We start from the raw sequence: 53,471 nt of genomic DNA on the forward strand, positions 1-53,471 counted from the left end.
GGCACCTGCCAACAAACGTGGAGCTGTTATGGGCATGCTCGGCATTCCTATGCTGCTCGCTCCTGCGATTGGCCCGATTTTGTCCGGCTGGCTGATCGGCTTTGCCTCATGGCACTGGATTTTTCTAATCAACCTGCCAATCGGTATTGCCGCATTATTCGTCGGTATGAAATATTTGCCGAAGCTTGAACGTCAAAAAACGCCTGCTCTCGATATTATCGGGATGATCTTGGCCCCTATCGCCTTTTCTATGCTGGCATTCGGCGTTAGCGAAGGTGGTACCGACTGGAGCTCGGCCAGAACGTTGACCGGACTCATCGTAGGCGGATCGGCACTTATTCTATTTATTATCGTTGAGCTGCTTCAGAAGCAGCCTCTGCTGGAGCTGCGTGTTTTCCGCTCGTCCGATTTTACTCGCAGTATTATTTTATCATGGATTTCACAAATTGCCTTGTTCGGTTCGATTCTGATGATTCCGCTGTATTTGCAAACCGTGAGGGATTTCACTCCGCTTGAGAGTGGTCTAACGACGCTGCCGATGGCGATCTGCTCGATGATTTTCATGCCAATCAGCGGACGGCTGTTCGATAAATGGGGAGCTCGCCCGTTAGCTATGGCCGGTTTGTCGGTGATTACGATTGCACTGTTCTTGTTGTCCCGGATTCATGTGGATACAGCCATTGTTATGGTAATGATTCCACTTGGCATGATGGGTATGGGCATGGGCTTGTCGATGATGCCGCTTAACACCCATGTGCTGAATTCTGCGCCGCGCAGACTCGTCAGCCGCGTAACGCCTCTGACTTCAGCTAGCCAGCAGGTCGTTACTTCCTTTGCAATAGCTGGACTGACCGGCTATTTCTCCTCTCAAGCGACTGCGCATATTACGGAAGCGGGAGCAGGCGGCAACATGCTGGAAAGCACCTCTCTGGCATTTGGCGATACTTTCTTACTCGCAGCAGGCATCGCGATAGCAGGTGTATTATTGAGCACGATTCTGCGCAAGCCGAAGCTCAAGGATGATCATGAGCAAGAGGAAGATGCACCAGACCCTGCGATGATGATGGGCCATTAATTTTAAGAGACATTGTTGTTTAGTAAATGAATAAACAAATGAAGGCTGATTCCTGCACGCTGCAGGAGTCAGCCTTCATTTATTTACATGCAAAATGCAAAAAGGCACCTGCGATCTGAGCGTTCAAATCGCAGATGCCTTTGCTGATGATGCTACTTATAATACCGCTTATTTCATACTCTCTTCTTCGTTAAGAAACCGCCGAATTCTCGAACAGCGAAACATGCAGCTTCACGACCGCCTTGCGTATCGTCATTTCCGCTTCAACGCTGCAGCATGGACGGTGGATATCATGCGGGAAAAAGACGGCAAACATGCCGGGCGTAAGCACGATGTCCGATTCATCGCTTACTTCCTTATACGACAATCGGTCGCGGCTGTCCAGCTCGTCTGCTGTAACGACTGCTTCCCCATTATCGCGGGCGACGCGAATGAGCTCCCGACCTTTCAGCAGCAGCTGAATGTCGATATATTGTTTGTGAGACTCCGCCAGCTGCTCTTCCGCCGGACGGGTCTCCACATGCTGGACGAGCACAAATAAGCGCTCGCCATCGATTTCATATTTTCCAGCCGGTGTATCCTCCGTCACTTCCTGCTCCAGCCAAGCCAGTGCCTGCCGAAATGGCGGCAGCCAGCCCGGCTCCTGCTCCCAGCTGCGCAAATCGCTAATGATCATCGTAGTCCGCTCCTTTATAAATGAATTCATCCCATGTTACGGTCTGAGTATTGTGCCGCCAATATAGCGAACGCCGCCTCTTTGCTGAATCGTATCCTTCGCATCATTGAAATAATAAGTCGCCAATATTTCTCCGGCGGTCGTCTCGACAGCACGCGGATAGCCAAGATCATTGCTGCCGCCATCGTCACGTAAAATCAGCTCCGGGCCCCAGCTTAGCCCATTATCCTCGCTTACCCTTGCCCGAATGCCAAATGGCGGCCTTCTGAAGCCATAGACGGCAAACAGCCTGCCATCCTCCATCAGCGTCAAATGCACCGTATCGCCATGGTCGTTGATGCGCGAGACGAAGCGCCACGTCAGCCCGCCATCGTCCGAGGCGTAAAGCTCGCACCATGCCGCCACCATCGCCGGCTTGCATCTGACTGCAACCATAATGACGCCATCCTTCATTAGAACGGGGGAAGGACAAATCATCCGATACTCCTCGCTATGCGGCATTAACGACACAAGCGACCAATTGCAGCCATCATCGAACGAAGCGAAGACGACGGGGCGATCATGCGGATTATTTCGCGGCCTTGCCGTCAGAAAGAGCAGCACAACACCATCTGGCCTCACAATATACGATGGCCTGCCTTGATAGCGGGGAATGCCACAATCCGGTAGCATCACTGGCTCGCTCCAGGTCGCGCCTGCGTCACGCGACATTTTCACCCAAGCCTGGGCGTGATCAACCGCAGAGTTCGGCGTACACCAGCATTCGAGCAGCGTATTGGGGTCGGAGAAGTCGAAGCCCTCCTCGAACGTATACGGCTTGCCATACGGGAGCTGATCCAGCAGCTTGTAATTGTCGGCGATTTGCGCGGCCTCCTGCCAGCTGCGGCCGCCATCAAGCGTACGGACAGCAGCGATGCGCCCGAAGGTTTCTACTCGGTCATGATTCAGGTTTCCAGGAATCTGATAGTCACAGTCAATGTTCATAAACGCGAGCAAAATATTTCCTTCACTTATTTTCCACAAACCACCATTAAAAGGCCAAGAGCAAAACTCATTGTCTTTGCGATAAATTTCAATATGCTGCAGCTGCTGTGGTTTCACTGGCTTCATGTATCGACTCATCTCGTCATCCCCCTTGGGCTGGCGTAAACGCGCTATTTGCGGTGAAGCGAAGGCAAAGGCCCGTTTCGCGGTAAGCATAAGTAAAGCGGCCTTCAAGCGTGCAACCGAGCAACCGAGCAACCGAACAAGGCTTATTTTTTCATAAAAGTCCCTGCTGCCGGTACTTCTCAACCATTTGCTTCAAATCGCCATACGCTGCCGGTGTCAGCGGCGCTACCGGACGTCGCGATGGACCGGCGGGCACGCCGATCTCATTCAGCACCGCCTTCAGCACAGAAGGTAGCGTGCCCAAAGAAAAGGCACTCCGCAAATCCCGCAGCACCCGCTGCGCCTCCTCTGCCTCCCTATAGCGCTCTGCCTGAAAATGCTCATAGATTGCCGCCACCTGCGCCGGGAACACATTAGCCGTTGCCGCAATCGCACCGCTTCCGCCCGCCATAAGTGTCGGCAAGATAAGCGAGTCCGTTCCCGCCATCACCGAGAAGGAATCAGGTGTCTGGTCGATATATTGCAAAATCGTATCAAAGCTGCCGCTGCTGTCCTTAATGCCGACAATATTCGGGATTTGCGCAAGCTCGGCTACCGTTTTGGGCTGCAGCGCATTCCCTGTGCGGGCGGGGATGTTGTACAGCACGACGGGAATCGCAACCGCTGCCGCTACCTGTTCAAAATGATAGATCAGTTCCTGCTGTGTAAACGCAAGGAAATAAGGAGTAATGACCGAGAGCGCATCGACGCCTGCTTCCTGCAGCCGCTTAGCAAGCCGAACCGTTTCCAGTGTGCTCGCACAGCCTGCTCCGGCATAAACCGGCACGCGGCCCTTCGCTTCCCGCACAATGATTTCCGCTATTCGCACCTTCTCCTCGAAAGAAAGCGAGAAAAACTCGCCATTCGTGCCCAGACAAAACAATCCATGGACGCCAGCAGAGATGAACCGCTCCACCATTAGACAAAGCGCCTGCTCGTTCAGCTCCTCCTGCTCATCGAACGGTGTTACCATTGCCGGAATTATACCTTTCGCCAATTCCATCGCTAGTCCTCCTTTTTAAGGTAAGCCCTTACATTTTATTTCGCGCCATATGCCGCCTGCTCGCCTGCACTACGATGCCAAACTGGACACCCCCTCAAATATAATGTATATAAGATTTAAGAAGAAACTGTTGAAAGCGTGGTGCTCCAAAATGGATTTGCCGAAAATTGATAATTCTAACCTGTGGGACAAAACCTACACTCTATTAAAGGAAAAAATCATCCGCCGTGAATTTCTCGGCAATCAGAAGCTGCTCATTCCTGAGCTGGCTGCCCAGCTTGGCGTTAGCCGAACGCCGATTCGCGACGCCTTGAACCGTCTGGAAATGGACGGCCTTGTGAAGACGGTATCCAAGGTCGGCACCTTCGTCAATGCCATTGAAATACAAGACGTAATGAATGCTACCGATACGCGGATGATGCTGGAATTTTGGGTGGTGGACAAGCTAAGCTCCTGCACAAAGCAACAGCTTCATGAAGAAATTAGCAGGCTGGAACACATTGTCGAGCTGTCACTAAGCGAGCTAGAAGCACTTCCGCTCGATCAGTATTTACAGAAAGACTATAATCTGCTGTTCCATTTGGAATTCATGCAGCTTGGCGGGAACAGCCATAATGCAGCCATCTATAAAAGCCTGATGAACTATCGTTTCATCGCTGCAAGCAGCTCGCTCATCAGCAAAGAAATGGTAGCTGCCGCCATTAAGCAGCATCAAAACATCATTGCCGTCCTAAAGCTTGGCGATGCTGAACAAATGCGCGCGGTCATTCGTGAGCATCTGGAGGACTCTAAAAATCGCCTTATCGCTAAAATCACTGCAAATGGCGGCTCCATTTAGCACGAATTTGCATTCGGTCATTCTTTTTTCTTTTTTCTGATTATTGGTTTTGCCGTTTAGCGCTTGATAACCTTTATAACCTTTAATGATAAATGTTGTATACATCATTTAATGCTTATAATATAGCTTAACCCCTCAGCCTCGTCAATCCTTCTCTTTGCGCCTTGCCAATTAAATGGCAAGATGACTTTTTGCTCGGAGAAGGGTACAATAAAGGGAAGTAAGCTAATATCTATTATTGATTAACAGACAAAAGGAGTGTTACAAATGACACAATATCGTGAAATAGATTCAACTGAGCAATGGGATGCCGCTTTGGAAGGCTCGAAAGACCGTGCCCTTGTTGTTTTCAAGCATAGTACGACTTGCCCGGTGAGTGCGAACGCGCACAGCGAGTTCACAGCCTACCTGGACGCTAACCCGCGTCAGGATACGGATTATGTCCTTGTTAAGGTTATCGAATCCCGTCCGGTTTCGAACAAAATCGCTGAAGATACGTCGGTTAAGCACGAGTCGCCGCAAATTATTTTTATCCAAAATCAAGAGAAGGTTTGGAGCGCTACGCACTGGGCGATCACGTCCGAGCATATTACAGCGGTTCTTGACTAATCGAATGGTAGCTGCAAAATAGCTTTCTTTTGTAAAAGCTTAAAGACCGGGCCGCTTGTTTTCGCAAGCGGCTCGGTCTTTTTGGTATGTGCGAAGGGTCAGGCTTCCTTCTATGCCTGTCGGCAGTAAATGCCTTTCTAAGTGCCTTTCTAAGTGCCTTTCTAACCGCTTCCCGCTGAATAGGGTTCATTTGCAATAAAGCTGTCCCTTTTTTAAAGGCCGGCTTGTCCTTGGGAGGGAAAAAGAGTGTTCGAACGGATTTCTTTTGCGTTCGGATGCAAAAAGACGGTGTTCCAGTCGCTATCGACTTGGAACACCGTCTTCATTTTTGCTGCCTTGCAGGCATTGATGTTATTCGTATAATACTGAAAGCACTTTAGCAATAACGACTGCGGATTGAGCCCGAGTTGCCGTTGCTTGCGGCGCGAAAGCGCCATTGCCCATGCCGGAAATCAGCCCCAGCTGCTTAATGGCAGCTACTGCTTCCTGCGCATAATCCGAGATTTGCTCAGCATCCGTGAAGGAGGCTGCTGCGCCCGTAGGTTGCGCCGCCCCTGCATCTGCTGCGAATCCGCTTTGCTTCGCAGCGCGGTACAGCATAACCGCCATCTCTTCTCTTGTAATGGAAGCGTTGATGCCGAAGGAGCCGTCCGCTCTGCCTTTAATAATGCCATTCTGCTCTGCGGCAAGGACAGACTGTTCATACCAGCTTCCAGCCTTGATGTCGCTCAGCTTCGTTGAAGCGCCGTCTTTGCTCGCAAGACCGAACGCCTGAACGAGCATATGCACAAACTGTGCACGGGTAACGCTGCCCGCTGGCTGGAATTTGCCTGCTGCCGTGCCTTGAACGATGCCTTTGGCAGCAAGGCCTTCAATTGCGATCTTTGCCCATGGATACTGTGCGATATCATCGAACGAAACGTCTGCGTAAGCCGCTGCATAACGGCTGAAATGCGCCGCCTGGAATACGATTACTTGATCCTTTTCGCGATAAACACTGCTATGGACAGCTTCCAAACCGCCATTGCTATTCAAATAATAAACGATTGCCTGATGCGGCTGCTCGCCTGCTTTCAGCGTGTACGGCAAGGCAACTTCCACTTGCCCTTCGTTCCACGTTAATTGCTTGCCATCATGGACGAGCAACAAATCGTAAACTTGATGCGCGCCAACCTTCGCGCGTTCCTCCGCTGTAAGGGCAGCCGAGTCTACTTTCTCGGCTGTGAAGGCCAGCATTGCGGCGGGGTTTTGCGCCGCTGCGCTGGCAAGGGCTTCGACGGCGACGCTAATTCGTACGCCGTCCAGCCATACATGCAGCACCGGAACGTTGTGATCGGTGAGCTCTTTAATAGCAGCCGCGGGCAGCTGTACGACTGCCTGCTGCGGTGCAGCTGCTGGAACGACGCGAATCGTGACGTCGTTCCCGTTCGCCTGCGTCGCCGCCTTGCTCAGCTCGCTGGCGGCGACTGTCGCGACCAGCTTGCCGGATGCATCCGGCACGCCGTTCGCGATTGTAATTACAGCAGCAGCCGATGGCGCTGCTGTTGGCTGCGGGCTCGCCGTCGGAGTAGCCGGCGATGACGTGCCCGGCGCTGGCGTCACCGGAGATGCCGTTGGCGCCGGCGTCGCTGGTGATGGCGTCACCGGAGATACTGTCGGTGTCGGTACCTCTGGCGTTGGTGTTACCGGAGGTACTGTTGGTGTCGGCTCCTCTGGTGTTGGTGTTGGCGTTGGCGTCGGCCCCTCAGTCGCCACCTCCAGCCCTGCAAGCGCAGCTGTCACTGCTGCTGCTCTCGCAGCTACCAGCGCCTGATCAGCTTCCTGATCAGCGCTTGCCCGCTGCGCTGCAGCCAGCGCTTCGGCAAGCACGGACCAGCTTGCTGCCGTGTACTGGCTTTGCGTCAAGCCAGCTGCTTCAGCAATTGCGGCATTCAGCTCGGCCTTATCAGCCAGAGCCAGCCCGAATGCCTTGAAGTCCATCATGCCGACCCAGCCTTGGCCTTCGGTAATCGTCACCTTGAGATAACGGCCCGTATTATTGTCCGTCAGCTTATGGCTGTCCGAAGGCATGGCCAGCGTTTGCGTATCCGCTGCTGTACGGAACGTTACGCCATCATCGGAAATTTCCACCTTGTAATGGACGACTCCCGCCCATTTGTTGAGCACCACTTTTTTCACTAGCGAAGCTTGGCCCAGATCGACCATCCACCAGCTGCCAGCCCCTTTATCTGTTCCCCACGAAGTGCCTTCATTTTGATCGACTGCCCCTTCTGGAGCGTTGGTCTTGCCGCCGCCGCTGCCGGCGTTGCTGGAAGAAGTTGCTGCTTTAAACGCTGCAATATCCTGCAAAGGCTTAAGCGCTTGAATCGCGGAGGCAAGTGCTTCCGTCGCAGCCACAACCGCCGTTTGAACAGCCTGGCCATCATTGTTGACCGTCTTCGCATTCGCTAATGCAGCTTGCAGTACAGCCCATCCGGCCGCATAATATTCCGCACCGTCGAGCTGCTCTGCTGATACGATAGTGGTCACAAGCATGCCTTTGTCCACGTTCGACAAACCATTCAGCGCTGCCTGCAATTCGGCAACTGCATGATTGACGACCGTTTGCGTAGCTCTTGCATCACCAGAAGCCGTCCGTGCAACAGCAAGCGCACTTTGCAGCGCCTGCCAGCTTTTCGCCGACCAGTCCGCCTCTTGCTTTGCTTCTGCATCGGCAATGAGCCCCGTCAGCGCCGCCTTGTCCGCAGGCACCACTTCAAGCCCAGCGACAACGGAAGCCAGCTGCGCCTGTGCCGCATCCACTTCAGCTTGCGTTACCCCTTGAGGCGTATACGCCTGATCGTGAACGAGCTGCGCTTGAGCGATAGCAGGTGCAAGCTGCGGCCAGCTCTGCGGCGTAAAATCTGCCCGGGCGAGCGACTTCGCTTCAGCAATTGCGGCCGCCAAATGCTGGCGATCTGCCGGAACTGCCGTCAAGCCATGCTTATACACGTTCAAGGAATCCAGCGCATAGCCTTTATAGGCGTATCCGCCGTTTGCTGGATATTCATCATAATCAAACATCGCATGATTTTCCCATGCGTCGCCCTCAGACGCAATCCAGCCTACATTCGATGGAATCCATGCCGGCTCCCAATAGAAAAATCCGGCTCCCTTGTTATTTTCCACATTGGAGATCAAATCCATAATCGTTTGAATCGCGTCATATTGGCCTTGAACGGTCGCGTCCCATTTCGCTCCGCCCGTTTTCAGCTTTTGGTCGGAGTTAATAATATTTTCATGGGCATCGCCATTTTTATACGAAAAAGGATACGACGTCTCAGCAATGACCACTTCCTTGCCGTAACGCAGCGCCATATCATCCATATTGATTTTCACCGCTTCCAGCGTACCGTGCCAGAACGGATAATAGGATAAGCCGATAATGTCGTAATCGACTCTGCCATTGATGCCGTCGAAGAAATAACGGAAGGTCGCATTTTTGCCGCCTTCAGCAAGATGAATCATAATTTGAACATCATCGCCGCCAGGCAGGGCGCGAACAGCCGACGAACCGCTGTTCAGCAGCAGCGCTTGATCGTCAAAATTAACCGAGCCGCCTTTGCCCGTGAGCACGCCGCTGTTGATTTCATTGCCGATTTGCACCATGTCAGGCATTGCATTTACTGCCTGCAATTCTGAAATAACCTCGTACGTGTAATCGTATACCGCTTGGCCCAGCTCAGGCATCGTCAGGTTTTTCCACGCCGCAGGTCGAACCTGCTGGCCCGGATGCGCCCAGTCATCCGAATAGTGGAAATCGACGAGCAGCTTAAGCCCCTTCGCCTTCACTCGCTTAGCGAGTCTAAGCACATCTTCCTTATCATTGTAGCCGCCCGAGTTTTGCGGATCATTCCACACCCGCAGCCGGACGTAGTTTACGCCCCGGTCCTTCAAAATGTCCAGCAAATCGCGTTCCACGCCATTGCTGTCGTAATATTTTCCGCCGTTGTCCTCAATTGCGGTCAGCGTCGAAATATCCACCCCGCGAATAAAATCGTCACGATAGCCCAGCACCGTGACCGACGCTTTCGGCTGCACGCTCGCTCCCGTTACCGTTCCTGCTACTTCAAAGCTGCCCCCACCTGTATATTTCTGCGGGTCAACAGCGTCCCATGCGACATTGACAAGCCCAAAGCTGCCGTCCGCATATGCGGCATTCACCTGTGCCGGAAGGCTCGGAGCCGTACCGCTGTAGGTTTCGATATTTACCGCGTCATAGCCGGTAATGTCCGCTGGACTTTTCACCATTTCCTTCTCTGCTACCTTTAATTCTTTAATGCCCGGCCACCAGCCGCTTCCCGCATAAAAAGAAATCGTGACACGCACATAACGCATGCTGTCCGCCTCGAATGCAAGGCTTGCCGTCTGCTGCTTTGCCGCATTAGCCGATTTATCGGCAGCGACCGTCCAGTTCACATCGTCCGGCGATACCTCTACGATATACTTGACGATTTCATCTTCCTTCCAGGTGATTTCCACACCAGAAAGATCATATTCGCTGCCCAAATCCACTTTAAGCCAGTGTGTCGGACTTACAGCGCTTGCTGCGCTCCATGCCGTATCCGGATTGCCATCGACCGCGTATTCCTTCGGCTGGCCCCACTGCGGATCTATATATTCTTGGCTTGCTGTAACGATTTTGCCAAGCGCCAAATTTGCTGCAGCTGCCTTTACCGCCGCTTGCGGCCAGGCCATCTGTGTCATAAATAGCGCTACGACCAGCACGAGGCTGATGTACCCTTTCCCCTTTTTCATGTAAACCTCTCCCTTGATTATATTGTTTCTCCATGCTTCATCTAATTGTAAGCGATTTTATGAAAAGCGATATACATACCAAAAGCAACATTCTAGCATTTTATGCAACCTGTTTGACGCCGCACATTCCGAATTTTGGTAGCGCTATCATTCATAGGGTTTTCATAAGCGAAACCTGCGCAAACAGACACTTCAAATACTATCGATTAGAAAAATCCTGAATTAACGCGCTTAAGCCCCAGCCCGGGGATTAACGAAAATTTCGGCTAATCACTTGTTATACTCAAGCCGATGTTTTATATTGACATAACAGTAGGTCAAAAATTAAAGAGGTGAACGGACGAGATGACTCCACGCACGAAGGAACAAAACGATGAGATCCGGCTGCGGCGTCTGGCGCAAATCCGGAAAGCCGCTGCCGATGTGTTTTTGAATAAAGGGCCTTTACTGGAAATCCGCGATGTGGCCGCGCAAGCGGGACTCGGTTATGGCACGGTATACCATTATTACAGCAATAAGGGCGATTTGCTTCAAGATTTGCTATGGGATGCGTTCGAGCGGGCCGGCGATTGGCTGGTAGCCCCGCTAGAGGCAACGCTAGAGGCTCCGCTGGAGGTCTCCCGCGCTTCGGCCTCGGGGAAGGCACCGACGGGCAGGCATTTCAGCTTGGCTGCTGAGGCGGACACCGGGAACTCGGCTACCGCGGATTCCCGAAGCGGAAGCAGCGAAACGGCCGCTGCCGCAGAGCTTGGCCCCGTCGCCGCCGCAGGCTTCCGGCTGCTGCAGCTATGGGCGGAGGACCGCGCCCTTTACCTATTGTTTAAGATGGCCGGAGAGGACTTTGCCTCGCTGCCAGAAGCGCGCTCGGCCACGCTTTCGGCCGCCTTTCGTCGTGAGGTGCTGGCGCCGCTTGCCGCGCTGCTGGAAACCGGGCGTGAGCCGGACGGGGCTGCCGCTTCCGGCGAAAACGCGGCGGAGCCGCCGTATCAGCTGCAGCGCGCGGAAATGCTGCTGGCCGCCTTGGTCGGCTGCGCCTCAATTTCGCTTCGCCGCGGAAAACTGCAAGAGGAGGCCGGCGATATCGCCCGTTTTTTAAAATTATAGAATGGATAAGGAGCGAATAATGACAGATGATCATACTAAAATCACCTAGGGAAATCGAAGAGATGAAACCAGCGAGCCAAATCGTTGTGGACTGCTATCGCGAGGTGTCCAAACTGATCGAGCCTGGGATCACCACCCAGGAAATCAATGACTTTGTTGCCAGACACATCACCAAGCTGGGCGGCAAGCAGTTTACGAAAGGGTACAACGGTTACCCCGCCGAAACCTGCATTTCGGTCAACGATGTGGTGGCCCACGGCATTCCTTCGAATCAGGTGATTATGGACGGCGACTTGCTGAAGCTCGACATCGTTGTGGAATACGGCGGATGGTTCGGCGATTCGTGCTGGTGCTATGCGGTGGGCAATATCCGGCCGGAGGCGCAAAAATTAATGAAGGTGGCAAAGGAATGCTTGGATCTGGGGATCGCCAGGGCAATCCCTGGGGGCCGGCTTGGCGACATCACGTCGGCGATTCAAGAGCATGCGGAAGCGAATGGATTTTCGGTCGTACGCGATCTGCTGGCGCACGGGATCGGGCGGAGCCTGCACGAGGAGCCAAGCTACGAGCATATCGGCGTAGCTGGCAAAGGCATTCGGTTAAAGGAAGGCATGGTGTTTACGATTGAACCGATGATCAACGAAGGTACGTTCCGTATCAAGATCGACGACGATCGGTGGACGGCGAGAACAGCCGACGGCAAGCTGTCGGCGCAATATGAGCATACGATTGCAGTCACGTCCGACGGACCGCTGATTTTAACGGCCCATTAAAAATAGAGGCAAACGGACGGGAATGCGTCATTAAAGGAACTAAGTCGCTAACCCAGCCTGCTTGCCCTGACGAAAGTTCGTAATCCAAAACGACGAATAACCGCGCTGCCGCAAAAACAAGGCTGCTCTCCGTTTCCGGAAAACAGCCTCCTGTACATCCTCTAAAACCCACACGATTACCTTTGTCACACTATTCTTTAACCGAGCCTACGACGAGGCCTTTAACGAAAAACTTTTGCAGAAACGGATAAATTATGAGGACAGGAAGAGCGCCGATAAAAATTTGCGCTGCACTAACCGTCTTCTGCGAGATCAAGGCAAGCGATACGGGATCAAGGCTCATGGAGCTCATGTCGCGTGAAATAATGACCGTTTGCAGAAAGGTTGCCAGCGGATATTGGTGAACGCCTTCTGTGTACAGCAGGCCGTCAAACCACGAATTCCAATGGAACACGATGCTGAACAGGCTGAGCGTTGCAATGGCTGGCTTGGATACCGGCAGAAAGATCGTGAACAGCACCCGGAAGTGGCCTGCTCCATCAATCATAGCTGCTTCCTCCAGCTCCTTCGGAATGCCCCGGAAGAAGTTCATCATCAGAATCGTTAAATAAATATTAACCGCTCCGGGAAGCACCAGTGCCCAGAAGGAGCCCATCAGGTTCAAATTCTGGATCATCATATAGAAGGGAACAAGCCCGCCGTTAAAGACCATCGCGAAAACGAAAATCCAGGAGTAGTAAGAACGTGCCTTGAAGCTCGTGCTTTCTCTGGAAAGCGGGTAGGCTGCCATAAACGCCAGCAGCAGCGTAAGGGCCGTGCCAATGGACGTCCGCATGATAGATATCCAGATCGAGTTTAGAAAGATCGGGTTGTCGATCGTTTTGCGATAAGCCTCCAAAGTGAAATCTACCGGCCACAAATTAACGATATTGGCATCGGCCGCCGACTTCGCGCTGAATGAAATGGCCAATACATGAACAAGCGGGATAATGCACAGGAGCGAGATAAACAGCAGCCCTGTATTATTGAGTATAGAAAATATGCGGTATGACAGTGTTTTGTGGTACATTCTAGGCTCGCTCCATTCTTAGAAAATTCGATAGTTTGCCCATTTATAGGCCATGCGGTATGAGACGAAAATCAAGATCATGCTGATAATGGATTTGAATAATCCGACCGCTGTTCCAAAGCCCATTTCCCCGCTTATAATCGCTGTGCGATAAACGAACGTATCAATAATGTCGCCTTTATCGTAGACTAGCGGGTTATACAGGTTGAAAATTTGGTCAAAGCCCGCGTTCAAAATGTTGCCGAGTGCCAGCGTACCTACGACAATCGCCATCGGCACCATCGAAGGCATCGTAATGTGAAGCGTCTGCTTCCAGCGGCTTGCGCCGTCCACTTCGGCCGCCTCGTACAGCGAGGGGTTGATGTTCGAGAGAGCTGCCAGAAAGACAATCGTTCCGTAACCGAACTCCTTCCACACCTCGGAAATAATAACCGTAAAGCGGAACCAATTGCCTTCTCCAAGGAAGAAGATCGGTCCGATCCCGACCATGCCCAGAATCCGGTTTACAAAACCGCCATCGCTAGACAATATGTCGATCAAAATACCGCCCAAAATGACCCATGACAGGAAGTGGGGCAGATAGACCATCGTTTGCACATAACGCTTGAAAAGCTCTTTGCGCACCTCATTTAAGAAAAGAGCAAAGATGAATGGAGCTGCGAGGTTAAAAATAATTTTCAAAACCGCAATGACCAGCGTGTTCCAAATAACCTCCAGACTGTCCTCCCGCTCAAACATGTAGCGAAAATTATCGAGACCGATCCATTCCGAGCCTGTAATGCCCAGCCGGGGCTTAAAGTCTTGGAAGGCCATAACAATGCCCGCCATTGGCAAATAGCTGAACAAAATCAGAAAAACAAGGGATGGCAAAATCATGAGATGGAACGGCCAGTGGCGCTTTAGCTGCCTCATATTGTAGTATCCTCCTGAACGCATTTGTATGAATTACCTCAATTATAGCAACGCCCCAAACCGCCTGAACACATGACGGAACCAACATTGATGGCACTATTGCAACTACTTTTCACAGGAAACTCTCATAAAAAACAAAAGCAGCCTGCCGAGGGCAGACTGCTTTGCTGACTTGCACTATTTTACAGATGCATACCATTCATTTACTTCCTTCGTAATTTGCTCGCCGCCGGATTTATTCCAGCTGGCAACGAATGTATCGAAGGCATCAATCGGCTTTGTGCCGTAAATAATTTCGTTAAACGTTTGAAGCTCGATTTTTTTCAAGTAATCCATTTTCGACTTCATCGTCGGCGTTGTAGGACCCGTAAACATGTTCATAAGCGCAACATCCTTCTGGGACATGAGCACCTTCGCCGCTTCTGGCGTTTGCTTGCCAAAGCTGTTGGCAATGTCTTTCTCCAGCTTCGTCTCCGGCTCCTTGCCATCTGCAAGCGCCAGCAGAGCTGTCATTTGCGCGTCTGGAATACGTGCGCCATCACGAACGAGGAAATAACGAACAATGTTAATATAGCCTCCAGGGATATCATCTTGATAAAGCGTGTTGCCATTGGCATCAACATCATAGTCATAACCTTTGAACATGCCAACCTCAAGCGGGCTGCCCTTCGCAGGGTTTGCGAAGTTGTCAAACATCCAGTTCTCATAAGTGAACAAAGCCTCAGGATGCTTAATATCTTTGTTGATCAAAATAACAGCGCTGGAAAATGGCGTGCCATGGCTTGTCGCTTTGCCGTCAGGACCTTTTGGCAGTGCGATCGGCGTCCATTTTGCGGTTGGCACGTTTTTCGCTGTATCGACAAGCGGCCAGCCGCTCATCCAGTACGGTCCAGGAATAATGCCCGCTGTTCCTGCAACAGCTGGCTCAGCCGTTTTGTTCTCATCCCATAGAGCTGCTTCCTTAGGAATAAAGCCTTTTTTGCTCCATTCCGAAAGCTTCAAGAGGCCCTGCTTCATGCCTGTGTTAATGGAACCATATTCCAGATTTCCGTCAGTTCCAACATTCCATTGCTCTGGCATCGCGCCATAAGCGCCAAAAATCCATGATGGGTCGCCCATCCAGCTGCTCAGCTTCGTTTTGAAGCCAATGCTAAGCGGCGTTACTTTATCAGGAGCCAATCCGTCCGGATTGTTGTTTTTGAAAGCTTCCATCACAGTTTCCAGCTCGGCAATCGTTGTCGGAGCCTTCATATTCAGCTTGTCCAGCCAATCCTGGCGGATCCACAGCAAGTAGTCGTTGTTATAAGCATAATCCAGTACGGGAATACCCATTTTTTTGCCGTCGCGAATATATGGATTCCATACGTTAGGATCAAGCTCCATCGCTTTTTTCCAAGTATCATTTGCGTATTGGTCAAACAGGTCGCCAGCTTCGCGGAAATAGCCGGAATCGACCAGATCAGCTACCAGCTGCGGATCATTATTGCCCACTACCAGCACGTCAGGCATATCCTGTCCCGAGGACATGGCCAGGCGTAACTTTGTAGCTAAAGCATTGTTCGTATCCGTTACAGACCACAGCGATTTGATCTCGATGCCGAGCTGCTCCTTGGCCCATTTTGTCGCTACGTTGTTCTCAATCGTTTCACCATTTTTATATTTCACCTCAGGAGCTACACCCCATACGGTCGTCAATGTAACAGGCGGATCATATTTCTCTTTATATTCATTTCCTGTTGAAGCTCCTGTGTTCGTGCTCTCGCCCGTTCCTTTGTTGTCCTTGCCGCATGCTGCGAGCAGGCCGACAACGAGAATGAGGCTTAGTACGAGCAGCAGCTGCTTTTTGTAAGCGCTAATCATTTTTGTTTTTCCCCCTCCAACTGTGTGTTGCAATTGTTTATGACTTTATTATAGGAGCATTGCTGGGGAAGTCATATGACAATAACCGAACATTTCTGCACCTTTGGCAACCTGTTCGCTTTTTGCTATTGGTCGCGGAACTCCTGCGGCGTCATGCCATAATGCTTGCGGAAGATTTTGCTGAAATATTGCGGATTCTGATAGCCCAGCTCCGAAGTAATTTCATAAATTTTCTTATTAGTCTGCTTCAGCAAATAATGCGCCCGCTCCATTCGCATCCGGGTAATATAGTCACTGATGCTCTCGCCGGTCTGGGCTTTATAAATTTTGGACAAATAGACGGGATGCAAAAACACCTTGTCCGCAATCGTCTTCACCGATGTATCATGGCCAAGGCTTGCAGACACAAGCTCCTGCACCTGCTTGACCAGACTGCTCTTGGCGTATTCCTCCGTGCTCGACAGCTCTGTGCGCAAGCGCTCCAGCATATCTGTCGACCAATTCCGCAGCTTGTCCAGCGAATGAATAACGGTGTGGTCGAGCAGCATGTCGAAGCCCGCATGATCAATTTCATAAATAAATTGTCCCTGTTTATGGGCCGTATACATAAAGGCATTCGTAATCGAGAGAAACACTTCATACAGATGCTCCCGCGAAAACTTCACCTGCTCCAAATTGCCGAACACCTCATCGATTTTGAGCAGCGCTGTGTCCCACTGCTTGGACTCCAGCAAATGAATAAGCGTAGGCGGCTTATACAAGGCCTCCATCAGATTCACTCGCGTCTCCGGCTCCGCCTGGTGACTTTCCAAATAGACGGCAATGCCCGATTCATGAATCGCGCTCGATAAATAGACGCTCATCCCCGTCCGGTACGCATTCGCCATGCCGCTCGGGAAGGAGAACCAGTCGGAAATAATGAGCGACACCTCCGAACGGAGAAAATGGGAGATTTGCCGTCTAAAGACGTTCACCGCCTGCTCCAGCATCACCCGCCGCTGTCCTTTGTAATCCGGCGAAAAATCCAGCAGCCGCTGCTGCTCCTCATTTGGCTGCGCGACGAATATGAGGCAATTATGCGGCGCTTTGCCATACCATACGTTCATATGCTCGGCGAACACTTCCTCGCCAATATTGCCGACCGCATATTCCATCAGCTCCATGCTGCTGCGGTTGCTTTCATCATAAGGATTGCTGTATTGAATCAGCAAAATGACAGAAGGAGCATCAAGCCGCAGCGGGATTTCATATTGCGCCAGCTTGGCGTCAATCGTCGTGTCCGACAGCTGGCGGCCGAGCAGCAGATCATGCAGCAGATTGCGCCGCAGCAGCCCGTATTCCGACTTCATATTGTAAACGAGCTGATGGTATTGCTCCGCCTGCTCCCACTCCACCTTCAGCTCCTCGATCGTATTCATCAGGCTGCGCACAAATTCCTTATCGTCCACCGGCTTCAAAATATAATCGGACGCCTGCAATTGCAGCGCTTTTTTCGCATATTGGAAATCGGAGTAGCCAGTCATTAAAATGCAGCGCAAATCCGGCCAGAGCTTCTTCGCCTGTTCGATCAGCTGCAAGCCGTCCATCCCCGGCATCCGAATATCCGTGACCAAAATATCAATGTCACCCGCCTCCATAATAGCAAGCGCCTCGGCAGCAGACTCGGCCCGGTATATTTTGCTGACGCCAAGCTCTTCCCATGGAATGGTCTTCTCTAAGCTCAGCGTCACATAGGCCTCATCATCTACAAGCAGCAGTTCAATCATTATGATGCCCCTCCCTAAGTCAATGTCTGTTCAGTTTGTTTCTCGCGGGTCACATTCCAGCGAATTTGCACCTTTAAGCCGCCTAGCGGCGAAGGCGACAGCACAATGCCTGAGCTTGCCCCGAAACGCAAATGCAAGCGCTGATGGACGTTCCAAAGACCGCAGCCCATCTCCTGCTCCATAGGACGCGTCAATTGGTATTGCAAGGAAAAAAGCCGCTCTGGATCGAGCCCAACGCCATCATCCTCCACCGTAATCGCTGCAAACTCGCCGTCAAATTCACCCGATATGCGAATGCGTCCTGCATCTGGTGATTGCTCAATACCATGGATGACCGCATTTTCCACCAACGGCTGAATGACGAGCGGCGGAATTTGAAAACGCAGCAGATGCTCCGGGATGTCCAGCTCATAAGACAGCCGATTCATCCGCATTTGCTGAATATCCAAGTAGTTGCGGACAAAATCAATTTCCTCCCGCGCATCGACCAAATCCCGCTCCTGCCGTGTCGTATAGCGGTAGTAGTTTGACAGGTTCTGGCTCATCGCAATGACTGACTGATAGTTTTCCAGCTTCGCCATGCTCGATATAAAGGAAAAACAATTATAGAAAAAATGCGGGTTGATTTGCGATTGCAGCTGCTTGAGCTTCGCTTCTCGCACATGGATTTTTTCCAAATAAACATTTTCAAACAGCTCTTGAATTTGCTGAACCATCCGGTTGAAACGGATAAATACGAACTTAAATTCATTGTTGCCGCGCCCTTTCGGTGTAAGCCGGACGCCGTAATCGCCGTTTTTCAGCTTCTGAAAGCTGACTACAAGCTGCTTAATGGGAACCTGCACCTGCGCATAAAGCATATAGGCGATTAAACAGCTCATCAATAGCAGCAAACCAACCGAATAATAAAATAAACGGTTCGTTTGGTTGATGGGCTGGAGCACATCCGATAACGGGATATAATCAATCAAATCCCAGCCTATCGTTTCTGAACGGACAATATTGACCAAATAACGCTCCCCGTTCACTTGGACGGTATGGCTGCCGCTGGCCAGCAAGCCGCTCTCGTCCAATTGGGCAATGAGCCGATTTCCCAGCTGCTGGTCGGCGGTACGATTGTATATCGTGCCCCATTCCTCGTTGTAGTAGAAGGGGTCGCGCCGTCCATCTCGCTTGAACTGATCGAGCATGCCCTGAATATTCGAGCTGTCAAAGCTAACCTCAATGAGCAGTCCCGTATCCGTAGCCTGGGACAAATTATTGTAAGGCAGCGCCGTCATCAGCGAGAAACGGAAGCCATCACCGCCGAGCGGCTTCACCTGCCAGCCGCGTTTCAGACGGGCGGCCAGCGTCTCTTTATTATAGGGAACAGCATCGTTCACCGTGATGACGCGGGCCAGCGTAGGCGAATAAATCGCCAAATTGCTTTTCCAATTGGAGGAGCTTTCCTGAATGCTCAGCTTGGTCTGAATGCGCTTGACCATCGTAATCGCGGGTAGATCAAGATTGTCAAGGTCGACGTAATAATCGCGCAAATTCGCAATGTCCGGATCTTGAATGAGCAAATTTGGCCATAACCCCAGCAGATTAATCGAGGAATTGACCTGATTTTGAAAAAAAACGAGCTGATTCGTATTCGAGCGGTTGAGCTCGGAATCTAGAACTTCTGTACTAATATGATTGGAATAGGAGTACAGTCCTATGATCGGCAGCAGCATAATAATGAGCAACCCTACGATTTTGGAAAACAAATTTACTTTAGGCATCCGTACACCTGGCTTTCTTCTAATCAAAATGCTGCATTCAGTATAATGTCCCTCTCGAATTGGAGCAATGCCTGACCGGGCTGAAGCAAAGAAAATATTCGGCTGGTCTGTCATTATATGTCGAAAATCTCTTATAAAAATGATAAACTATTTAATAGAATTTCAACGAGAAGAGGTTTAGCATGTACAGCGCAATAAAACGCAAAAAAGGCTTTACCCTGGCATCCATCATCTCCTGCATCGTGCTTTTGTCCGTCCTCATTACCATCGTCATCAATATCATTATCGCTTTCAAATCCCAGAGGGAATCCCTTTATCATAATACACTGGAATTAAACCGCATTACGGCCGGTGATCTTAGCAAAACGACGCAATCATTACTTGTGTCTATGAAGCGCAGCCTTGAAATCGCAGCGAATTATTTATCCGATGCCGACCTTGAAAGCAGCGCTGTGCTGGCGCAGCTTGATTTTTTTATGGGAACCAACCATTACTTTAATTCGATTGCTGTCGTCGATGCTGAAGGCGTTATCGTCTCCAGCTCTCCTAACAATTTGGGCATAATCGGCCACAAGCTGTCAACTGATGAATCAAAGCTGGCGCTTAAAGTCCAGAAGCCGCACATTTCCAAGCCTTATATTTCTTCGACGAATCGGATGATCGTGCTGGTCAGCCAGCCGGTTTTCAGCCGGGAGGGCACCTATCGGGGATATGTGGCCGGAACGATTTATTTGCAGTATGAAAATATTTTCCGAGAAATTCTTGGCGTGCAAAACGAGAACAACAGCGGCTCTTATTTTTACGTCGTCGATGGGGAAGGCAATATGATCTATCACCCGCATATGGAGGATCATCCTGCTAATGTAAGCATGAATCCTGTTGTGCAGCAGCTGATGCAGGGGAAAAGCGGGCAACAGCAGGTGGTCAACAGCCAAGGTATCGAGTTTCTTGCCGGTTATTCCGTCGTACCCGAAACCAACTGGGGAATTGTTTCCCAAACGCCAGTCAGCTACGTGGAAAATAAAAGCTGGGATCTCATTACAGACATGCTGAAGGTATCAGCGCCGTTCGTGCTGCTGCTGCTTTTTCTGACCATGTGGCTGTCGCGCACGCTGTCCTCACCGCTCTACCAGCTGGCTAATTATGCGGCGCAGCTGACCAAGATGGATCAAATCCCGGACACGCTGCCTTCGCGCGTTTACTGGAATTATGAAGCGAACCAGCTAAACACCACCGTTGCGCTAGCTTTTCATGAGATGAAGCGGAAAAATGAAGAGCTGTTCCATGAGTCGCAGACGGACGCCTTGACGGGACTGCCAAACCGCCGAACGCTTAAGCTGATTACCGAGGATTTGGAGCTAAGGCAAATTCCGTTCTCTGTCATTATGCTGGATTTGGACCATTTCAAATCGGTCAATGACGAGTTTGGCCATCCGAAGGGCGATGAGGTGCTGCGCCTGCTTGCTGCCAAGATGCTGGAGCTCAAGCGCGAGGGCGATTATTGCTTCCGTTACGGAGGCGAGGAGTTTACAATCGTGCTGCCGCACACGTCAGAGGAAGAGGCGTTTGACGTAGCAGAGCAGCTGCGAATGCAGATGGAGCAGGCGATTACGCCAATCGGCCGCCAGGTCACCCTGTCGCTCGGCATCGCCTCCAATACAGCTCGATTAAAAGATACCGAAGATTTGTTCAAGCAGGCGGATGATGCGCTGTATGCCGCCAAGCATAGCGGCCGCAATCAAACGATTTTGCATAGTCAAATTTCGGAGTAGCAGAAATTAAGATAAGTTAGATGCATTTTCAGTTTGCAGCATGATACACCGCTGCCACTTGGCTTTCTCAGCCGTGGCAGCGGTGTTTTTTCTTTCCTGTCTAGAGTGTGTGCGCACACCGGAGCTCGCCTGCTGCTGCTTGCAATGCGCTTAGTTGAGGCTGCCAATCTCATCAGATGATTCAGGGCTTAAGGAGCCGCAGCGCGCGATTGCTGCTGCGACTGCTGTTACTGAAAGCCCGTTGCTGAGACTAAGCGGTTCGAGATATTCTCTCCATTTTTGGAGGACACAGATTCCGCTATTCTGGTTTTTTCTTTGATTTTAGACTATAAGCGGACTGTAAAGCCGTTATGGCTCTCATTATCCTGCCAAAATGGCCATTTACAGCGAATTAGCTGCCCCTGAGTCCGCATCCTGTGCCATAACCCGTGATCTTGTTGAAATAGCGGCTGCTGTGTCCATCAAGTCTATCTTTGTGCGGCGAGAAATCCCCTATAACGAAGAGCATGATTAGGCTCGCTTCTGTTCGCATAATATGCTCTAGGTTTTGGGATGAGCGAGAATGGTGGATTACTTAATTAGCTCGGCATAGGCTTCCGCGGTCAGCAGCTTGCCGAGCGCCTCCTCCAAGCCTTCCTCGAGCTCAACCTCCACAATCCAGCCGCCATCATAAGGCTCGCTGTTAATTAGCTCAGGCTGGTCAATGAGCGTGCTGTTCACCTTCGTAATCCGGCCAGATACCGGGCTATACAGCTCCGACACCGTCTTAACCGACTCAATGGTGCCGATGCTGTCGCCAGCCGAAACCACCGCACCAACCTCTGGATACTCTACGAATACGATGTCGCCCAATTGGCCTTGCGCATGATCGGTAATGCCGACCAGCAGCTTCCTTCCCTCCGTCTGCAGCACCCATTCATGCTCATCGCTATACCGCAGCTGCTCCCTAATTTCGCTCATTGCCAGCGCCTCGCTTTCTCACTCAAGTTCAAATTCAAGTTCTATTTACCGTTTTAATTCAGCGTCAAGCGTAAACGGCTGTCGCCGTCCTCTGGCGGCAAAGCTGCCGTTTCGAGGGTGATATATAAGAATGTATAAGTGTGAAATTTATATATTCTTATCTTTAAAAAAAGACAGAGAAAAGGCGTAATTGCCCATTCTCTGTCCTCGGTACCTGAGAGCTTGAGAGCAAGCCGCAGGCAAAGCCAGACGGCACTCCTTACCCCTTTGGCGGCTATTCGCACTCTCCAGAGCTGCGTCAAATGCCGGTACGTTTACCTGAGAGATTATTCGTTATCCGGCAAGGATAACGGCTTGCTCCTTCGGTGCTGCCGGGTCGGCTATCCATCTGGCCGCAGGCAGTCTCTCCCGATCATCATCATCCGCATATTCATTTGCCTTGATTCCCCACAAGCATAGCTTATTCCTCAAAAGCATGTCAACATTCCTAACAAATAAGTCAAAAAACCGCAAAAAAAGATTGACATCCATATCCAGCTGATGCGTATAATGTTGGCAAAGGCATAAAAGCAGCGACCTAATTAAATACGCGGATGATGGCAGCGGGAGAGATTACTGATGGACAGGTAACGCCGAAGGAGTAAGCCTTTCAGGTGAATCTCTCAGGCAAAAGGACCTTTGTCGGACGCACCTCTGGAGAGCATTCGCCACGAGCGAATCACCCAAGGGGAAACTTACGCATATATGACGTATTTTGTCATGTTTTTCAAGGCGTGGGACAACTCTCAGGTACAAAGGACAGAGCGAAAGGAAAGATGGATGGGCGAAGCAAGCTTCGCGGCGCCCCCCCTTTTTTCCTTTCGCCTGTCCTTTTTCTTATGCCTATTGAAAAATTCCGCGCTTCATTCGAGCCAAATTAGAATTAAATTCAAGCTTAGAACTGCATTCAAGCTGAAGGGGTGATTTTGTTGAGCAGCCTTAAACGTACGCCGCTTTTTCCGTTGTATGCCGATTTCAAGGGTGCCCGCTGCATTGATTTTGGAGGCTGGGAGCTTCCCGTCCAATTTTCAGGTATTCAGCAGGAGCATGCGGCCGTCCGCGAGCAAGCTGGATTGTTCGATGTCTCCCATATGGGGGAGTTTATCGTTAGCGGCGCGGGCTCTGAAGCCTTTCTCCAGCAAATGACGACAAATGATGTGTCGCAGCTACAGGACGGACAGGCGCAATATACGATGATGTGCTACCCCGATGGCGGCGTAGTCGACGATCTGCTCATTTATAAACTGGGAGAGCAGCAGTACATGCTCGTCGTTAACGCTTCGAATATAGATAAGGATTGGCAGTGGCTGGAGACACAGGCCGATGGTGACGTTTCGCTTCGCAATCAATCCGATGGCACAGCGCTGCTGGCGCTGCAAGGCCCGAAGGCTTTGGCTATTTTGTCGAAGGTGACGAATGCGCCTGTCGCGGCACTTCCGGCGTTTCATTTTTTAAATCAGGTTTCCGTATACGGACATGCAGCCTTAGTTTCCCGTACCGGCTATACGGGCGAGGATGGGTTTGAAATTTATTGCAGCAGCAGCATAGCCGCCTCGATCTGGCGAGGACTGCTTGCAGCTGGAGAAGCTTATGGACTTGTGCCCGCCGGGCTTGGCGCCCGCGATACACTGCGTTTCGAAGCCAAGCTGCCGCTTTACGGGCAAGAGCTGTCGGCGGATATTTCGCCGCTGGAGGCTGGACTTGGCTACTTCGTTAAACTGGATAAGGGCCCGTTTATCGGCCGCGAGGAGCTCCAGCGCCAGAAGTCGGAAGGCATTCCCCGCAAGCTCATTGGCTTGGAATTGCTGGAGAGGGGCATTCCGCGTCCCCATTATACCGTCCACAATGCCGAAGGAGAACAGATTGGGGAAGTCACGACGGGAACGCAATCGCCGACTCTGAAGCGCAATTTGGGTCTGGCCCTTGTACAAAGCGCCTATGCAGCCATCGGCACGGAGCTATGGCTCGATATCCGCGGCAAGCGGCTGAAAGCTGTCGTCGTAAAAGCTCCATTTTATAAACAGCCCAAAGTCATTCCCGCCCAATCCTGAACATGCTGCATGTACGCTAACCACTACGCCCCCATCAGGGCTTGCAAAGAAAAGGAGCGATCGCCATGTATAAGCACCGATATTTGCCGATGACCGAGCAGGATCAGGCCGAAATGCTCACCGCCGCTCACGCCAGCTCCATTGAGGAGCTATTCTCCGATATTCCTGCCGCTGTGCGCTATGACGGGGTTTTGCCCATGTCCGGGCAGCTCGATGAGCCTGCCTTGCTGCGCCATTTGCGCGAGCTATCGGACAAAAACGCCGACTTCGACCGCTATACGAGCTTTCTCGGTGCAGGGTTGTACGACCATCACATTCCTGTCGTCATCAACCATATGCTGTCCCGCTCGGAATTTTATACCGCCTATACCCCGTATCAGCCGGAAATCAGCCAAGGGGAGCTGCAGGCGATTTTTGAATTCCAATCGTATATTTGCGAGTTGACCGGCATGAAGGTCGCCAATGCCAGCATGTATGACGGGGCTACGGCGCTCGCCGAAGCTGCGGCGCTGGCCAGCGGAGCGACGAAGCGCAAGCAAGTTATTGTGTCCCGCACCGTCCATCCGGAGGCTCGGGAAATTTTGCTGACTTCCGCACACGGACTAAATTTGGAAGTAGTAGAAATCGGCTATCAAAATGGCGTCACCGATGTGGATGCGCTGCAAGCAGCCCTTACCGAAAATACAGCTGCCGTTCTCATTCAATCTCCTAATTTCTTCGGCTGCATCGAAAACATTCGCATGATCGAGCCGCTCGTTCATGCCAGTAAAGCGCTGCTCGTCGTCAGCGCCAATCCCATCTCGCTCGGCTTGCTGGAATCGCCGGGCGCGCTTGGCGCCGACATCGTCGTCGGCGATGCGCAGCCGCTGGGCATTCCCGCATCGCTTGGCGGTCCGACCTGCGGCTTCTTCGCGGTGTCGGAGCCGCTTATGCGCCGCATTCCCGGGCGCATCGTCGGGCAAACCGTCGACAAGGACGGCAAACGCGGCTTCGTCCTGACGCTCCAAGCCCGTGAGCAGCATATTCGCCGCGAGAAGGCGACGTCGAATATTTGCTCCAATCAGGCGCTGCTCGCATTATGCGCCTCCATCTATATGTCAGTGCTCGGCAAAGCAGGCATGCAGGAGGTAGGGCTGCTCAATGTGCGTAAAGCCCACTATGCTGCTAGCGTGGCGGCGAATGGGCCGCTGGAGCTAGCTTTCTCGTCTCCCTATTTCAATGAGTTTGTCGTCAAGCTGCCGGATTCAGCCGACCTTGCTGGCGTAAGCGCCAAGCTGCTGCAAGCGGGCTATATAGGCGGCTACGATCTAGGAACCGCCTACCCAGAGCTGAAAAATCATATGCTCATCGCCGTAACTGAACGCCGCACAAAGGAAGAAATCCATGCATTCATTCATGAATTGGAGGCCTGTGTATGAAAGCCGAGAAAGCGTTGATTTTTGAGCTCAGCAAGCCGGGGCGTATCGCCTATTCGCTGCCTGAGTGCGACGTTCCTGCACTTGCAGCCAGTGAACTGCTGCCTGCGGAGCTGCTGCGCCAGCAGCCTGCTGAGCTGCCTGAGGTGTTTGAGGTTGATGTCATTCGCCATTACACCGAGCTGTCACGCCGCAACTTTGGCGTCGACAACGGTTTTTATCCGCTCGGCTCCTGCACGATGAAATATAATCCAAAAATCAATGAGGATACCGCCCGCTTCCCCGGCTTCGCCAAAATCCACCCTTACCAGCCGGAGCAAAGCATTCAAGGCGCTCTTGAGCTGCTTTACACGCTGCAAAACGACCTCGCCGTTTTAACCGGCATGGATCAAGTAACGCTTCAACCGGCAGCGGGGGCGCATGGCGAATGGACCGGCCTTATGCTCATCCGCGCCTATCATGAGAGCCGCGGCGAAGCCCGCACCAAGGTGATCGTGCCGGATTCCTCGCACGGCACGAACCCGGCGAGCGCGACCGTTGCCGGATTCAATACGGTGACGATCAAATCGGATGTGCGCGGCATGGTTGATTTGGACGCGCTTCGAGCTGCCGTCGGCGCAGATACAGCCGCGCTTATGCTGACGAACCCGAGCACGCTTGGCTTGTTCGAGGCGCAAATTGTCGAAATTGCCGCCATCGTCCATGCGGCAGGAGGACTGCTCTATTATGATGGCGCCAATTCGAACGCCATTATGGGCATTGCCCGTCCGGGCGACATGGGCTTCGATGTCGTCCACTTGAATTTGCACAAGACGATGAGCACTCCGCATGGGGGCGGCGGTCCTGGTGCTGGCCCAGTCGGCGTCAAAAGCCTGCTTGTGCCGTTTCTGCCAAAGCCCGTCGTCAGCAAGCGGACCGACGGCACCTATTATTGGGATACCGACCGGCCGGAATCGATTGGCCGCATCAAAGCCTTTTACGGCAACTTCGGCATTCTGGTGAGAGCCTATACGTATATTCGCACTTACGGGCCAGAGGGGCTGCGCCGTGTATCGGAGCTTGCGGTATTGAATGCCAACTACATGATGCACCGCCTCGCACCGTATTACGAGGTCGCTTATCCCGGGCTGTGCAAGCACGAATTCGTGCTGTCTGGAAAAAGGCTTAAAGCGTACGGCGTGCGCACGCTGGACGTCGCCAAGCGGCTGCTGGACTTCGGCTATCACCCGCCAACGATTTATTTTCCGCTAAATGTAGAGGAATGCATCATGATCGAGCCAACCGAAACGGAAAGCAAGGAAACGCTGGATGGCTTTATCGACACGATGATTCAAATTGCGCAAGAGGCAGAGCAGACGCCTGAGCTTGTCCTCAATGCCCCTTATACGACAGTTGTCAATCGTCTGGATGAGACGACAGCGGCCCGCAAGCCCATTCTAAATTGCACCTGCGGATAGCCGCCGCTCCATTCAGGAAATAACTGGAATAGAGTAGTGTTCCATCGAAAATAGGTTTACAATGGAAATAACGATGGAACCTACAGGATGTGATTGCACATGGATTTTTCTTGGAAAAGAAACTTATATGTATTGTGGATTGGCGTGTTTTTTACGAGTACGGCTTTCACCACCTCCATTCCATTTATTCCGCTGTTTCTCTCAACCGAGCTTGGTGTTGAGAAGCATCTGGAGGCTTGGTCCGGCATTTCTTTCGGTATTACCTTTCTCGCAAGCGCGCTTATTGCCCCTTATTGGGGGTCGCTCGCTGACAAATATGGCCGCAGGCCGATGCTCATTCGCTCGGGGTTTAGCCTAGCCGTTCTTTACATGATGACCTACTTTATTTATGATCCTTATTTGTTCGTTGTGCTTCGAATTTTCCAAGGCCTGCTTGCCGGCTTTGTTCCAGCCTCGATCGCACTAGTCGCCACCAACACGCCGGAGCACAAAACAGGCTATGCTCTTGGCATAATGGCGACAGCAGGCGCGACAGGCGGTATTATCGGCCCCGTCATTGGCGGGGTCGTCAGTCATTACATCGGCAATCGCGAAGCTTTCCTGTTCTCAGGAGGCATCGTCCTGATTGCCGCGCTTATTGCCGTCTTTTTCGTGAAGGAAAAAAACTTCAACCGTTCAGGCGCCCGTTCCTCGATCAAAGAGGATTTGAAGCTTGCACTATCCAACCGTTCCTTCACCACACTGCTGATTTTGGCGGCTCTGGCAACGTTCTCGGTGATGATTCTGGAGCCGCTGCTCACCGTCTATGTTATGCAGCTTGGCGTCAGCGGCAGTGAAGCTGCCCTGCAGTCAGGCATCGTTTTCTCGGCCGTCGGGATCGCCACGCTCATTGCAGCCCCGCAGTGGGGCAAAATCGGTTCAAGGATCGGTTTTTCCAAGGTGTTGTTCATAGGTCTTGTCGGCGGCGGGATCGGCAATTGCTTGCAATTTTTCGTCAGCGATTACGTAGAATTCGGCGCGCTGCGATTTATCTATGGGCTGTTTTTCGCCAGCGTCTACCCGGCTATTAATGCCTTGATCGTCAAGGTGACGGACAGCAGCTTTAGAGGACGAGCCTTCAGCCTCAATCAGTCGGGGACCATGTTCGCAACGATGCTGGCTCCCGTCATTGGCGGCGTGCTTGGAGGCATCATCCCGATTCGCTGGGTATTCATCATCAACGGGCTGATGCTGATCGCAGCTGCCCTGTTCCTGAAAACCCACGCGCTCGGCGGCTCAGCACAGAATGCAGCAGACACAGGCAAGCAGCCTGCCCGTCCATAGCCAAAAAGCCCCGCTCCCTCTGATAAGGCTAAGCCTTTAATCAGTAGGGGCGGGGCTTTTGTCGTTAAATATCTATATGACCCGGCGTGCGGTTACATACGTTTTGTCCCATGTGCTTCCGGAAAAAGCAGAAATCGTTACGCCGATTCCCTTCCGATACGTATGCAGCAGCTTGCCGTTCCCCATATAAATGGAGACATGGTTAATGACGCCGTCTCTATTCGTATCGGAGAAAATCAGATCGCCAGCCTTCAAATTGCTTCTGGATACATATTTGCCGGCCTTCGATTGGCTCAGCGATGAGCGCGGGAGCGTAATGCCGTTCTTTTTGTAAACATACTGTGTGAAGGATGAGCAGTCAAACGAGCTGGTGCTGCCCGTCGTTGCCCCAAATTTATAATCAACGCCCAGAAATTTCTGTCCCGTTGCAATGACGCCGCTGGCAGTGGATGACGATGCAGCCTCTACCTTAGCTGCTGGTACAGCCAAAGCGCCGGTCAAAGCAACGGATAGGCTTAACGTGACACTAAGTAACGTTTTGCCTAGCAGGGTTTTGCCCATAAGGGTTTTCTTTGTGCTATTCATGATGTATCCTCCTTTGGTAAAAACAGATGCGGTATAATGCCTGCTAATACCATACCACAGCTATTTACCCCACCAATTACCAATGAGAGGACAACCCCTACATACGCCTTGAACCGATCATTTTCATTAAAAATCCATTTTAATTATGAAAGCACTTTTACTTGACTTTTATTTTCGAGGCGCAATTTGCCAAAAAGCTCATGCTCAGCCTGCTAAACCTTCATCTCAGAATGCTGAATCCGCGACGTTTCTATTTGAATCGTCGTATGCGAAATGCCAAACTGCTGCTCGATTTTCGCAAGCGCCTGCTGCAAAATATGCTGGCTGTCATGACTATCCTCCACTAGCAAATGGCAGCTCAGCGAATCAAGACCCGATGTAATCGTCCATATATGCAAATCATGCACATCTATAACGCCTTCGATTTCCGCAAGCACCCGCTTTACCTTCTCCTGATCAATCGACGGTGGCGTGCCTTCCATGAGGATATGGAGAGTTTGCTTAATAATGTTCCAGGCACTCCGCAAAATAAGCACCGACACGAGCACCGATATAAGCGGATCGGCAATATTCCAATCAAACAAGTAGATGAGCAGCCCAGCGAGCACAGCCCCGACCGAGCCAAGCGCATCGCTCAAAACATGCAGATAAGCGCTTCGGACATTCAAGTTGTTATGCACATCGCCTTTACGCATTAAAGCCCAAGCACTGGCCAAATTCGCCAGCAGGCCAACAAGCGCAATGAGCATCATGGAGCCGCTGGCAACAGCAGGAGGATCGAACAAGCGATGGTAAGCCTCCCATACAATAAACCCGGCTATGACGAACAAGGCAATGCCGTTGAACAGCGCGGCCAATATTTCGAAGCGGTAAAAGCCGTAGGTTTTCGTCTTGGAAGCGGGCTTGCTGGCAAACCAGACGGCAACCAGGCTAAGAATAAGCGCGCTCACATCGCTCAGCATATGGCCGGAATCGGCAAGCAGCGCGAGACTGCTCGTCAGCAAGCCGCCGAAAAATTCAAGAAACATAATGCCGACTGTAATCGACAGCGCAATAATCAAGCCGACCTTATTGCCATTGACATCAAAATGATGATGGCCGCCCGGTACATGGGAATGGTCATGGCCGTGATGATGACCGTGGCTGTTGTCATGATTATGATCATTATTATGATCGTGATCATGGTCGTGATTGTGGTCGTGATTGTGGTCGTGATCATGGTGACCACCTTCGCTATGGCTGTGCCCATGACTGTGTTGATGCTTATTCTTCGTGTCCATATTCTCTACCTCCTGCTGCTATTAAAAGCGATACAATTCGCTTTTTTAAATAAAATAACATATGAGCATGTATTCATATATTATATAATGAACCAGCTGGACACATTTGTCAACCAATGCGCTTCCTTATTTTTCTCCACTCGTCCAAAAAGCATTCATTCCTTCGCCTTCTCCACCCTGCTTCCAAATAAAAAAGCCCGAGTGTGCGCAGCCCAGCTTTTTCAAGCTTAGACGCGCACACTCGGGCTTTCTATTTATTGCAAGGAGACGATGTCGCCTTCCTTCAAGCCTTCAAGCACTTCTACCTTATCTCCCGCTGACATCCCGACCTTGATGTCCTGACGCTCATATTGGCCTGCGCCTTTTTCCAGCATGACATAAGACGAAGCCTGATCGCTCATAATAGCAATGGAAGGCAAAGCAAGTGCACTCTCCTTACGGCTTATCTCAATGTCGCCAGTGAGCGTCAATCCTGCAATCAAATATTCGCTTGGCTCAAGCGAAATAACAACCTCGAATTGCGCAGCTTGATTGAGGCTATTTTGATCCGTGCCGGTTTTCGCGAACTTGGATACGCGCAGCACCTTGCCTTCAAGCAAAACATCCTTCATCGCAGTCATCTTGACCTTGACCAACATATCCTGCTTAATGCGGAATACATCCTGCTCCCCGACAAGAGCGATGAATTGCAGCTTGTTCAGATCAACAATTTTGCCGATCAGCTGGTTGTCGCCAACTGCTTGCAGTTGCTTAGCCGTTTGATCAAACAGAAAAATACCATCGCCTGGTGAGCGATATTGGGATTCATTCAGCTTCAGCCGCTTTTGCGTCAGCGCTTTGCGCCCAATCGATTCCTTCACATCGTTCAGCTCCTGGTTCAAACGGGCAATTTCCTTGGCGGCCAGCGCCTTCTTGCGCTCAACCTCCGTCGCCTCAAGCATGCCCAGCTCATCTTCCGTATTCGTAACAAAAGCTTGCAGCTTTGCCTCCAGATCAGCCTTGTGCAGCTCCGCTTCCTCCTGCGTAATTTGATTTTGCAGCTCGGTCTGGTCAAGCGTGAACAATACCTCGCCCTTCTTCACCTGCTGACCGTCCTTCACTTTCCACTGCGTCACTTTGGAGCTGAAAGGCGCATAGACCGACGTTTCCTGCTCATATAGCGACTTGCCCTTAACCTGAATCGTATTGACGAGCGTCTCCTTGGTCACCTGAAATGTAATGGCCTGTGAATCGCCCGACATATCGACCATCTCCGGCGGCTTCGACATGGAGTACAGCACCACGCTTATTCCGATTAATACAATCCCGATGATGATCCATTTAATCTTTTTCTTCATCTCTTCTTCTCCCCCTGGTTCCTCGCTGGCTCAGACATGCCCTGACCATAGTGCAGGACCCCTCTAGTCTCTCTTGATTGCGGTCAATGCATCGGTACGCGAAGCGCTGACTGCCGGATAAATCCCCGATATAATGCCCGTCATCACGGCAAACGCCAGTCCGACCGGAATAGCAGACAACGGAATGAAGATGGACATATTTTCCTCGCCGGTAGACATCGATAAAATAAGGGCATTAATTCCCCATACGATCCAGTATGAAAATAAAACGCCCAGCAGTCCCCCCAGCAGTCCAAGCAGGGCTGCTTCTACAATGAACATATTTCGAATTTGCGCTAGATTGGCACCAAGCACCTTCATAATGCCGATTTGGCGGCGCCGTTGGTATGTGGACATCGTCATCGCCACAATAATGGAAATCGAGGCGATAATAAGAATGAATACGCCTGCGCCTACCGCAATGCTTTTGAACACAGCGAACTGCTCTTCAAGGGCCTCTTTTTGCAAAAGATTGGATTGGGTGTTCAAGGTGAGCTTCTTGATTTGCTCCTCCACCTGCTTCACATTTTCCTCCGCATCCACCTTGACCGTTACTTGATTGTAGGTGCCGTTAGCCGTCTCTTCACCGCTGCTTTGCATGAGCTGCTCACGCAGACTGTTCGCCGTTTCAATCGATACATAAATTTTGCGGTCATTGGAAAGCTGCATGTCGGAAACACCTTTAGGCTTCTTCAATACCCCTACGACTCGAAGGGCCTCACTGATCCTTTTCTTGTTGTCCTGATCGTAGTTCACCAGCTGAATCTGCTTCTGGTACAAGGCGGAAGGTGTAGTCATCATCGTCATATATTGGTCTTGCAGTGTTGAATCGCCTGGATTTAAATTCATGGCCTCAAACAGCTTATTCTGCTCTTCCTGATTCATTAGTCCAAGCGTCGTACCGTAACTTATTACTACAGAGTTTGGAGCATCCGACGCCGAGCCCTGCCAATACGTATTGCCGAAGGCTTCCAGACTGCTCAAATCCGTTCCAATAATTTCGGCATAGGCCTGCTTATCATCAGTAGTCGTCATTTGCATGTAGCTCAGCTGCTGCATGGCTGCTACAGCCTTTACGTGCTTAATGTTGCGCATGATTTCGACCTTTTGATCAGACAGCTTGCCCCGATTTTTCACTTCATCGCTTGCCGTGCTTTGGCTTCCGGGGCCTGCGGACGCGCCATTATCCGGCATAACCGTAATTTCATCCATTTTCAAATAGCTCGTGAGCTGGGTTTCGACAATTTTCTGCGTAGATTCTCCAATGCTCATCGCCAAAATAATAGCGGCACAACCAATTGACAAGCCAGCTGCACACAGCATGGTGACTACTTTGCGCCGTCTGACCTGATCCCATGACAGCCTCGTAAGATCGCTAACTCTCAATGGACAGCCTCCTCTACCGGATGCTTGTCCAGCTCAACAGCAGGTGACGATTTTTCAAGCAGCCCGTCGCGAAGCGTAATAATATGCTGGGTCTGCTGCGCAACCTCGCGCTCATGGGTGACGATAATAAAGGTCGTGTTCATCGTCTTGTTCAAATGCTTGAGAATGGCCAAAATCTCCTCTTCCGTCTTCGTATCCAAATTTCCCGTAGGCTCATCGGCGAAAATAACCGATGGCTCTGTAATAAGCGAGCGCGCAATACTGACACGCTGCTGCTGTCCGCCCGACAGCTGGGAAGGGAACATTTCCCCTTTATCCGGTATGCCGACCTGCTCCAGCAGCTTCAGCGCCTTCTGCTTGCGAATTGAAGGACGCGTCGATTGAAACACGAGCGGCAGCTCGATATTTTCACGAACCGTCAAGTTCGGAATGAGCTCATAGGCCTGAAAAATAAACCCGATATGCTCACGGCGGAACTCCGCCAGCTTGTTTTCATTCATATTTACGATGTTGTGGCCCGCAATATAAATGCTGCCCTCCGTCGGCTTCATCAGTCCCGCCATCAGATTAAGCAGCGTCGACTTTCCTGAGCCTGAGCTGCCCAGCAAAGCGACCATATCCCCTTTGTTTACGCGAAAATCGATCTGTTGAAGAACCAGCGTCGTCTCATTGCCGTTCTTAAATGCATGGGACAAGCCCTCTACACGAAGCAAATCCTTCACTCCCCTTGTCTCTCTAAATCTTCCCAAGCACAACGGCTGTCGCCGTCCTCTGGCGGCAACTCTCTCTACACAAAATACAGCCAAAGCGCTTGTAGCTTTAACTGTTTTATATTCCATAATTATCCTCGATATTTCAATCGTACTATAACCTCTGTAAAAGAACAATACTGCTGCCATTGCTTCCTAATCTTTAAAAAAGCTACATGAATTTTATTCCTTTCTTCATAAAAAGTAGTTACAAATTAGTTACTTAGACTCGCTAAATGAAGCTTTACACCTTAAAATTTCTATTTTTGACATGCATGCGTACTCTTTTCTGCAAAATAAAAGAAAAGCATCCCCAATTTCCAGCGAAATGGGGATGCTTTGTTGTAGCTGCGCCTGCGTATGATGCCGCCTCGCTGCTCACTGCTCCGATTTCTACAAATCTATACGCAGTAACACGCGGACGGGTTCAAAAAACATCATTATTGCTATTTAATCGCTAATCTGCTGTTTTGCACCGTAGACAGCCACTCGCGGGCGAGCAGCTCATGCCCCGCCGCTGTCGGATGAACGCCATCCCATAGCCAGTAGGCTGCACCAGTCACTTCGCTCGCTTTGTCGAACACATGCTGCACACGTACAAGAACCGCATTATACTCTGCTGCTAGAGCAGCTGTTTTTTCTTGGTATCCCTTAATGATTTGCTGCCATTCATCCCAACGCTCCAACGTCACGCCAGTTTTCAGGATGAAAGGCTCGACAAGGACGAACCTCGTCTGCGGCAGCACTTCGGCTGTCTCCTCCAGCAAATGCCGGTAAGCGCGCTCGAAACGGTCTGTTGCGCCGCTCGCTTCGCCAGACATCGTGCGCCCCGCATCATTGACGCCAATCAAAATACTGAGCACATCCGGCTTCAAGCTGAGCGCATCCTCGTTCCATCTGGCGTACAAATCAGAGACACGATTGCCGCTAATGCCCTTATTAATGAAATGGGGCGCTTTCTCCGCCAATTCATAGCCAAGGCGTGAGGCAATTAAATACGGATAGCTGTGGCCTAAAATATGATTTAAATCATCATTGCGCCCGCGCGCACCATCTGTAATGGAATCCCCTTGAAATAAAACGGTCAATTGCTGCTCGCTCATCTCATCCCAGCTCCTTAATAATGGATAAAATAATGATGCATGTTCGATTGAAAGGCTCTGCTTTATTACCTATTCAAGCCCCGGCTCCTCACGCTGCAGCTCTGCAAAGCAAGCCGCCGTCTCAAGTGCGGCATGGAAATCGCCAACCCCATCTTCGACGCACCATGCTGCGGATAGCACCATATGGCTGAAGCCATAGGCAACAACACGCTCCCGTTTGAGGCATAGGGCATCGCTAAGAATATGGACGCGATTACGCAGCAGTTTGATTCGCTCCGCCCGTGTCTCAGGCAGCTGATTCATCAGCAGCGGAATGACGCCATAAGCCGCTTCGCCGATGACGCCCTTAGGATCAATCGCCAGCCAGCCGGCAGATGCTTCACCCTCTCGCATGGCGGACAAAATATTGCCCTGATGCAGATCGCCATGCAGCAGCAGCTGCGGCTCGCTCTTGCCCGTGGCGAATAGCTGGCCGAACGTCAGCTGAGCCTGCCGGACGAGCGGCTCCGGCAGCGGCCCGGTGCCGCCATCATGGCGCTGGCGCAGCCGCTCCAGCCCGCGCGCCCACTGTAGAGCCGTAGGGAAGCTTACGCCTTCGGCCGCTTCCCCCACAGCCGCTGCGTCCGCTGCTGGCACAGCCAGCTTACGCATCACTTCCGCAGCGATGCGGACGGCCGCCGCATCGTCTGCCACTTCCGAGAGCAGCTGTCCCGGCCTCAGCCGCTCCAGCAGCATAACACCGCGCTCTGCATCCGATGCCAGCAGGCGAACCGCTCCGCGCCCTTCGTACAGCTGAAGCGCGGCCAGCTCGGTTCGGCTTTCTCTGCACGGCACGCCCAGCTTCAGCACAGCCTCGCTTCCGTCCTTCCGCAGCGCCGGAAGCACCAGATTAAAGGTCAGCTCGTACGGCGATCGATCCGCCAGCTGCAGCTCCCACTGCTCCGCGCAGCTTGCCAGCAGCGCATCCAGCTCCGCAAGCCACTGCTCGCCGCGTTCTCCATGTACGCTAATGACAGTCTGCATCCATGCTGATGGCCATCTCATCTCTGCTGACCTCTCCCTCTCTTTTCGCTTCTAGCCGCATTCAAGGCACACTCGCCTCAGCTATTTCCTGCTACACTAATACAGGCTGCACATACACGGGCCCAGATACCGTAACGGAATGTCCGGTATACACAGGCAGCCCTGTTGCCGCATCTACGCGGAATACAGCCAAATTATTCGTGTCGCGGTTAGCCGCGATAATATATTGGCCACCCGGCACAAAAGCAAAATGGCGTGGGTGCTCGCCCTCAATCGGCACATGACCAGCAAGGGTAAGCTTGCCGTCTGCTTCATTAATGGCGTACACTACGAAACTGTCGTGCCCTCGATTCGAGCCGTATACATATTTGCCATCCTCGGAAACGGCAATTTCGGCGCATGTATTTTCACCGTCAAAATCAGCAGGAAGCGTTGGAACAGTTGCCAGCGCCGCAAGCGTACCCGCCTCAGCATCGTAACGGAACGCGGTAACCGTCGAATCTACTTCATTAATGACATACGCGAATTGACCATTGGGGTGAAAAGCCATATGCCTCGGGCCAGCGCCGCCATGAAGCACGGTCTCGCCGTGGAAAACCAGCTTTTGCGCTTGGTCATCAATGCGATAAGCCATAATACGGTCAATGCCCAGATCCGGCGAGAACAGGTAGCGGCCGTCCGGGCTGAATTGTATGCTGTGGGGATGCGGCTGATTTTGCCGCTCCGGGTGCTGGCCTACTCCCGTATGCTGGGCGATATCGAGCAGTTCTCCTACCTCTCCATTGTCCGTCAGCGCAACAAGGCTGATTCTGCCGCCATGGTAGCTCGACAGCAGCAAATAGCGATTGGATGGATCGCGTTGAATATGGCAAGCCGGAGCCGTAATCCCTTCGCTGCGGTTAAGCTCGGTCAATGCTGTTTTGTCCGTGTCGATGGCAAAAGCTACAGCGTCGCCAATTTTGGCGCCTGCTGCGGATACCCCTTCTGCAATGGCATACAGCCGTTTGCTTGGAATATCGACATTCAGAAACGTAGGATTTTTGAGTCCGGATACTTCATCCAGCAGCGACAGCTTGCCTTCCTTTTCATCAAAAGCATACGCATATACGCCGCTCGCCGCAGCCTCTGCATAGGACCCGACAAATACGACAACTCGTTCATTATGTACAGACACGATTATATTCCTCCTTCAAATTAGCGGGACCTGTCCCGCTGCGTGTAAGGGCTGACGTTATGGCAGCGGAGCTCACAGCTTGCCTTGCCAGCTTTCCCGCATTAAAGCTTTCCCTCCTATTGTACTAGCAGTCTGCGCACAAACCAAGTGCTGTTGCTACGGTTTTTATCTCTCCTGAACAAACGGCTGTTATGCTGCACAATGTTGCAACAGGCTGCTGGCTGGTCTATCATAGCGCTAGGGCATACCGCCTTTATAAGGTTTAATTTTAATGGGCAAAGGAGTCTGAGGATGGCGATAAACCGTAAATTGATAACGGATGCGGATTTCGAGGAGGCACTCCAGCGGGAGCTTCGGCTGCGCGTCTTTGAAAATGATTATATTGTGTGCTCCGGCGGAAACATCGTCCGTTTCGACGATACGCAGGTCGTCATTCAGACGAGCGTCAGCGATATCACTTATTTTTCCCGGGAGCAATGCGAGTTTTTTGAAATGAAACGCAAATAGCCGCTTGTCTGCGGCTCGATCATCGCTTGCAGCCGGGAAAGCGCTCGCCTTTCCTTACGTCTGCAACCGTACTATAATTAAGTAATAAGCTTGGAAAAAGCAACAACCCTAGCTTTTCGCAGCATTATGCGGCCGTAGATGCAATCTACTCCCGCATGATGGTGCGAAATTTTGCCGTTAAAGGAGATTGCGCCTGATGGACGCTGGCCCAAACATTTTAATTATGACCCCCGTCACAGCTGAGAAGGATGCGGTTTGTCGAGGCTTGCAAAACAACCCGCGCTTTCATGTGACAGAAGCCGGAGTTGGCCCAGCGGAAGCCGCTGTCCGCACGACACTCGCTCTCACACGGGGCAGCTATGATCTCGTCATTTGCATGGGAATCGCCGGAGGCTTTCCCGGCCGCGCAGCCGTTGGCTCACTCGTCATAGCCGATGCCATCATTGCCGCCGATCTCGGGGCAGAGACACCGGATGGCTTCAGCAGCCTGGACACCCTTGGCTTCGGTTCTTCTACAATCGAGGCTGGCGCACAAGCCTCCGCTTTAGCCGCAGCACTCGCTCAGGCTGGTCGTGCTGCAGCGCTGGCTCCCATTTTAACGTTGTCGACCGTCACCGGAACTGCCGCCACCGCCCAAGTGCTGAGCGAGCGCTTTCCTCGCGCCGCCGCTGAAGCGATGGAAGGCTTTGGCGTTGCAACAGCTGCACAAAGCTTTGGCATTCCCGTTCTTGAAATTCGCGCCATTTCGAATGCGATCGGACCAAGGGACCGCAGCGCATGGCGAATTGGCGAAGCTTTGCAGGCTTTGGAAGCTGCGGGCTCCACACTATTGGAGGTGCTTGTATGAAAATCGCTTTTTCTCCATGTCCGAACGATACTTTCGTCTTCCACGCTTGGGCGCACGGGCTTATCCCGGATGCACCAGAGCTGGAAATTACGTACGCCGATATCGACATTACCAATCGTCTGGCAGCCAGCGGCGACAGCCCGCTTGATGTGCTGAAAGTTTCCTACGCCGCCCTCCCTTGGGTGCTGGAAGATTATGCGCTGCTTCCATGCGGCGGTGCGCTGGGCAGAGGCTGCGGCCCGCTCGTCCTGACAGCTGGAACCCGCACGGATGCGGCAGCATTATCAGGCAAACGCGTAGCAGTGCCAAGCGACCGTTCCACCGCTTACTTGCTGTTCAGGCTTTGGGCGGCGAAGCACGTTCCCGGCGGGGTCGGCGATATCGTCATCATGCCATTCCATGAAATTATGCCTGCCGTTCGCGACGGACATATCGATGCTGGCCTTGTCATTCATGAAGCGCGCTTCACGTATCCAAGCTTTGGCCTATCCATGATGACGGATCTTGGCAGCTGGTGGGAATCGGATACGGGACTGCCTATACCGCTCGGCGCCATTATCGCCCGCCGCTCGCTCGATTTGCCAGCCATCACGAAGTGGATTCAGGCCTCAGTCGCTTATGCATGGGCGAATCCAGAAGCGCCTCGCGATTACGTCATGCAGCATGCCCAAGAGATGGACGCTGCCGTAGCGAAGGCGCACATTGATCTATACGTGAATGACTTTACCGCCAATCTCGGCGATAGCGGATATGAGGCGATAACGACGCTGCTGAATCGCGCTGCGCAGGAAGGGCTCGTGCCAGCCATCGATCCTGAGCTGCTGAAATTTCAGCCTTAGCTTAGGACGGGCTATTGTTACGTGTGATGCTTACTCGTTGTGAAAATATAGGCTCGTCGAATTACGTCCCGATATCCTGATCGGAATCGTCCCATTTTTTCGAATACGCTTTTTTTGTCACCCAAAGTGTCATCCATGTCAGCAATATAACGATTAAGCCTGAAAAAATCCAAACGCCTATAGGCACATTCATTCGCTGCTTCCTCCCTTTCGTCTCTTTTCCTACTATCATACAGGAGAATCGGCGGGGGGAACAGTCCTTACGAAAGAGCTTGACGAATGGCCTTCCTTTTAGTATATTTGGAAATAATTATTTGAATAGCAGCGGCTTACGATGGAAGCACCCGTAAGAGAAGACGCCTCAGGCGTCCTTCTTGCGGGTGCTTTTTTGCGTGCATTCGGGACTATGCCCTTTATCGCTGCCCTTCAACGTCTTTCATTTCCACCATTTTAAAGGAGGGCTCCACTATGTTTATTTTCAAGCCGCTGCATGTATTCACTGCTCTAATCGCATTATCCTTATTTCTGACGCTGCCATCACTCTCCACCGCTGCCACGTCGCTCTTGCCTTTTTCGCCCACCGTTCAGACGGCCTTTGACAAACTGACCACGGGTGCTGACTCTTCATCAGCCTCCCAGCTCAAGAAGCAATATGACAGCCTGCTGTCTGCCCAGCAGCAGGAAGACGCTTGGGAAGGCAAAATTACCGCCAGCCATTATCGCAATGAAGAGGCGCTTGTTGCCATTCGGCAGCGCATCAAGCAATTGAATGAGGAGAAGCTTGCCAAGCTGGCAGCTGACGTTAAGCAGACGAAGGAGCATTATCAGCCGCTATTTGAGCTGTACGCTTCGCTGAGGAAGCAGCAGGAAGCCGCCAAGCTGCTGCAAAGCAAGGAGCTGAATGCCGTGATGAAGGCGCAGCTGGAGCAAACAAAGCAAGCCGTCCAGCTCGCCAAGCTGGATATTAAAAATAAGAGCGAGGCCTACAGCAAGCTTAAAGCCGCCACTGTGTTGAAAGCGAAGCAGACGCGCGCCTTATTGGAGACTGCTTCCTCGCAGCGCATCAAAATCCGCTCCGCCAAAAGCAGCATATCCAGCAGCCGCAAGCTTATTACGGCCGAAGGCAAGCTATTGACCCAAGCTGTGAAGAAAGGCGATGCCGCAGCCGCTTCGCGCTCCTTCGCTAAGCTGCTGACGCTGCAGCAAAGCATTCTGGATAAAAAGCAGGCGATCTACAGCAGCGAGGAACAGATTGCCGCTATTATTACAAAGGCGAATGCACTGCTCGCTTCATAAGGCACCGTCCATCTATTTTTATCCATAGCAAACACCCCTTAGAATATCATCGAACTAACCAGCTGGTTATCCCATGTTTATTCTAGGGGGTGAATGGGGTGAATTTCATCCTATTTATTGTTTAATGAGACGCTTAAATAAATGGTCTGCGGTCCAATACCAATTGCAGGGGCCGATCCGTAAGGACAAGCTCTGGAACCAGCTGTTGAATGACTGCAAGGCCGCTTACAGCGCCGCAGAGCGAATGCAAATCTTCGAACGGCTCTGCTGGCGATTGTTCGCCCAGCTTCTCGATATAGGCAAGGAAAGGTGCTGCCGATTCCCGAACAACAGCGAGCACTTCCTCGCGGCGATAGGACGTTTGCTTCAGGCAGCAGCCCAGCACGTAAACCCAATCGATTTCGAAAAAGGAAAGCTGCTCCTTCGGCTGCTCCCACCGCTCGCTGCGGAACAAGGCGATGCAAGTATCGACCAATGCCTCCACATAAGGAATAGGCTGCTCGCGATAAGCCATATTAAACAGGTAATGAAAGCTGCCAGCCAAATGGTGGAAGAGCGGCGCACCGCGCAGCTCGCCATCTCCATCAACCATGCAGCCTTTGCGCCATAAGCCCGTTGCCGGATCGGCCTGCTCCTTCAACCAGTCGAAGTACCAGGCTTCCCACGCAGCGTCTACTTCCTGCGCGAGCACCAGACTTGCGAAGACGCCGGAGCCCTTCTGCGATTCTCCCCAAGGCTGCTGTACCCAATCCAGCTGCTCCAGCAATTCGTAAAGCCCTTCTTTGCTTCTATAGGCTGCAAATTGCTGAAGCGGATATAGTGGCTTTCCATCAAAAAGCTCCAAAGCCGATATTGCGAACGCCGCGCTATGCAGCTCATTATGGTAAAGCCCGCGGAACATGCCGCTGCCTTGCTCCTGAAAGCTTTGCAGCGCCTGCTGCCATGCGGATTTTTCCGCTTCTGCCTCCGGCAGCCCGTTCACCGTGTATAGCAGATTGGCGGCATCCGCCGTCCCATACACATCGCTCCGGCCTGCCTGCTTGTCCGCATGAAGGAAGCGTTCGTAGAACATCCCATTCGCATCCTTGGCGAGGTGAGCATCAAGCGTCAGCAGCACCCGATTGATGAATGGTTGCGCCTTTATAGCCATTGCCTCATCCCCCTCCTTTGCCTATAGCAAGATCTGATCGATCAGCGTCAGCTCTTCATCGGTGAAATGAGCAACAGCAAGCGCCTGTACGGCATCTTCAATCTGGCTGACTTTGCTGGCACCAATAAGCGCGGAAGTCACTCGTCCGCCACGCAGCACCCATGCCAGCGCCATTTGCGACAGCTTCTGGCCGCGGCCGGCTGCCATTTCGTTCAACTTGCGCAGCTTAACGATAAGCTCATCGGTAATTTCCTCTGGACGCAGAAACACGCTTGGGCCAGCCGCACGCGAATCTGGAGCAATGCCATTCAAATAGCGATCGCTCAACATCCCTTTCGCAAGCGGGGAAAATACGATGGAGCCAATCCCCTCTTCTTCCAGCACGTCCAGCAAGCCATCCTCAACGTGGCGATTAATCATCGAGTAGCTCGGCTGGTGAATCAGACAAGGCGTACCCAGCTGCTTCAAAATGCGCGATGCCTCACGCGTCTGCTCCGGCTTATAGTTGGACAAGCCAACATACAGCGCTTTGCCTTGGCGCACAATCAGATCAAGCGCAGCCATCGTTTCTTCCAGCGGCGTATTTGGATCTGGACGGTGATGATAGAAAATATCGACATAATCGAGTCCCATGCGCTTCAAGCTTTGGTCAAGGCTCGACACCAAATATTTTTTGGAGCCAAAATCGCCGTAAGGCCCTTCCCACATGCCGTAACCGGCTTTTGTCGAAATGATCAATTCGTCGCGGTAAGCCCCAAAGTCGGCTTTCAAAATGCTGCCGAACGTTTGCTCAGCAGAGCCCGGAGGCGGTCCGTAGTTATTCGCCAGGTCGAAATGCGTTATACCAAGGTCGAATGCCCGTTTAACCATTTCTCTGCCTTTCTCTACGGAATCAATACCGCCAAAATTATGCCACAGCCCTAACGAAATAGCAGGCAGCTTCAATCCGCTTCTCCCACTGCGGTTATATGTCATAGTGTCATATCGATTATGACTTGCCAAATAGCTCATTCATTTGTTCCTCCTCAGGTTTAATATAAACCTATTGTACCGAGAAACGACTATGAATCCTATGTCAGCAAGGATGATGTTTATGGAATAATGTCCTTTTTTAAAACATAGGAAGTATATGATTTTTCCATCCATTCTCTATATTTCTACACAAAACAGCAGCTTTGCCACCAGAGGGCGGCTTCAGCCGTTTACGCTTGTAAAATAACTATTCAAAATTGCGCGGAGGTGTTCCCTTTACCTTTTTGAACATTTTAGAAAAAAGCAGCGCATCTTGATACCCTACGGAACGCGCCACCTCACTGATGCTGTAGATGCCCTTCCCTAACAGCTCACAAGCTTTATTCATCCGATAGTTAAGCAAATACTGCTGCGGCGGCATGCCCACAGCCTCTTTAAACAGAAAAGACAAATATTTGCGATCCAGGCCGAGTACGTCAGCGAGCTGCTCCATCGTAATTCGTTCACTGTAATGGGCGTGCAGAAATTCCATGCTTCGGTGAATGTAGGCTTCCTGCTTGCGCGCGGCATTGCTGCTATTGCTTTCCGTTAAAGGAACCAACTCGACAAGCAGCGATAAAAACTCATATAAAATGGCTTGAAGGCGCAAATCACTGCTGGCTTGGTGGGATACAGCTTCCGTCAACTGGTCATACAACGTCGGCATCAGCTTCATATCCATGGGAAATACGGGGTTTTCTGGCGTAATCGATGTCCGGGCGATGATTTGGGCAGCCTGCTCTCCAAAAAAACCGATCCAGGAGTACGTCCACGGGTCCTTCTCGTCCGATTCATAAGAAATAAGCACCTGCGGATAAATGAGGAAGGCTTGTCCGGCTGTAAGCGTGTAGGTTTTGCCCGCTACCTTCACAGTCCCTTTTCCTTTATGAATGAAATGCAGTTTAAAGTTTTCCCTTACGATTGGCCCTATGAGATGACAAGGCTTGCATGCCTCTTTGCCCCAATAAAGCAAATACATATCCGGGCCATCACGAAAGGGACGCTCCGGATTATACTGAAACACTGCCATGATGACCTTCATCCCTCTCTACGCTATCTTGCATCGTGATGTGGCGAACGACTGCTGCAACAAGGCAATACCACTCATGATTTCTCTATATAAAAACAGCCCCTACTGGGGGCGCTGCTTTTTGGATGCTTTCCGATAATAATAGCACAGTTTTCAAACATCTGACACAATTAAACGGATGCAATTTTTTAATAATAAATGCCCTTTTCAGCCTTAGCTTTTCACATGATTGAATGAATTTACACCGTATTAAACAATGTTTGATTATAAAAATATCATTTTTATTCGATTTCAATTGAATTCACTAAAAAAAGCAGGGTGAGGTTTTCCTCTCCCTGCTTTTATGATTTTCTTACTGTGCAATTTTACTCAGCTTTGCTGACCCAGAGCATTCCTTATTCGTGACCTTCGAATAAAGCGGCTAATTTCTCAATCGCCTGATCCTCGTCCGGACCTTCAGCCGTGAGCTTGATCGGCGTACCCTTCATAATATCGAGCGCCATTAAGCCCAAAATGCTTTTGCCATCGGAAATAATGTTTTTCGCTTGCCAAATGACGCGGATCTCGGATTCGAAGGAAGAAGCAAGCGTCGTAAATTCTTTTGCAAACAACACATTAAAGCCGTTTTGCTTCGTTAACGTATCATGCGATTTCATCTTTGTCAGCACCTTTCATTCAGAGTATGTGTTTGCAGCTTTGTATTAAGCTTTTTTAACAGCTTTCAATTCAGCTACAATTTGCGGATACAATTTATCCAGCTTGTGGAAATACAAAATGACCATCTGCAAAATCCCTAAAATAATCGGCAAGTAAATAAACATGAAGTGAATCGCGCTGCTTGCGGAAGAGCTGATTGTCTCTTGTCCTCCGATATAACCGCCAATCGCCAGACCCCAGCCAATAATAGCTGCGCCCAGACCGCTGCCCGCTTTCGTACCAAAGCTTCCTGCGCTGTATACGAGTCCTTCTGTACGCACACCTGTTTTCCATTCGCCATATTCTACGGTATCGGCCAGCATGGCGAAAATCGTACCCAGAATTGGCGTCATGCCAAGCGCCTTGACCACCAAGCCAATGATTACAAATGTAACATTCGTTGGATCAATCAATATAACCAGCGAGCCTAAAATCATAATAAAGCTGCCGACAAGCGCCACATTCCGTTTGCCATACTTCTTGATAAGTGGAGCAATCAAGAACAAACCGACCGCAATAGGAATCAATCCGGCAAAGCTGAGAAGGCCCAGCAGTTCGGCATCATTCAACATGTACTGTGCGTAATAAATATTCAAACCATTCATGCCGTAGTTTGTGTAAACAGTGACAGCGAATAGCAGCATAATCGCCCAATATTTATTGCGGAATAGCGCTCCCAAGCCTTGCTTGAACGGAATTTCTTTTTGCGACACGGAAGGCTTTACGCGCTCACGCGTCGATTTAAAGGTAATGAAGAACATAATGAGAGATAAAACGCCATAAATCGTGAAGGTCAATATCCAGCCTTTTTCGCCGCCGCCAAATACTTTAACAAGCGGTTGCGTCGCGAAGCTGACGCCGATTGCCCCTGCAAGCGCACCAAGCATACGAACGATATTGAGCACCGAACGCTGATAGCCGTCCTGCGTAACAAGCGAGTTCAACACCCCATATGGAATGTTAATGAACGAATAAATAAAATTCATGAGCAAATAAGTAACATAGGCATACACGAGCGCTCCGCCCGGTCCGACATCAGGGAACGTAAAGAGCAATACGCCTGAAGCGGCGAATGGAATCATCATCCATAGCAGCCATGGACGAGCTTTGCCATGCTTATTTTTCGTTTTGTCTACCAATGCCCCTACTCCGACGTCAAGGAAGGCATCCAATATGCGGGCAATCAGCATCATCGTTCCGATTGCGCCTGCGGCAAGTCCCATTACGTCCGTATAATAATACGTTAGAAACGTAGCCGCCCCTGTAAAGATAAGGTTGCTGGCTGCATCACCAAAACCATAACCAATTCGTTCCGACCATCTTACTTTATGGTACGCGTCGTCTTGAACGCCACTTGCTGTCTGATTCGCACTCATCGCACATTCTCCTCTTGTACCTAGCTTTAAACGCTAATTTATAAGCTGTTCAGCTCTCTAATTAATTGGTCAAGCATGTCTTTGGTGAAGCCATCGCCGCCGAATGCCATCAGGTTGCGAAGCGGCATGTATTGCATCATTTTGACCATCATTTCCGCATGGGCATCGTCTTCATCAACGCCGCCGAGCGGGCTGTTCTCTTGGAATTTCTTCATATATGGCTGCAAAATGACAGTCGCTTCTTCATTGTTATACAAGTCGCCCAGTGTCGTATTTTGCGTATAATGCTTTTTCAATTTAACGGTAGATTCAACTGCAAGCGTCGCTTCAAGAACGATTTCCTGCGAGGAATGCCCAATCAAAATAGCGAATTCGCCGCTTTCCACATGCCAATCCTTAATATCCACATTGTAGTAGGCGAAAGAACGTTTATTGAGCACGAAGCTCACCGTTTTTGTCTCGCCCGGCGCGAGCGCAACCTTTTTAAAGCCCTTCAGCTCTTTCTCTGGGCGAATTACGGTGCTTGCTACATCCTTCACATAAAGCTGCACCACTTCTTTGCCTGCTACACTGCCTGTATTGGTCACATTGACCGTTACTTCTACCTCGTCTGTATCCTTGATGCTCGCTGCGCTTAGCTTTAAGTCGCTGTAAGCAAATGTCGTGTAGCTCAGGCCATAGCCAAACGGGAACAGAACATCTAGTTCCTTTTTGTCATAATAACGGTAGCCTACGAAGATGCCCTCTTTGTATTCAACGCGGTCGCCTTCGCCCGGGAAGTTCAGGAATGAAGGGTTGTCGCTAAGCTTCAGCGGGAACGTCTCTGCCAGCTTGCCGGAAGGATTCACTTCTCCAAACAATAAATCTGCAACGGCTCCGCCAACGGCCTGTCCACCCAAATAACCTTCAAGCACAGCATCGACTTGATCCAGCCACGGCAGCAGCACCGCTGATCCATTGAGCAGCACAACAACGACGCGGCCTTGAACGCTGGCAACAGCCTCGATCAGCTTGTTTTGATTTTCAGGCAGATTGAGATGCTCGCGGTCATACCCTTCTGATTCATAACGGTCAGGCAAGCCTGCAAAAATGACAGCAACCTCCGCCTCGCTTGCAGCGCGCTTCGCTTCTTCGATCAACGCTTCATCAATGGCATCATCACCTGCGTGATAGCCTTGCGCATAAACAACTGCCGATGCATCGCTAACGAGCGCCTTAATTTCTTCAACTGGGTGATCCAGCTTTGTCGGTACAATATGCGAGCTGCCGCCGCCTTGGAATCTTGGCTTCTCGGCAAAAGCGCCGATAACTGCAACGCGGCTGTTTTTTGCAAGTGGAAGCAAACCGCCTTTATTCTTAAGCAATACCATGCTCTCGCTTGCAACAGTTCTTGCCAATTGGTGATGCGCGTTTTTGTCATACGTAGCATCCTTAACTTTCTCATCCACCGATTTGAAAATAATGCGAAGCAGGCGCGTTACCGCGCGATCCAAAGCTTCCTGCGTCAATGTGCCATTGCTGATCGCATCAAGAACCTTCTTCTCGCCTACGCCATTGCTTGCCGGCATTTCCAACTCCATGCCTGCCGCAAGCGACAGATCGCGCTCATTAACTGCGCCCCAGTCAGAGACGACAAAGCCTTCATGGCCCCACTCATCCTTCAAAATATCGGTAAGCAGCTTTACATTCTCGGAAGCAAATACGCCATTCACTTGATTGTACGAGCACATAACCGTCCAAGGCTGCGCTTTTTTCACCGCGCCCTCGAAGCTTGCCAAATAAATTTCGCGAAGCGTACGCTCGTCAACAACTGCATCCGTCGACATGCGGCGATGCTCCTGATTGTTTACGGCGAAATGCTTCAGCGACGTTCCGACGCCTTGGCTTTGCACACCGTTGATATGGCCTGCTGCCATCTCGGAGGACAAATAAGGATCTTCGGAAAAATATTCGAAGTTGCGTCCGCAAAGCGGGGAGCGTTTAATGTTCACGCCTGGCCCAAGCAAGACGGCAACATCTTCAGCCTGGCATTCTTCACCAAGCGCAACGCCGACTTTGCCAATCAGCTCTTCATCCCATGAGCAGGCAAGTCCAGCTGCAGAAGGGAAGCAGGTTGCTGGCACGCTGTCGAAAATGCCCAGATGATCCGCACCCGTTTGCTGCTTGCGCAAGCCGTGTGGTCCATCCGTTACCATAATGGAAGGCACGCCTAGACGTTCGACACCTTTCAAATGCCAAAAATCAAGCCCCGAGCATAGTCCGGCTTTTTCCTCCAGCGTCATTTGAGCTACGATATCCTGAATGTTTCTCGTCAATGTAAAAACCTCCAATTCGATATAGGTGATGATGAGTTCCTGTTCTACCCCACAGAAAAAAATGGATGACTTCGAAGCATAACTTGCTCCTATCCCCATTTCTTTATCAACTAATTTAAGTATAGTGCGTTTGTTTAGCGCTTTCCTTCCCTCGTTTCACTGAAAACAATGTCACTTTTTATGATTATCTTTTTGCCTCTTTCTTACTCTTTCAAAAAGAAAATAAAAAAGGCCATATGGCCGCCGCCTTCTGCAAAAAAAAAAGACCTCCGCCGATTGTATAATTGGACGAAGGTCTTTCTGCCTTTTATATGGAATTGTGCTGCCATTCCCGTTTAATCTCCAGCAGCTGAACCTCATGCGGCGCAAGCAGGCCCTTCAGCGTCAATACATCCCCTGCTGTCTCGGTGCTCATATGCTGCTTCGGCACGCTGCACTGGTTCAAATAGTCAATATCCGGCGGCATCAGCTCAGCGGGCGCGCCCATCCGCAGCCATTCATCATAGGAGCTGCCCGATTCCCGGTTAATCGCATGCCGGTGTATGCGGTAAGCGCCTGGCTCCAGCCCTTCTAGCTGAATAGTCAGCTCCAACTGGTCGTTATGATTAAAGACGGCATACCGATGATGCGGCTGAATGCCTGAAATATCATTTTTGAGATACATCTGGTCAAAATGGGCGTAATGGAACAGCAGCAGCTGATACGCGCCATCCTTCGACATCGTCAGGCAGTAGCCATCGCCGCGGTCAAGCAGCTTGCAGCCAAGCTTGGCAAGCAGCTCGTAAGCATAGAAGGCCGCTTTTTTGAGCCCATTATTCGTAATCATGCCAAGTCCGCCGTGGAATGTCTCCTGCGGCAGCGGCAGCTCCTCCAGTAAATCCGTTACTGTCCAGTAACCCAGACTGCTTGCTTCATCGAGCGTTTCCACGATGTTTTTGGCAATGTATGCGGCTTTGAAGCAAGTATCATTCGTCAGCTCTCGATGATGGGGCGTTGCATTCCATTCCGTCACATGCAGCTCAGTGCCCGTCCATCCAAGCTCCAGCAGCTTGCGCTTCACCCTGCCCAGCATTTTGGGAACATAGTCCTCGCCCGCGTAGTGGAAATCGCTGATTTGGGGCACTTGATCATGCTCTGACTCCGTTACCGCATATTCAATCGGGTACATATGAATGGTGATAAAATCAGGCAAGCATTCATGCTCGGTGCAATAAGCCAAATATTTTTCCATCCAATAGCTTCGATCCACTATGGTGTCTCCCTGCATGCATGGGCCGCCAATCTGCGCCTGCGGGTACACGCGCTTAATCGCCTTAAAGCTCGCTTCATATAGTTCCAGGTATCGTTCAAACGGATCTGGCCAGAACAGCCCGCCATCCGGCTCGTTCCAAAATTCAAAGCGCCAGCTGCTTACCTCGGCACTGCCATAACGATGGAGAAGATGCTGAATGAACGCTTCCATCAGCGCGGTCCAATGCTCCATCTCATTAGGCATGCTCATGTAGCTTTTTTTATGGAAAAAAAACTTCGACTGATCTGCAAAATCGCCCGGCATAAAGCCCAGCTCGAAGAAGGGACGCAGCCCGATGCTTTGGAAAAAATCGACCACCTGATCGACATAGCCGAAGCTGAACAGGGGCTTGCCGTCCGGCCCCAACCGCGCCACCATCATTTCATCATCGAAGATGCCGTGGAAGCGAATATATTGAAAGCCAATGGATTGCTGCACCATCCGCAAATGCTGCTGGACGGGAGCAAACAACGCTTCCTTCGCCTTGCCGATCGTACATAAGCTGCGCCAAGTATGCTTCAGTGTCCGCCCGCTGCCAGAGGCACGGATTTGTATGGAGCGGCAGATGGAGCCCTGATCAGCAGCGGCAATCGTTCCAGCGTTCGCTTCCGTTGGCAAATATTTAAACAAGCTGATGTAAGCATTTTCCCGGTCAAAAGCCAAGTAATTATCGCTGGAGGGCTCGGACAATTCCGCCTCAGGCAAATGCTGCCCGCGATGGCCGCGATATTCCGTCGGCGTCATTTGGTAGACCGCTTTGAAAGCCTTATGGAAAGCTTTCAAATTAGGAAAGCCGCTGTCCAAAGCGATTTTAATAATTGGCTCCTGTGTCGTCAGCATCGCTTTGACCGCATGCTCCAGCCGAATGCGCGTAATATAAGTACGGAACGTCACACCCATGCTTTTCTGAAAGAAGCTCGATAAATAGGAGACGGAGAAATTTTCACGCTCAGCCAGCTCATTCAGCGTCAGCGGACGATTGAAGTGCTCCTGAATGTACTCATTCAAATGAAGGAGCCGCGCCATCGTACGACGGTTAATCGGATACTCCCGCTTCTCCTGCGTGCTTCTGAATTTGCGCAGCAGCAAATAAATCAGCTCCAGCAGCAGGGAGCGGACTTTAATTTCATAGCCATATCCGGCTTTATTATAATTCCACATAATGGTGGACAGCAGCGTACGCACTTCAATAAACTTCTGCTGATCGCCTTGAGCATGCCAGCAGGAATTGCACTCAAAGGCGGTCTGCTCCGTGTCCACCCCCTGCTCGCGCAGAAAAGAATCTGGAATTTGCAGCGCCAGCAGCAGATTTTCCTGATCCGATTGTATCGTATGAATATCATTGCTATTAATAAGGATAATATCCTCTTCATTAAGCACGAAAGGCTTGCCTTGTACAGCAATGATTGCCTTGCCCTTAAGCACGAACAGCAGCTCCATGCTGTCATGCCAATGATTCGGGACGTATCTGACGTTATGAAAAAAAATATGCAGCGGAAGCTCATGATCCGTCTGAATGATTTCATAAGTATGGTCCATCTATGTCCTAACCGCCTCGTTCATTTGACCTTTTGTTATGTGTACTCAACGTATCACCTGCTCACAGGACTGTCAAATCCAGTCATGCGAAGATAGCGTAAAAGCATAATCTGCGCTTGATTGTAGAAGAGGTTAGGAGTAAGATGGGTAGGGATCATTTTTTTCCAATATTTGAGTTTATTTCAGGAGGGTATCTTATGTTAGCTGCTATATTCGTTGCCCTTGTGGCTGCCGAGCATTTGTATATATTGGCTATGGAAATGTTTTTGTGGACGAAACCTCGGACGCGCAAAACATTCAATTTGACACCTGAGTTTGCTGAGCAAACCAAGTCGCTTGCCGCCAATCAAGGATTATATAATGGATTTCTGGCCGCTGGCCTGATTTGGGGCCTTGTGCATCCGAATGCCGATTTCGGCTATCAAATCCAGCTGTTTTTCCTCATTTGCGTACTCGTTGCTGCATTGTACGGCGGTCTTACTACTAAACGCTCCATCTTGGTTATGCAGGGGCTGCCTGCGCTAATTGCGCTGCTGCTTGTGCTGTTTACCTAGATCGAGCGGGCTGTAGAGCAACAACGTCCAGCTTTTGTACCAGCAGCATAGCGAATGCAACTGAAAAAAATCTCCAGCTTCGCTATAACAGCGACAGGCTGGAGATTTTTTTATGTTCATAAGCCGCATGATTAACTAATAATCGTTTCGCCGTCCTCTGGCACGAGGATTACGCCGCTTAGCCCTTTGCCTGCTGCATATTCGCGCAGTTCCGGTCTGGACAGCATGCAATGATTGACCGCCCCCATATGGGAGGAGATGATAACCGCCTGCGGCGCCGCGAGATGCGCAGCATATATATCTTCCTTCGTCATCAGAATGGGATCCCCTTGCAAAAATTGTGCCGCGCCGCCATTCACGACGATGACTGACGGTTCGTATTCCTTGATTGCCGCTTGCGTCTCCTCGCACCAAATCGTATCACCCGCCACATAAAGCGTCTGCTCCTGCGTATGCTGAAACACGATTCCCGACACCTCGCCCATACGCTCGCCGATTTCCCCTGTGCCGTGCCGTCCATAGGTTCGGCTGAGGCTGACTTCCCCGAGCTGTGCTGATGGTGTGAAAATCTGCACCTGCTCAAAGCCTTTCTCGCGAATCGCTGCCGCATCATGCTCGTTTTGGGCAAAAATCACCATGTCCTTCGGCAGAAGCTCCGCCGCAGCCCGATCAAAATGATCCACATGCAAATGCGTGACAATAACGGCATCAACAGGGAGCAGCTGCTCCGCTGGGAATGGCAGCTCGACCGTCGGATTAAACTGCTCTTGGTTAGCTGTATTGGGGAAAGGCGGATAGGTCCCCTTTGGCGCCAAGAAAGGGTCGATCAAAAAGGTATGGCCGCCGTAATTTATTTTCAAAGTTGCATTGCGGATTTGGGTCATTTGCATATGCTGCTCCTCCTTTAATCTTGCTCTTTAATAGGTTACTATCTAAAGAATGGCATGAACATAGAAGCAATCACTTAAATCGCACCAAATACTTGATTTTTGAAAGAGGTTGTCGCTTATGCTGGATCATACGGATAAACGCATCATTGAAGAGCTGGCGAAAAATGGCCGCATCTCGATGAAGGAGCTTGGCCAACTCGTTCATTTGACCGGACAGGCTGCTGCAAATCGTGTCAGCCGGCTGGAGGAAGAGGGATTTATCGAGGGTTATACGATACGCTTGAATCAGGAGAAGGCGGGACTCCCTGTCCATGCATTTATCCAAATTTTCATGCATGGGTTGTCCCATGCTCCCTATATAGCGTTTGTACAGCAGCAAACGGCTATCATCCACCATTATAAAACAGGCGGAGACAGCTGTTATATGATGGAATGCCGTTTTCCTTCCAATGCCGCGCTCGACCAGTTTCTCACGGAGCTAAATGAGCATGCTAATTACAGGCTGACGATCGTCATTAATCAGACGCTTTAAGCGTTGGGCTTTACCCACTATAAATAGAAGAATCGTGATAGTTAAATAGACGCATAGATATTGTTTGTTCGGAGACCGAACGCATAACCGTGTAGTCAAATAAAATGCATCAACTTTGAAAACTAGCAAAAAGCCCTTATTTTGAACAAACTTTGTTTGGTCAAGCCCCAATATTGTAGACAATGAAAAAAGCCCTATTATCTGAACTGTTTAATAACAAAGCGGCGGACCAAATTCTGGTCCGCCGTTTCAATCATTGAACTATCGTATCCCGTCGTATTATGAGGTCAGCCAGTTATTACTGGTTGACCACTTTTTATTTTGGTGGTGTATTTGTCAGTAGCCGGGGCAGATCGGTCGTTCCCCTGGGTCCGTAACCCGTCGCTAAAACTGATCGCCCCCCTACTTATAGAAACCATGTTTAAGCTGGTTGAGACGAACAGATCTCGCATAACAAGCGATGTTATGGAACTATGAGCAGTGCTTAGGGGTGCCGGCAATATACGTG

At 51.0% G+C, this 53,471-nt stretch carries 43 protein-coding genes and 3 riboswitches (1 of these 46 running past the window's edge); of the genes, 16 read left to right on the forward strand and 27 right to left on the reverse strand.

The features are described from left to right. A protein-coding gene (locus tag AC50X8_RS05900; protein ID WP_056031917.1) for an MDR family MFS transporter crosses the window boundary here: on the forward strand, positions 1-1,075 show its 3' portion. Its footprint begins 413 nt before the window's first position; the window shows 1,075 of its 1,488 coding nt (coding positions 414-1,488); its start codon lies beyond the left edge, outside the window; it ends in the stop codon at positions 1,073-1,075. Positions 1,076-1,265: 190 nt separating this feature from the next. Here AC50X8_RS05900 and AC50X8_RS05905 read toward each other — a convergent pair whose 3' ends face one another. The 3 genes from AC50X8_RS05905 to dapA all read right to left on the reverse strand — a co-directional run bounded on the left by AC50X8_RS05905 (position 1,266) and on the right by dapA (position 3,903). Further along, a complete protein-coding gene (locus AC50X8_RS05905; RefSeq protein ID WP_494879043.1) occupies positions 1,266-1,751 on the reverse strand; it encodes a NanQ anomerase/TabA/YiaL family protein in 486 nt (161 codons plus the stop codon). Positions 1,752-1,787: 36 nt separating this feature from the next. Beyond that, entirely contained in the window at positions 1,788-2,873 is a 1,086-nt protein-coding gene (locus tag AC50X8_RS05910; RefSeq protein ID WP_494879044.1) for a sialidase family protein, read from the reverse strand. A gap of 139 nt (positions 2,874-3,012) precedes the next feature. After that, complete coding sequence (dapA, locus tag AC50X8_RS05915; protein ID WP_494879045.1) at positions 3,013-3,903, reverse strand: 4-hydroxy-tetrahydrodipicolinate synthase; 891 nt, start codon at positions 3,901-3,903, stop codon at positions 3,013-3,015. A 151-nt stretch (positions 3,904-4,054) separates the two neighbouring features. Here dapA and AC50X8_RS05920 point away from each other — a divergent pair, with 151 nt between their 5' ends. Further along, on the forward strand, positions 4,055-4,741 hold the full coding sequence (locus AC50X8_RS05920) for a GntR family transcriptional regulator (protein ID WP_494879046.1): 687 nt from the start codon (positions 4,055-4,057) through the stop codon (positions 4,739-4,741). 267 nt (positions 4,742-5,008) lie between these two features. Beyond that, complete coding sequence (gene ytxJ / locus AC50X8_RS05925) at positions 5,009-5,350, forward strand: bacillithiol system redox-active protein YtxJ (RefSeq protein ID WP_494879047.1); 342 nt, start codon at positions 5,009-5,011, stop codon at positions 5,348-5,350. A 351-nt stretch (positions 5,351-5,701) separates the two neighbouring features. Here ytxJ and AC50X8_RS05930 read toward each other — a convergent pair whose 3' ends face one another. Beyond that, positions 5,702-10,147: a glycosyl hydrolase 53 family protein gene (locus AC50X8_RS05930; protein ID WP_494879048.1), complete on the reverse strand. Its 4,446-nt coding sequence runs from the start codon at positions 10,145-10,147 to the stop codon at positions 5,702-5,704. A gap of 345 nt (positions 10,148-10,492) precedes the next feature. Here AC50X8_RS05930 and AC50X8_RS05935 point away from each other — a divergent pair, with 345 nt between their 5' ends. Both AC50X8_RS05935 and map read left to right on the forward strand, forming a co-directional pair. After that, positions 10,493-11,251 carry a TetR/AcrR family transcriptional regulator gene (locus AC50X8_RS05935; protein ID WP_494879049.1) on the forward strand — a complete coding sequence of 253 codons (759 nt, stop codon included), beginning with the start codon at positions 10,493-10,495 and terminating at the stop codon, positions 11,249-11,251. A gap of 26 nt (positions 11,252-11,277) precedes the next feature. Continuing rightward, a complete protein-coding gene (gene map / locus AC50X8_RS05940; RefSeq protein ID WP_494879050.1) occupies positions 11,278-12,024 on the forward strand; it encodes a type I methionyl aminopeptidase in 747 nt (248 codons plus the stop codon). Positions 12,025-12,214: 190 nt separating this feature from the next. Here the strand turns inward: map and AC50X8_RS05945 are convergent, their stop codons facing one another. The 5 genes from AC50X8_RS05945 to AC50X8_RS05965 form a co-directional block, all read right to left on the reverse strand. After that, on the reverse strand, positions 12,215-13,093 hold the full coding sequence (locus AC50X8_RS05945) for a carbohydrate ABC transporter permease (RefSeq protein WP_046231688.1): 879 nt from the start codon (positions 13,091-13,093) through the stop codon (positions 12,215-12,217). A gap of 18 nt (positions 13,094-13,111) precedes the next feature. Then, positions 13,112-14,005 carry an ABC transporter permease gene (locus tag AC50X8_RS05950; protein WP_056031947.1) on the reverse strand — a complete coding sequence of 298 codons (894 nt, stop codon included), beginning with the start codon at positions 14,003-14,005 and terminating at the stop codon, positions 13,112-13,114. A gap of 177 nt (positions 14,006-14,182) precedes the next feature. Beyond that, on the reverse strand, positions 14,183-15,865 hold the full coding sequence (locus AC50X8_RS05955) for a type 2 periplasmic-binding domain-containing protein (RefSeq protein ID WP_056031949.1): 1,683 nt from the start codon (positions 15,863-15,865) through the stop codon (positions 14,183-14,185). A gap of 125 nt (positions 15,866-15,990) precedes the next feature. Beyond that, positions 15,991-17,631, reverse strand: a complete 1,641-nt coding sequence (locus AC50X8_RS05960) for a response regulator (RefSeq protein ID WP_056031952.1) — start codon at positions 17,629-17,631, stop codon at positions 15,991-15,993. Positions 17,632-17,645: 14 nt separating this feature from the next. Beyond that, on the reverse strand, positions 17,646-19,397 hold the full coding sequence (locus tag AC50X8_RS05965; protein WP_494879051.1) for a sensor histidine kinase: 1,752 nt from the start codon (positions 19,395-19,397) through the stop codon (positions 17,646-17,648). A 182-nt stretch (positions 19,398-19,579) separates the two neighbouring features. On the opposite strand from AC50X8_RS05965, the gene AC50X8_RS05970 reads away from it, so the two are divergent. Then, on the forward strand, positions 19,580-21,169 hold the full coding sequence (locus tag AC50X8_RS05970) for a sensor domain-containing diguanylate cyclase (RefSeq protein ID WP_056031955.1): 1,590 nt from the start codon (positions 19,580-19,582) through the stop codon (positions 21,167-21,169). 570 nt (positions 21,170-21,739) lie between these two features. Here AC50X8_RS05970 and gcvH read toward each other — a convergent pair. Then, complete coding sequence (gcvH, locus tag AC50X8_RS05975) at positions 21,740-22,129, reverse strand: glycine cleavage system protein GcvH (protein ID WP_056031958.1); 390 nt, start codon at positions 22,127-22,129, stop codon at positions 21,740-21,742. 296 nt (positions 22,130-22,425) lie between these two features. Next, positions 22,426-22,550: riboswitch (glycine riboswitch) on the reverse strand. Positions 22,551-22,722: 172 nt separating this feature from the next. Then, a riboswitch (glycine riboswitch) is annotated at positions 22,723-22,817 on the forward strand. Positions 22,818-22,820: 3 nt separating this feature from the next. Next, a riboswitch (glycine riboswitch) is annotated at positions 22,821-22,933 on the forward strand. Between the two features lie 164 nt (positions 22,934-23,097). On the opposite strand from gcvH, the gene gcvT reads away from it, so the two are divergent. The 4 genes from gcvT (at position 23,098) to AC50X8_RS05995 (ending at position 28,414) form a co-directional block, all read left to right on the forward strand. Then, positions 23,098-24,219 carry a glycine cleavage system aminomethyltransferase GcvT gene (gcvT, locus tag AC50X8_RS05980; protein ID WP_056033013.1) on the forward strand — a complete coding sequence of 374 codons (1,122 nt, stop codon included), beginning with the start codon at positions 23,098-23,100 and terminating at the stop codon, positions 24,217-24,219. 65 nt (positions 24,220-24,284) lie between these two features. After that, positions 24,285-25,637, forward strand: a complete 1,353-nt coding sequence (gene gcvPA, locus AC50X8_RS05985; RefSeq protein WP_056031967.1) for an aminomethyl-transferring glycine dehydrogenase subunit GcvPA — start codon at positions 24,285-24,287, stop codon at positions 25,635-25,637. Next, positions 25,634-27,091: an aminomethyl-transferring glycine dehydrogenase subunit GcvPB gene (gene gcvPB / locus AC50X8_RS05990; protein ID WP_056031970.1), complete on the forward strand. Its 1,458-nt coding sequence runs from the start codon at positions 25,634-25,636 to the stop codon at positions 27,089-27,091. Before gcvPA ends, gcvPB begins: the two co-directional genes overlap by 4 nt. Before the next feature lie 99 nt (positions 27,092-27,190). Continuing rightward, positions 27,191-28,414, forward strand: coding sequence for an MFS transporter (locus AC50X8_RS05995; protein ID WP_494879052.1), 1,224 nt, complete (start codon positions 27,191-27,193; stop codon positions 28,412-28,414). Positions 28,415-28,486: 72 nt separating this feature from the next. Here AC50X8_RS05995 and AC50X8_RS06000 read toward each other — a convergent pair whose 3' ends face one another. From AC50X8_RS06000 to AC50X8_RS06035, 8 genes are all read right to left on the reverse strand, one after another. Beyond that, positions 28,487-28,999 (reverse strand): C40 family peptidase, encoded by a 513-nt coding sequence (locus AC50X8_RS06000; RefSeq protein ID WP_494879053.1) that lies wholly within the window; start codon positions 28,997-28,999, stop codon positions 28,487-28,489. 212 nt (positions 29,000-29,211) lie between these two features. Then, positions 29,212-30,279, reverse strand: a complete 1,068-nt coding sequence (locus AC50X8_RS06005) for a cation diffusion facilitator family transporter (RefSeq protein WP_494879054.1) — start codon at positions 30,277-30,279, stop codon at positions 29,212-29,214. 254 nt (positions 30,280-30,533) lie between these two features. Then, positions 30,534-31,616 carry an efflux RND transporter periplasmic adaptor subunit gene (locus tag AC50X8_RS06010; RefSeq protein ID WP_494863785.1) on the reverse strand — a complete coding sequence of 361 codons (1,083 nt, stop codon included), beginning with the start codon at positions 31,614-31,616 and terminating at the stop codon, positions 30,534-30,536. 63 nt (positions 31,617-31,679) lie between these two features. After that, positions 31,680-33,041 carry an ABC transporter permease gene (locus AC50X8_RS06015; RefSeq protein WP_056031981.1) on the reverse strand — a complete coding sequence of 454 codons (1,362 nt, stop codon included), beginning with the start codon at positions 33,039-33,041 and terminating at the stop codon, positions 31,680-31,682. Then, positions 33,038-33,754 carry an ABC transporter ATP-binding protein gene (locus AC50X8_RS06020; RefSeq protein WP_056033019.1) on the reverse strand — a complete coding sequence of 239 codons (717 nt, stop codon included), beginning with the start codon at positions 33,752-33,754 and terminating at the stop codon, positions 33,038-33,040. Before AC50X8_RS06020 ends, AC50X8_RS06015 begins: the two co-directional genes overlap by 4 nt. Positions 33,755-34,236: 482 nt before the next feature. Next, complete coding sequence (locus AC50X8_RS06025; RefSeq protein WP_056031984.1) at positions 34,237-34,893, reverse strand: SGNH/GDSL hydrolase family protein; 657 nt, start codon at positions 34,891-34,893, stop codon at positions 34,237-34,239. A 69-nt stretch (positions 34,894-34,962) separates the two neighbouring features. After that, complete coding sequence (locus tag AC50X8_RS06030; RefSeq protein ID WP_494879055.1) at positions 34,963-35,937, reverse strand: aminoglycoside phosphotransferase family protein; 975 nt, start codon at positions 35,935-35,937, stop codon at positions 34,963-34,965. Between the two features lie 70 nt (positions 35,938-36,007). Then, a complete protein-coding gene (locus tag AC50X8_RS06035; protein ID WP_494863774.1) occupies positions 36,008-37,090 on the reverse strand; it encodes a lactonase family protein in 1,083 nt (360 codons plus the stop codon). 291 nt (positions 37,091-37,381) lie between these two features. On the opposite strand from AC50X8_RS06035, the gene AC50X8_RS06040 reads away from it, so the two are divergent. The 3 genes from AC50X8_RS06040 (at position 37,382) to AC50X8_RS06050 (ending at position 39,283) form a co-directional block, all read left to right on the forward strand. Further along, positions 37,382-37,597: a hypothetical protein gene (locus AC50X8_RS06040; RefSeq protein ID WP_341280655.1), complete on the forward strand. Its 216-nt coding sequence runs from the start codon at positions 37,382-37,384 to the stop codon at positions 37,595-37,597. Positions 37,598-37,793: 196 nt separating this feature from the next. After that, complete coding sequence (locus AC50X8_RS06045; RefSeq protein ID WP_056031995.1) at positions 37,794-38,444, forward strand: futalosine hydrolase; 651 nt, start codon at positions 37,794-37,796, stop codon at positions 38,442-38,444. Beyond that, entirely contained in the window at positions 38,441-39,283 is an 843-nt protein-coding gene (locus AC50X8_RS06050) for a 1,4-dihydroxy-6-naphtoate synthase (RefSeq protein ID WP_056031998.1), read from the forward strand. The genes AC50X8_RS06045 and AC50X8_RS06050 overlap by 4 nt, the downstream gene beginning before the upstream one ends. Before the next feature lie 61 nt (positions 39,284-39,344). Here AC50X8_RS06050 and AC50X8_RS06055 read toward each other — a convergent pair whose 3' ends face one another. Further along, on the reverse strand, positions 39,345-39,476 hold the full coding sequence (locus tag AC50X8_RS06055; RefSeq protein WP_257790767.1) for a hypothetical protein: 132 nt from the start codon (positions 39,474-39,476) through the stop codon (positions 39,345-39,347). A 275-nt stretch (positions 39,477-39,751) separates the two neighbouring features. Between AC50X8_RS06055 and AC50X8_RS06060 the strand changes: the two genes are divergently transcribed. Then, entirely contained in the window at positions 39,752-40,579 is an 828-nt protein-coding gene (locus AC50X8_RS06060; RefSeq protein WP_494863767.1) for a hypothetical protein, read from the forward strand. 133 nt (positions 40,580-40,712) lie between these two features. Here the strand turns inward: AC50X8_RS06060 and AC50X8_RS06065 are convergent, their stop codons facing one another. The 7 genes from AC50X8_RS06065 to AC50X8_RS06095 form a co-directional block, all read right to left on the reverse strand. Continuing rightward, the gene (locus tag AC50X8_RS06065; protein WP_494863765.1) at positions 40,713-41,729 is read right to left on the reverse strand and encodes a hypothetical protein; all 1,017 of its coding nucleotides are present in this window, start codon (positions 41,727-41,729) and stop codon (positions 40,713-40,715) included. Between the two features lie 21 nt (positions 41,730-41,750). Next, positions 41,751-42,740 carry an aldo/keto reductase gene (locus AC50X8_RS06070; protein WP_056032007.1) on the reverse strand — a complete coding sequence of 330 codons (990 nt, stop codon included), beginning with the start codon at positions 42,738-42,740 and terminating at the stop codon, positions 41,751-41,753. A 208-nt stretch (positions 42,741-42,948) separates the two neighbouring features. Further along, positions 42,949-43,770, reverse strand: coding sequence for an AraC family transcriptional regulator (locus AC50X8_RS06075; RefSeq protein ID WP_099517520.1), 822 nt, complete (start codon positions 43,768-43,770; stop codon positions 42,949-42,951). Between the two features lie 395 nt (positions 43,771-44,165). Then, entirely contained in the window at positions 44,166-44,426 is a 261-nt protein-coding gene (locus AC50X8_RS06080) for an HPr family phosphocarrier protein (protein ID WP_056032013.1), read from the reverse strand. Between the two features lie 45 nt (positions 44,427-44,471). Continuing rightward, the gene (locus AC50X8_RS06085) at positions 44,472-45,842 is read right to left on the reverse strand and encodes an MFS transporter (protein ID WP_494879056.1); all 1,371 of its coding nucleotides are present in this window, start codon (positions 45,840-45,842) and stop codon (positions 44,472-44,474) included. 38 nt (positions 45,843-45,880) lie between these two features. Continuing rightward, positions 45,881-48,157, reverse strand: a complete 2,277-nt coding sequence (locus tag AC50X8_RS06090) for a glycoside hydrolase family 3 C-terminal domain-containing protein (protein ID WP_494879057.1) — start codon at positions 48,155-48,157, stop codon at positions 45,881-45,883. Positions 48,158-48,464: 307 nt separating this feature from the next. Next, entirely contained in the window at positions 48,465-50,987 is a 2,523-nt protein-coding gene (locus AC50X8_RS06095; protein ID WP_494879058.1) for a GH39 family glycosyl hydrolase, read from the reverse strand. Positions 50,988-51,184: 197 nt separating this feature from the next. Between AC50X8_RS06095 and AC50X8_RS06100 the strand changes: the two genes are divergently transcribed. Further along, entirely contained in the window at positions 51,185-51,541 is a 357-nt protein-coding gene (locus AC50X8_RS06100) for a DUF1304 domain-containing protein (protein ID WP_056032024.1), read from the forward strand. Between the two features lie 131 nt (positions 51,542-51,672). Here AC50X8_RS06100 and AC50X8_RS06105 read toward each other — a convergent pair whose 3' ends face one another. Beyond that, the gene (locus AC50X8_RS06105; RefSeq protein WP_494879059.1) at positions 51,673-52,431 is read right to left on the reverse strand and encodes an MBL fold metallo-hydrolase; all 759 of its coding nucleotides are present in this window, start codon (positions 52,429-52,431) and stop codon (positions 51,673-51,675) included. Positions 52,432-52,549: 118 nt separating this feature from the next. Here AC50X8_RS06105 and AC50X8_RS06110 point away from each other — a divergent pair, with 118 nt between their 5' ends. Then, the gene (locus tag AC50X8_RS06110) at positions 52,550-52,963 is read left to right on the forward strand and encodes an Lrp/AsnC family transcriptional regulator (RefSeq protein ID WP_494879060.1); all 414 of its coding nucleotides are present in this window, start codon (positions 52,550-52,552) and stop codon (positions 52,961-52,963) included. Positions 52,964-53,471 lie beyond the last annotated feature (508 nt).

This window comes from Paenibacillus sp. JT22N15, from assembly GCF_059383755.1.

What these genes read in the sequence shown, in the direction of transcription:
- AC50X8_RS05945 (WP_046231688.1), bottom strand. Translation starts at nt 13,093, where the DNA reads ATGTACCACAAAACACTGTCATACCGCATATTTTCTATACTCAATAAT.
- AC50X8_RS06055 (WP_257790767.1), bottom strand. Translation starts at nt 39,476, where the DNA reads ATGAATGTGCCTATAGGCGTTTGGATTTTTTCAGGCTTAATCGTTATA.
- AC50X8_RS05910 (WP_494879044.1), bottom strand. Translation starts at nt 2,873, where the DNA reads ATGAGTCGATACATGAAGCCAGTGAAACCACAGCAGCTGCAGCATATT.
- AC50X8_RS06000 (WP_494879053.1), bottom strand. Translation starts at nt 28,999, where the DNA reads ATGAATAGCACAAAGAAAACCCTTATGGGCAAAACCCTGCTAGGCAAA.
- AC50X8_RS05970 (WP_056031955.1), top strand. Translation starts at nt 19,580, where the DNA reads ATGTACAGCGCAATAAAACGCAAAAAAGGCTTTACCCTGGCATCCATC.
- AC50X8_RS06100 (WP_056032024.1), top strand. Translation starts at nt 51,185, where the DNA reads ATGTTAGCTGCTATATTCGTTGCCCTTGTGGCTGCCGAGCATTTGTAT.
- AC50X8_RS05905 (WP_494879043.1), bottom strand. Translation starts at nt 1,751, where the DNA reads ATGATCATTAGCGATTTGCGCAGCTGGGAGCAGGAGCCGGGCTGGCTG.
- dapA (WP_494879045.1), bottom strand. Translation starts at nt 3,903, where the DNA reads ATGGAATTGGCGAAAGGTATAATTCCGGCAATGGTAACACCGTTCGAT.
- AC50X8_RS06080 (WP_056032013.1), bottom strand. Translation starts at nt 44,426, where the DNA reads ATGAAATCGCATGATACGTTAACGAAGCAAAACGGCTTTAATGTGTTG.
- AC50X8_RS05955 (WP_056031949.1), bottom strand. Translation starts at nt 15,865, where the DNA reads ATGATTAGCGCTTACAAAAAGCAGCTGCTGCTCGTACTAAGCCTCATT.
- gcvH (WP_056031958.1), bottom strand. Translation starts at nt 22,129, where the DNA reads ATGAGCGAAATTAGGGAGCAGCTGCGGTATAGCGATGAGCATGAATGG.
- AC50X8_RS05960 (WP_056031952.1), bottom strand. Translation starts at nt 17,631, where the DNA reads ATGATTGAACTGCTGCTTGTAGATGATGAGGCCTATGTGACGCTGAGC.
- AC50X8_RS06050 (WP_056031998.1), top strand. Translation starts at nt 38,441, where the DNA reads ATGAAAATCGCTTTTTCTCCATGTCCGAACGATACTTTCGTCTTCCAC.
- AC50X8_RS05920 (WP_494879046.1), top strand. Translation starts at nt 4,055, where the DNA reads ATGGATTTGCCGAAAATTGATAATTCTAACCTGTGGGACAAAACCTAC.
- AC50X8_RS06060 (WP_494863767.1), top strand. Translation starts at nt 39,752, where the DNA reads ATGTTTATTTTCAAGCCGCTGCATGTATTCACTGCTCTAATCGCATTA.
- AC50X8_RS06085 (WP_494879056.1), bottom strand. Translation starts at nt 45,842, where the DNA reads ATGAGTGCGAATCAGACAGCAAGTGGCGTTCAAGACGACGCGTACCAT.
- AC50X8_RS06030 (WP_494879055.1), bottom strand. Translation starts at nt 35,937, where the DNA reads ATGAGATGGCCATCAGCATGGATGCAGACTGTCATTAGCGTACATGGA.
- AC50X8_RS06005 (WP_494879054.1), bottom strand. Translation starts at nt 30,279, where the DNA reads ATGGACACGAAGAATAAGCATCAACACAGTCATGGGCACAGCCATAGC.
- AC50X8_RS06065 (WP_494863765.1), bottom strand. Translation starts at nt 41,729, where the DNA reads ATGGCTATAAAGGCGCAACCATTCATCAATCGGGTGCTGCTGACGCTT.
- AC50X8_RS06105 (WP_494879059.1), bottom strand. Translation starts at nt 52,431, where the DNA reads ATGCAAATGACCCAAATCCGCAATGCAACTTTGAAAATAAATTACGGC.
- AC50X8_RS06010 (WP_494863785.1), bottom strand. Translation starts at nt 31,616, where the DNA reads ATGAAGAAAAAGATTAAATGGATCATCATCGGGATTGTATTAATCGGA.
- AC50X8_RS06110 (WP_494879060.1), top strand. Translation starts at nt 52,550, where the DNA reads ATGCTGGATCATACGGATAAACGCATCATTGAAGAGCTGGCGAAAAAT.
- gcvPA (WP_056031967.1), top strand. Translation starts at nt 24,285, where the DNA reads ATGTATAAGCACCGATATTTGCCGATGACCGAGCAGGATCAGGCCGAA.
- AC50X8_RS05950 (WP_056031947.1), bottom strand. Translation starts at nt 14,005, where the DNA reads ATGAGGCAGCTAAAGCGCCACTGGCCGTTCCATCTCATGATTTTGCCA.
- AC50X8_RS05995 (WP_494879052.1), top strand. Translation starts at nt 27,191, where the DNA reads ATGGATTTTTCTTGGAAAAGAAACTTATATGTATTGTGGATTGGCGTG.
- AC50X8_RS05935 (WP_494879049.1), top strand. Translation starts at nt 10,493, where the DNA reads ATGACTCCACGCACGAAGGAACAAAACGATGAGATCCGGCTGCGGCGT.
- AC50X8_RS06070 (WP_056032007.1), bottom strand. Translation starts at nt 42,740, where the DNA reads ATGAGCTATTTGGCAAGTCATAATCGATATGACACTATGACATATAAC.
- map (WP_494879050.1), top strand. Translation starts at nt 11,278, where the DNA reads ATGATCATACTAAAATCACCTAGGGAAATCGAAGAGATGAAACCAGCG.
- gcvPB (WP_056031970.1), top strand. Translation starts at nt 25,634, where the DNA reads ATGAAAGCCGAGAAAGCGTTGATTTTTGAGCTCAGCAAGCCGGGGCGT.
- AC50X8_RS05930 (WP_494879048.1), bottom strand. Translation starts at nt 10,147, where the DNA reads ATGAAAAAGGGGAAAGGGTACATCAGCCTCGTGCTGGTCGTAGCGCTA.
- AC50X8_RS06025 (WP_056031984.1), bottom strand. Translation starts at nt 34,893, where the DNA reads ATGAGCGAGCAGCAATTGACCGTTTTATTTCAAGGGGATTCCATTACA.
- AC50X8_RS06075 (WP_099517520.1), bottom strand. Translation starts at nt 43,770, where the DNA reads ATGGCAGTGTTTCAGTATAATCCGGAGCGTCCCTTTCGTGATGGCCCG.
- AC50X8_RS05965 (WP_494879051.1), bottom strand. Translation starts at nt 19,397, where the DNA reads ATGCCTAAAGTAAATTTGTTTTCCAAAATCGTAGGGTTGCTCATTATT.
- ytxJ (WP_494879047.1), top strand. Translation starts at nt 5,009, where the DNA reads ATGACACAATATCGTGAAATAGATTCAACTGAGCAATGGGATGCCGCT.
- AC50X8_RS06040 (WP_341280655.1), top strand. Translation starts at nt 37,382, where the DNA reads ATGGCGATAAACCGTAAATTGATAACGGATGCGGATTTCGAGGAGGCA.
- AC50X8_RS06045 (WP_056031995.1), top strand. Translation starts at nt 37,794, where the DNA reads ATGGACGCTGGCCCAAACATTTTAATTATGACCCCCGTCACAGCTGAG.
- AC50X8_RS06095 (WP_494879058.1), bottom strand. Translation starts at nt 50,987, where the DNA reads ATGGACCATACTTATGAAATCATTCAGACGGATCATGAGCTTCCGCTG.